Consider the following 57,671-nt stretch of genomic DNA (forward strand, 5'->3'; position numbering starts at 1 on the left):
GTTTATATTGTTAAAGAGCTTGCTTGGATGCTTATCTAAAAGCATTCAAAGCGGACGAACATTCTAGCGATATAACCTTAAGTGTCAAACACTTTATCGATTATTTCTTTTAAACAAGTGTCCATCTGTTATCAGCAGAAGTAACTAGCACTGCCCTGACAACGAGGCGCATTATAGGTAGTTTAGAGAAGGACACAAGTCTTAAAATGAAACTTTCTCATAAAAACGAACCGACAGCTCACAAAAGAACCAATGAGAGTAATTTTCAAACAAAAAGGGCCATTTCTGGCCCTTTTGAATGTAAATGTTTAGTCTTGATGAGCAATAATTTGGTCATTGCTAACAACTAGCTTAACTTTTTTATCCGGTAGGATTCTTCCTGCCAAGATTTCTTTCGCTAATGGATTTTCAACGCTTTGTTGAATCGCGCGTTTCAATGGTCTTGCTCCGTAAACAGGATCAAACCCAACTTGAGAAATCAGCTCTAACGCTTTTTCAGATACCTCAAGCTGATAACCTTTCTCTTCCATTCGTTTACCAAGACGGGCTAATTGAATAGAAGCGATCGATTTAATTTGTTCTTGCGCCAACGGATGGAATACTACACTTTCATCCACTCGGTTTAAGAACTCTGGTCTAAAATGTTTACCTACAATCTCCATTACCTCTTTTTTAATGCCTTCATAATCCAAGCTTGCGAATTTTTCTTGAATTTGTGAAGACCCTAAGTTTGAGGTCATAATTACCACTGTATTACGAAAATCAACTGTGCGTCCTTGTCCATCAGTTAAGCGCCCATCATCTAATACCTGTAGCAGGATATTAAAGACATCAGGGTGTGCTTTCTCAACTTCATCCAACAAGATAACCGAGTACGGTTTACGACGAATAGCCTCGGTCAAGTAGCCACCCTCTTCGTAGCCCACATAACCTGGAGGCGCGCCGACTAATCGTGCTACTGAGTGTTTTTCCATAAACTCAGACATGTCGATTCGCACCATGGCATCTTCACTATCAAACATAAAGTTTGCGAGTGTTTTACACAATTCAGTTTTACCCACACCAGTTGGCCCTAAGAATAAGAAGGAACCAATCGGTCTATTTGGATCAGATAACCCAGCTCGGCTACGGCGAATCGCATTTGATACCACTTCGACGGCTTCAACTTGTCCGATAACTCGTTGATGCAGCGCATCCTCCATTTGCAGCAGTTTTTCTTTCTCAGCTTCCAGCATTTTAGAAACTGGAATACCAGTTTGCTTTGAAAGCACTTCCGCAATTTCTACATCAGTTACTTTGTTGCGCAGTAAAGTCATCTCTTGCATTTCAGCTTGAGTTGCAAGGTCGAGCTGCTTTTCAAGTTCAGGAATTCGGCCATATTGAAGTTCTGACATACGGTTCAAGTCACCCGCTCTACGTGCGAAATCCATATCCATACGCGCTTGCTCTAATTCGGACTTAATATGCTGAGTACCCGAAAGAGCTGCTTTTTCCGCATTCCAAACTTCTTCCAGCTCGGCAAACTCGCGCTCTTTCACTTTTAACTCTTCGTTTAACACCTGTAAGCGTTTTTCACTCGCTTCATCGTGTTCATTCGTTAGCGCTTGTTGCTCAATTTTCAGCTGAATAATTTTGCGCTCAAGCTTATCTAAAGATTCTGGCTTTGAATCTATTTGCATTCGAATACTTGAAGCGGCTTCATCGATCAAGTCAATCGCTTTATCGGGCAACTGGCGATCAGAAATATAACGGTGCGATAAACTCGCAGCAGCAACAATAGCGGGATCGGTGATCTCCACATGGTGATGGAGCTCATAACGCTCTTTCAAACCACGCAAAATAGCTACTGTGTCTTCTACGCTAGGTTCATCAACCAGTACCTTTTGGAAACGTCGCTCAAGTGCCGGATCTTTCTCTATATATTGACGATACTCGTCTAAAGTGGTCGCACCGACGCAGTGTAGATCTCCTCGAGCCAGAGCGGGCTTAAGCATATTCCCCGCATCCATTGCGCCTTCGCCTCGACCTGCACCGACCATAGTGTGCAACTCATCAATAAAGAGGATGACATTACCCTCTTCTTTCGCTAGCTCGTTAAGCACCGATTTTAAGCGTTCTTCAAATTCACCACGATACTTAGCCCCTGCGACCAAAGACCCCATGTCTAATGACAATACTCGACGGCCACGTAGACCTTCTGGTACTTCATTATTAATAATGCGCTGCGCTAACCCTTCCACAATCGCCGTTTTACCTACACCGGGCTCACCAATAATCACGGGGTTGTTTTTGGTCCGGCGTTGCAATACTTGAATGGTGCGACGAATTTCATCATCACGCCCGATGACAGGATCAAGTTTGCCTTGTTCCGCTCGTTCAGTTAGATCTATTGTGAATTTCTCAAGCGCTTGTCTTAGCTCTTCTGCATTTGGATCATTCACTTTCTGACCTCCACGCACTTTTTCTATTGCTTCAGAAACTTTTTTCTCGGTAAGCCCTATTTCTTTGAGTAATTGACCAAGCGCGCCCTTATCTTCTAGTGCGGCTAGCAAAAATACTTCCGAAGAAATGTAGGAATCTTGCCGTTTTTGCGCGAGTTTATCGCACAAATTGAACATAGTACCCATTGCGCTAGAAAGCTGAACATCACCACCGATGCCGCTAACTTTTGGCAAACGGTCTAATATCTCACTGAGCTTCGAGCGCAACTGCATAACGTCCACACTTAACATAGTAAGAAGTGGACGAATTGGACTGCCATTTTGATCGAGCAATGCCACCATCAAATGAACAGGCTCGATATATTGATGATCACGGCCTAATGCCAATGATTGAGCATCAGAAATGGCAATTTGAAATTTGCTTGTAAATCGATCAAGACGCATACCAACTTTCCTCACCTTAATTGAGAAACTAATCTTACGTAGCTAAAGATGGCTACGTACTAGTGCTTTTTCAAGGGGCAAGTTAGGGAAGATTGATCTTGCGTAAGTTACTCTTCGATCCAAATAAATGAAGCTTGGCGACCTGTGATTCCGTCGCGTCGATAGGAATAAAACTGATGAGGATTATGGAAGGTACAAAGGCCGCTATCTGATATTTCTGAAACACCGCATTGATGCAACCTTAACGTGGCTAACTGTGCAATATTTGCTAGCCATTTTCCATTCTCTTGAAGATAAAATGCGGCCTTTGCCTTGGTATTTTGATCAACAAAGGCATGGTATACATCATCACCGACTTCAAATGCCGTAGGACCGATAGCAGGACCGAGCCAAGCTAGGATATCACTAGAAAATTTGGCGAGCGCATTTTCGAGTATCCCATTAGCTAAACCGCGCCAACCAGCATGAACTGCAGCCACTTCGCTGCCTTGGTGATTAGTGAGTAGAACAGGTAAGCAATCAGCGGTCATTACAGAACAAACCACATTATGCTGATGGGTAAAAACACCATCGGCACTCAGAATCTGCTGAGTAGGTTGAGTAACCTCTAGCACTTGTGTTGAATGCGTTTGTTCAAGCCAAATAGGTTCAGAGGGCATCGCCGCTTGCTGCGTTAGCCATTGGCGATTTTTTTCAACGGATAAAGGATCATCCCCAACATGCATGCCTAAATTCAGCCCTTGATAAGGAGCTAACGAAAAGCCACCGACTCTAGTCGAGGAGAAAGCTTTTACATGTTTAGGTGCATTCCAGTTAGGGATGATCTTCTGCATTAGAACTCGTCTTTTTTATTCAACTTAGTATCTACGCGTAAAGCTTCCGCCATAATGATCATATCGTCAGGTACTGGCGCATGAAATTCTAGCATTTCACCAGTCACAGGATGCTCAAGTCGAAGCATAACGGCATGCAAAGCCTGACGATCAAAACCACGGATCATATCGGTCAGCTCTTGCGTTGCCCCTTTCGGAATGCGAGCGCGGCCACCATAGGCGGTATCCCCAAGCAAAGGATGCTGTAAATATGACATATGCACACGAATTTGGTGAGTACGGCCCGTTTCTAAACGCAAACGAAGTCGCGTATGTTCACGAAAATGCTCGGCCACACGATAGTGAGTTACCGCTGGTTTACCCATCGGGCTTACCGCCATCAATGTACGTTTTGTTGAGTGGCGGCCAATCGGCTTATCGATCATCCCACCAGCAGTCATAGTACCGATCACAATCGCTTCATATTCACGCGTAATCTTACGCTTTTGCAACGCTCGAACTAAGTGTGTTTGTGCAGGAACCGTTTTAGCGACCACCATTAGACCAGTCGTATCTTTATCCAAACGATGCACAATCCCCGCACGAGGTACTTCTGCAATAGCTGGATAGTGGAACAACAGTGCATTTAAGACTGTGCCATCTGGAGTACCCGCGCCTGGATGAACGACAAAATCTCGTGGTTTGTTGATGACCATAATATCGTCATCTTCATACACGATATCTAAAGGTATATCTTGCGCTTCCCAACGCTCTTCATCTTCAAGCTCGGCTTGGACCGTAATGATTTCTCCCCCCATGACTTTCGTTCTTGGTTTAGTGATCACCTCACCATTGACCTGAACTTTGCCTTCTAAAAGCCACTCTTTTAGACGTGAACGAGAGAAATCTGCGAATAATTCAGCGACAGCTTGGTCTAAACGTTGACCTAACTGGCTATCTTTTACTGTATTTGTTAATTCAATCTGCTGAGCCATATCGAACTTTTTTAAAAACCGTGAGACTAATAGCGTCTAGTATGGATAAAATATGGCGTCATTGTATCTGTTACTGCTAAGAAAGTAACGAAACGATTTGTAAAGCGATTACGCACTCAATTAAGAAGCATTAATTCAAGGAAACGACTCCTGTCATGAAACACCACACTTTATCAGGCTTACTCGCATTATCACTGTTATTTGGCTGTTCAAGCAGCGAAGAGATTGTCCCTGATGTGCCGCCTTCTGAATTATACTCAGAAGCGCAAACCTCACTGCAAAGTGGTAACTGGTTAACGGCCATTCAAAAACTTGAGGCGTTAGATTCACGTTATCCCTTCGGCGCGTATTCAGAACAAGTTCAACTTGACCTTATTTACGCTTACTACAAAAACGATGATCTTGCGTTAGGTTTAGCGACCATTGAACGCTTTACCCGTTTGAATCCAACCCATGAAAAAATGGATTGGGTACTCTACATGCGTGGTTTGACGCATATGGCGCAAGATCGCAACTTCATGCATGACCTATTTAATGTCGATCGCGCGGATCGTGATCCAGAACCGGTAAAAGCTGCGTTTGCTGATTTTAAGAAACTGCTGCAACGCTACCCAACAAGCCCTTATGCAGAAGATGCTCATAAACGCTTATTCGCGTTAAAAAATAGGCTGGCTGAATATGACCTTGCCACAGCTGATTTTTACTTACGCCGTGAATCTTGGATTGCGGCCATCAACCGTGCTCAGGAGCTACAAAAAACGTATCCAGACACTGAAGCGGCTCGCAAATCATTACACATTCAGTTGGAAGCGTATAAACAGCTCAAACTGAACGATGCCATTGCCAGAACTCAAAAGTTAATTGCACTCAATCCACAATAGTTTGCAATAAGCTTAGGTACGCCATGAAAACCACTCACGCTTTGAGTGGTTTTTTTATTTGGAGTCGATGGGAATAATAACACGCCAGCAAAAGACGGCTGGAAAATGAGTGGTGCAGGGAAAACTGAAATAAAAAGGGAGGTGTTCAAAACATCGTTAGAATAAAGATCACAAAAAACACTTGAATAAGAAATGAGCAGCGCTCTTTTTAGGCCGCAAAAACACCCTAAAAATGGGAAATTCTTAGCTTGATCTTTTAACCAATCTATCCAGATTGATAGGAATCACAAGCTTTTTCTTTACTCTTTGTCAGCACTCTTTGCGTGAGATCACGTTTAAACTCGCCCTTTGAAATCACATTCAATAAAGTGATCTATATCACATTACTTTAGTGTTAAATCAGTAATCTGAAGTTAACCCATGAGGGATGCAACAGAGGAAAACATCTATGAAAGTAACTATCACTGGTAAAAATATCGACATCACCTCTGCAATCCGCACTCACATTGAGAGCAAATTTAAAAAACTAGAAAAATGGCAAGTGGATATCATAGGATGCCAAGCTAGCTTTAGTGAAGAGCCCAATAAACAAAAAAGATTCGAAGCTATTATCACGGTACCCAAAGGACAATTAGTCGCTTCTGCAACCCACGAAGATCTTTACGCAGCTATCAATGAGGTAGAACAAAAATTAGAACGCCAACTCAACAAACTGCGCCATAAACCGGAAGCTCGTCGTACCGACAAACCGGAAGTAGAAGAAGAAGTTGAATAAAGTTTAATATGATGAAAAATAGCGCTTTCAAGCGCTATTTTTTTGCTTGACGCTCTACGGTTGCTTGCTTATTGTGTCTTTACATTCAAAGAGAAATCACCTTCTTATGCACTTAACCTCACTGTTCTTTTTTGACTTCTTTTTTCTCCAATAACCTTGGAGGCATGGTCGTTGACAGAAGATAAGTCAAAAACGAACAGGAAGCCTCCCACTGGGAGGCTTTTTTACAAGGACATTTTTATGACTGAAAAGCACTATTCACTTGAAGAGATCCGCTTGCGACTGAACGAGCTTGATGATCAACTGCTGAACCTACTGGCAGAGCGTCGAAAGTTCAGCATTGAAGTCGCTAAAAGCAAAGTGGAAACCGCAAAACCAGTGAGAGATGCAATACGTGAACAGCAACTTTTAGTCAAATTGATTAATACTGGTAAAGAAAAATACAATTTAGATGCTCAGTACATTACTAAACTATTTCATACCATCATTGAAGACTCCGTCTTGCTACAGCAAGCATACTTGCAGAATCTAGCCAATCCGCAACTAAGCCGTAAACCGCTCGCAAGGGTTGCTTTTTTAGGTGCTAAAGGTTCTTACTCCCATCTTGCAACTCGTGAGTACTTCAGTCGTAAAAATACAGAGTTGATCGAACTCAATTGCGATCAGTTTAAAGAAGTCACTAAAACAGTTGAATCAGGTCATGCTGACTATGGGGTATTGCCGATTGAAAATACCAGTTCAGGTTCAATTAACGAAGTGTATGATTTGCTGCAACATACTACCTTGTACATTGTCGGTGAGCTCACTTTACCGATTGAGCACTGCTTGGTCGCCACCTCTGAATTACGTTTGGAAGAGCTTAAAATCCTTTATTCACACCCACAGCCCCACCAGCAGTGCAGCGAATTTTTAAGCCGCCTAAAAGGCGTTACACTTGAAACCTGTGCGAGCACCGCTGATGCGATGCAAAAAGTACAGCAGCTTAATCGCAACGATGTTGCCGCAATTGGCAATGCTTCTAGCGGTAAACTGTATGGCTTACAATCGATCAAATCTAATATCGCCAATCAAACAGAAAACCAGACTCGCTTTATTGTTGTTGCGCGAAAACCCGTGGAAGTCTCTACTCAAATTCCAGCGAAGACGACATTAATCATGTCGACATCACAACAAGCTGGTTCACTTGTTGAAAGCTTGTTAGTGCTGCAACGCTACGGCATCAATATGACCAAATTGGAATCGAGACCTATTATGGGTAATCCTTGGGAAGAAATGTTCTATGTTGATCTTGAATCACATCTTGATTCCATTGAAATGCAGCAAGCATTGAATGAGCTAACAAAAATCACTAAGCATTTAAAAGTATTAGGTTGCTACCCAAGCGAAAATGTTAAACCGACCCAAGTAAAACTTCAATAATCACATTTAAGTCAAATATTTGACAGAAGTCAGCTGACAGCAATCAACATAGTTCATATAATGCCCAATCATTTCACACATAATTAATCACTATGTTTTGGGCTGTCAGCCTACTTTGAATTCACGGAATATATTCCGCACGTCATAAGATATCTGTGACACTTTCATTGTGAACGATGCCCTTTTCCAATAAATAAGGTTCATCTACTTATATCATGATGAAAATCCATCCTTTGGCTTTAATGCTATTTCTGCTAGGCATTTCAGCGCACATTCGAAGCTCAGAGCTCAATATTTATTTGTGGGAAGACACTATGTCACCGCAAATCGTTGATCAATGGCGGCAAAGTAGCGGCATCGATATTAATCTATATCATTTTGATAATGACGATGAACGCAGTCTATTGATGGTCAAAAGTGTCCAGCTACCTTTTGATATTGTAGTGTTAGATAACGTATCAGCTCTTATCTACTCTCGGCTCAACACCTTTGAAGATCTGAGTGCTCTACCGAATAGAAAGCATAATGATACGAAATGGAATCAAGCGTGCGGTAGCCACGCCATTCCCTACTTTTGGGGAACCGTAGGCATCGTCTACAAAAAAAGTAAATTTCCAGCCAAACCCAAAAACTGGGCTGATCTCATCGACATGCCACCAGCACTCCAAGGCCATGTGGGGATGCTTCACGATACAGTTGAAACCCTGTTGCCAGCATTGTATGCCCAACAACAATCGCCAATTACAAATAACGATAATGCACTGAAACAGGCTTATCAAAAGATGCTATCCGTGAATCGCAATATCTTAACCTATGAATATATATTGAGTTACGTCCGAAGCCATCCTGACAGTGATGGCTTAGATATGGCACTCGCATACAGCGGTGACCAATTTTCATTGAATAAGTATTTTGGCAGCAATGATTGGGATTTTGTCACCCCGCAAGGCCGACCCTATATTTGGGTTGATTGTTTAGCCATCAACAGCAATTCAAAAAATAAAGAACATGCAAAAGAGTTTATAAACCACTTATTGAGCCCAGAAGTTGCCGCAATAAATGCAAAAGATATTAAAGCTGCGACACCAAACTTAAGTGCCCTAAATTTAATGCCAGATAGTTACCGAAATGATGCATCATTATTTCCAAACCCAGCTTTGTTAGAGCAAGGCATTATTGATAGCGAATTGCTCCCTGCCGATATTAGTTTGAGAGCAAAAATCATTAACAGTATTTTGGAACAACATGAAGCTCAACAATAGAATTCTGTTGCTGATAACACCGGTTATTCTTCTCAGTGCAGTGGCATCTAGTTACATTATCTACTCCAATCAGAAAGATGCTTTGCTGAAAAGAGAAGAAAGCTATCTTCAACTGAGTATGGAAAAACTCGCGGGTCACTTTCGTCAAACCCAATACCTGGTGAATAGCTACGCTTACACCCTCACGAAAAGCGATATCATTCGTCACTACGTTGCACATGAGCGCAACCCTTATCGAGAGTTAGAACTGGTTGATAACTTTCAGCAAACATTGGACATTCTCCAATCACAAGAGAATAATTTCATTGCGTTATCGATTTTGGATGGCAGCAAAAATGTTCTTTATTATGCCGAAAATAGTGGTGACCCCTTCGCTAAAATCGATACAAAAATTCTCAACCACATACAAGACACTTTCGATAGCACACAGAAAACCTCTTATGTTGACTATACGACAAATTCCAGCGGTGAAGGTATTCTAGTTCGGTATGATGTTTTAGATACTCAAACACTTACGACACCGCTTAGCTATAACCGCGATAAAATTTTCTTTGTTGTTGTTTTCGTCGTACTAGAACCCTTTAATCGACTGATGAAGAAAATAGAATTTGATAACCGAAGTACCATTTTCTTCACTGACGTAGCGGATATTAAAAAGGTAGGATTAACGCAAACTGTTGAATTAAAATCAGATCTTTATGCCACGCTTGATCCTGCACAGTATCTAATTAACGACAAACTTTATGCCATTAAAAAACGGTTAGCGTTGTCGTTTGGAATATCGACTCTAGTGACTGTGTTGCTGCTTTTGTATTTATTATACCGGCATGTAATCAAGCCCATATCCCAATTAGATCAACAATTGAAAGAAGTAGAGAATAAGCAGCGTGACAATATCGAAACTCTCAAGAGTAACGATGAAATTGGCCGGCTATCCTCTCGTTTTTACGATATGTATCAGGAGCTTGATACCACATATAAGAAAACAAAAGCACTTGCCGAGTACGACCACTTAACAAAACTTGCCAATCGCCACCACTTTCAACAATCGGTAGAAAGAGTGCTAGCAAAAGCAAGACACACAGATAACATCTGGGTTTTGTATATTGATTTAGATAATTTCAAATACGTCAATGATAAATATGGACATCAGATTGGTGATGTATTGTTAGTCAATTTTGCACAACATATCGGCTCATTGCGCAACTTTTCCTTTGAAAAGTATCAAGTTAAAAGTTTAGCTGCTCGACTCTCTGGGGATGAGTTCTCAATTTTTATCTCTGCCCCTAGTACTTTTAAACAAGCCGCAAGCGAATTTGCAAGCCAGTTACTGGCTCCACTACAAAATCAGCACAATTCACCACTCGGGAACTTCCCAATCACAGCAAGTATCGGCATAGCCACCTACCCAACCGATGGCTATACCTTAGAAAAATTATTATCTAATGCTGATACGGCCATGTATCAAGCAAAAAATGCCGGGAAGAACCAAATAGCTTACTACTCGCCAGAGCTCAATAAGGGTGTTCAGCGCAGAGCCAACATTGAGCAAGCATTACGCCGAGGGGATTTTGATCAGGAATTTAGCTTGGTCTATCAACCTTATTTAAATCGTGCTGGCAATACAGTCTCAGGATTTGAAGTTTTACTTCGTTGGGAATCCAACCTGCTCGGTACGATTTCACCAAAAGAATTTATTCCGATAGCCGAACAAACCGGGTTATTTGGCAACATTGATCGCTGGGTCGTCCGTTCAGCTTTCGAGGAGTTCCATGCACTGCAAGCGATGTTTGAACACCCTGTTCAGTTATCGATTAACCTTTCATCAGCAGAATTAAACTCTTTACAGTTAGCTCATTACATTCATAAACATGCGCAGGAGAATGCAGTTCCTCCCCATTTGATTGATTTTGAAATTACAGAAACTTTTTCTGCCAATTCAAAAGGTTTTCCACTGCTTCACGAACTATCGCATTTAGGCTACGGATTGGCGATTGATGATTTCGGTTCTGGTTACACCTCCATTACTCAATTGGTGCAATATCCAGTACAAAAAATTAAGTTCGATCGGCTTTTTTTAGATACACTCATCACCACTGACAATCACAAGATCATTAAGCCTTTGATCGAACTTTGCCACTCTCAATCAATGCAAGTCACAGCTGAAGGGATTGAAAGTAAAGAGATGCATAATTGGCTTGCTGATTACCAATGTGATTTCATGCAAGGCTATTATTTTGCCAAACCAATGCCATTAAATGCGTTGGTTTCATGGTATCAACAACAAAAAGAGTTAAACGCTGTTTATGAAAAATGTGATCATTGCCTCTCTTAACCCGGCCAAAATCAATGCAGTCAAAAGTGCATTTGAAAGTACCTTTCCGCAGGATACTTTCTCATTTAAAGGGGTGAGTGTGCCCAGTGGTGTCGCGGATCAACCGATGACAGATGAAGAAACCCATCAAGGCGCACTTAACCGAGTACGAAATGCGAAAGAGCAAGATCCCACGGCAGATTATTACGTCGGGTTAGAAGCGGGCATTGAGAATACAGTGACTTTTGCGTGGATGGTGATTGAATCCGCCACTCATCGAGGAGAATCGCGTTCAGCCAGCTTAATGCTACCACCTCAAGTATTGAAGCTGTTAAGCCATGAAAATGAGCTAGGCGATGTGATGGATAAACTGTTTGACTGCCAAAATATCAAACAGAAAGGTGGGGCGATCAGCCTGCTCACTCATAACCAACTCACTCGCAGCTCGGTCTACCATCAAGCATTGATCCTCGCGTTAATCCCTTTTATCAACCCAGAGCATTTCCCTGCTAATTTATAAAAGGTTGGCAAACTCAAGGAACCCTTAAGACACCTTGAGTAGCAGAGCGGCTAATTGCGACTTTTCTTGTTCTGATTTACTTTTGAGCTCATTTGAGCCACGCGTAATGGTCGCAATTCCTACTCCGAGCAATTGGCTAATCTGCCGCTGTGATAACTCCCCTTTAAGTAGCTCACATAAGATGTTCGCACGCGCCACGAGCGCATCTCGCTCATCTGGGGTCATCATCATGGTGAGTAGCATTGCGTGCTGCTCTTGCTCTGTGGCTGATTTAACCAATTCCATTAGCTGCTGCCAATCAGTGTACTCAGGTTGGTGTGGCATGAATGTACTCGCAAAGTGATACGTTCCGCTATTGTAGAACTTTCACTTCGTATTGGAATTAATATTTTGTATTGAGCTCATCTTGGTTGAGAAATTCACCTTCAATCCCCATCAAATCTCGATAGTAAGTCTCAAACATCAAAATATTTTGCACATACCCGCGGGTTTCCCGAAAAGGGATCGCTTCAATAAAAGCGTAAGCATCTAACTTGCCTTGTGTTTTCTCTCGCCATTGATTGACGCGATTTGGCCCAGCGTTATAGGCAGCAAATGCAAAAATTCGATTGTCGCCGTATTGCTCTAATAATCCATTTAAATAATGGCTGCCTATTTCGATATTTTTGCCCACCTCATATAACTCTTGCTCATCGTTATAGGTCAGCTGATATTTTTTAGCCGTATACTTAGCCGTGCTCGGCATAATCTGCATGATACCGCGAGCGCCAACGGGCGATTGAGCCTCAACATCCATTCCACTTTCTTGACGAGCAAGTGACATCAGCATAATTGGGTCAATGTCGTGTTTTTGGCCATAGAAGTTAAACCACCATTGATGGGCTAATGGAAAACGCAATTGCATGTTGTCCCACATCCGCGCCGAAATAGAGGCTGTCACAGTTAAACTATACCAACGTTGGGAGTCGGCGTAGGCTGCTAGCATCTCTTTTTCTTTTGTATCTGCACGATCGAGTAACCATTTCCATTCACTTTTTGCAGCCGCGATTTTATCTCGTTCAATCAACTCTTGGATCCGTACTAAGGCTTTTTTATACGGCGTCAATAAATTGGGATTAAGCTTAATCGATGTACTGGGATAATTTACTGACTGTTTCACCATATTAGCGGCCGCGACACTGTAGAAATTACGTTGCCCAATCATCGCATTTAAACGTTGTAATCCTTTGGCTTCATCACCCAACGCAATATCAGCGCGCCCAAGCCAATATTGCCAACGTAAGCTGGCTTTTTCATCAGCGGGGAGCTGCTCTGTCCAGAATTTCACTTCATCCCAACGACCAACGGTCAGTGCCTTGCGGATCCTCTGCTCGAGCAAAAGACTGTTTGAGCTTTGCGCTATCACACTATCTCGCCAGTTTGCGAGTGCTTGCTCCTCGGTATCAAGCAATATTCTGGCTATATATTCTGCAATAGGACGCTGATAAGCATCCGACAGTATTTTCTGATCGAGAAGAGTTTGGTACACACTTTGCGCAAGCTTTGCATCTTGGCGTGCTAGCTTTTCTAACGCAAATTGAATCGACTGCTGATTAAACGTGCCATCGGTGTATTGTTTAGCAAAAGTCAACACATTTTCTGGCGAGCGGTAGAGATCGATCATCGCTTGCGCTGTCGCCTGTGATTTTGGCTTAACTAATTTTTTCTGTAAGTATTTCATTAGCGTTAAATTACGCCCATCAAACGCCAATAACATTCGTTTAAGCAACCAGTCATCGGTTAACCCGCCTTGCTCACTCCATGCGGTGAAGAGTGGATCACAGGCGTCAGAAATGCTACTGCCACTGAGCCATAATTTTTGTGCGCCTTTGAACGCAATATCTCGCTGGCCTGTTTGGTAATGCGCATTGTAGTAATGACAGCGATAAGGCTCATCATTCGGCTCCGCTTTTTGAAAATCAAGCAAGGTGGCCCATTTTCCTTTCGCCGCCAACGCATCTAAATACGGTGCTCGAATGCGGTTTGAAAACGGGAAATCTTGATGTGTATCGATAAAAACCTGAACCGCTAATGGCGGTTTATTACCAATATCGACCAGCAGAGATCGATAATCCAGATAAGGCGTCAATGGATAGTTTTTGATCTTATTTCTAATTTTTTTAGCTTCATCAACTTTATCTTCATCAAGCCACCTCTGAGCTTGATCATACAGCTCTCGTTGACTATCCAAGTCCTCTATTGCGCCTGAAAACGCGGTGCCGCACACCAAGGAGCTCAACGCTAATATTGATGATAACAATCGCTGCGGTCTTATAAAATGCATGAGCGCCATGTGCTCTCGTCCTATCCAAAGCAAGGGAATTTCCGTTTCATTACGCTGATTCTAGATAAAAAAGTAAAGGCCATAGATGTAAATAATATTAAATTCATAAAAGTGCGACATATGAACTTAGTAACTTAATGTTTCGTTACTTTTTTATCGATGAAAAACACCATCTAAGCTCTAAAAATTAGGTACCTAGTAACAAATGCGATCGCTTTGGTATAAAATGACCACTTTCTTCTGTTACTAAGATTAGGAACAATCGGCAATGGCTGAATACGTATATACCATGTCGCGGGTGAGTAAAATTGTCCCGCCTAAGCGTCAAATTCTCAAAGACATCTCTCTGAGCTTTTTCCCTGGAGCTAAAATCGGTGTTTTAGGTCTCAATGGTTCAGGTAAATCCACCCTGTTACGTATCATGGCTGGCATCGATACTGATATTGATGGGGAAGCACGCCCGCAAGCAGGATTGAAAGTCGGCTACTTGCCTCAAGAACCAGTACTGGATGAATCAAAAACCGTGCGTGAAGTGGTGGAAGAGGCCGTTTCTGATGTGGCTGGCGCACTAACTCGCCTCGATGCTGTTTATGCGGCATATGCAGAACCCGACGCCGATTTTGATGCGTTAGCCAAAGAGCAAGGTGAGCTCGAGGCTCTGATTCAGGCCAAAGATGGCCATAATTTAGAGAACGCTTTAGAACGTGCGGCCAATGCACTTCGTCTACCAGAATGGGATGCTAAAATTGCCGTTTTGTCTGGTGGTGAGCGCCGCCGTGTGGCGATCTGCCGTTTGCTACTTGAAAAGCCAGACATGCTGCTGCTTGACGAACCAACCAACCACTTAGATGCGGAATCTGTTGCTTGGCTAGAGCACTTCCTTGTCGACTATTCAGGCACAGTCGTCGCCATCACCCACGACCGTTACTTCCTTGATAATGCTGCTGGTTGGATTTTAGAACTTGACCGCGGCGAAGGCATTCCTTGGCAAGGTAACTACACCTCGTGGCTCGAACAGAAAGATGAACGCTTAAAGCAAGAATCATCTCAAGAGAGTGCTCGTCAAAAAACGATTGAAAAAGAGCTGGAATGGGTTCGTAAAAACCCGAAAGGCCGCCAAGCAAAATCCAAAGCACGTATGGCACGCTTTGAAGAACTTAATAATACTGAACATCAAAAACGTAATGAAACCAACGAACTCTTCATTCCGCCGGGCGAACGTTTAGGTGATAAAGTATTGGAAGTTCGTAACTTAACCAAATCGTTTGGTGATCGCGTACTGATTGATAATTTGTCATTTAGCATGCCGAAAGGAGCGATTGTCGGCATCATCGGTGCTAACGGTGCGGGTAAATCAACGCTGTTTAAAATGCTAAGTGGCGTAGAGCAACCAGATTCTGGTGAAATTGAATTGGGTGCAACCGTGAAATTAGCCTCGGTTGATCAGTTCCGTGACAGCATGAACGACAAAAATACCGTCTTCCAAGAGATCTCTGAAGGGGCGGATATTATCAAGATCAACAATTTTGAAATTCCTGCGCGTGCTTACTGCTCTCGCTTTAACTTCAAAGGCGTCGATCAACAAAAAGTGCTCGGTCAGCTATCGGGTGGTGAGCGCAACCGTGTTCACTTAGCCAAATTGCTTAAAGCTGGCGGCAACGTCCTATTACTCGACGAACCAACCAACGATCTGGATGTTGAAACGCTACGCGCATTGGAAGAAGCGCTGCTGGAATTCCCAGGTTGCGCCATGGTTATCTCGCACGACCGTTGGTTCCTAGACCGTATTGCGACCCACATTCTGGACTACCGTGATGAAGGTGAAGTGAAATTCTATGAAGGCAACTACAGCGAATACACTGAGTGGTTAAAACAGACGTTGGGCGCTCAAGCGGCTGAACCACACCGCATTAAATACAAGCGTATGACCAAATAACTCTGTATTTGAAGTCTTTGGCCGCAATCTATTGCGGCCTTTTTGTTACTTGTACATCACGCATCACACAACAAGATGCAGGATTCGCGACACTGCCTTCAATTAGGTCTAAACTTAATGGGTATAATTTTTCAATGATCGATACAGAGCCGAAGCTGGCACAGGTCAACGCTCAACAAGAGAGAGTACCATGATTGAAAGACGTCGCTTTTCACGCATCATCTATCAGATGCCTGCCACCTTATTGCAAGGTAAATATACCATCACCACAACGATTCAAGATTTGTCGCTGCATGGGCTATTGCTCTCATGCCCTGACGCGGACAAATTAGTGCTCAATGAAATGGCACAAGTCCATTTCACACTACCAGACAGCGATGTCACTATTAATCTAGTCGCCAAGTTGATCCACATTCAAAACAACATTATTCGTGTCAGCATCAATCACATTGATATTGAAAGTATTGGCCATTTGAAACGTTTAGTTGAATTAAACATGGGTGATGAAAGTTTGCTCCATCGCGAACTGGAATACTTGTCTGATTTAGGGGATGAACCGGAAGAATGAGCGGCGGCCGTATTCACAACAACCGCACTCGCCGTTCAGACAGCCTTAAACACGATGAATGGCATCGTTCGCTTGTTTTAACAGGTTTTGACTTTCAAGCATAAATTGTTGTGAATAACTGCCAAACCAATCACTCACTTTGCTAAAGTTTTCCACAAAAGCTTGCTTCTCACGCCCGTCAAGTAAGGTTAACGCCTCACCAAAACAAGCATGAAAACGTTTTATCATCTCAACGTTCTCTTCCGATGAGAAAATGATATCGCCATACAAGTGAGGGTCTTGACCAAAAAGCCGTCCAACCATCGCCAGCTCTAAACGATAAATCGGTGAACTCAGCTGCAGTAATTTTTGGATATTCGGATTTTCTTTAGAAAGATGTAAACCGTATACAAACGAAGTGAAGTGACGCAGTGCTTGGATCAAGGTCATGCCGTGATCGTGTTCTGCGGCATCAATCTGGCACAAACTCGCTCCCCATATCGAAAACTGTTTTAGCAACCACTGATAACTCTCTTCTCCTCGCCCATCGCAATAGACGATCACTTGCTTGGCCATACTAGGGACATCTGGACCAAACATTGGGTGTAATCCAACCACTGGGCCAGAGTGTGTTTTAAGCATCGCCTGTAGCGGCTTAGACTTAATCGATGTGAGGTCGCACAAAATACAATCGGCAGGCAAATGAGCAAGTTTTTCAATCACACCGACGGTTAAGTGAATAGGAACCGTCACTACAACCAAACCGGCATCATGCAGTATCTCATCGGCTTGATGCCAATCTTTACTGCCTAATACTTTCACCTGATAGCCCGACAGTTTGAACATACGGCCAAATAAACCACCAAGTTGACCATGACCGCCAATAATCACCACAGAGCGCAGCTCTGGGTTTAAGCACTTAAAGCCAGAATCCTTTTCACTGGCATAAGATTCACGCATAGTACGGCGCAAAATATCTTCAATCAGTTGTGGCGGGACGCCTTTTCTTTCCGCTTCAGCGCGGCGAGAAGCCAGCATCGCCGCTTCTCGATCGGGAGCATAAATCGGTAGACCATGTCGGCTCTTGACTTCCCCCACCTTTTCAACCAAAGCTAATCGGCGTGCAAGCAGCTCGACCATTTGTTTATCGACAGCATCAATTTGATCACGTAATTCGTTAAGTTCAACAGCCATGGCACTTCCCTTTATTCACCTTTTTTTAGGCGATTTTCTAAGAACGGAACGAGCTCTTGATGAGCATGTCGTAATAGTGCCTCAGTTGATGGCCAATTAATACAGGCATCCGTAATCGATACACCGTATTCCATTTCGTTGCGAGGAAGGTCAGAAGATTGATTACCTTCATTGAGGTGGCTTTCAATCATCAAGCCAATAATAGACTGATTTCCTTCACGAATTTGATGAATCACATCTTCAGCGACTAACGGCTGACGACGGTAATCTTTACGTGAATTAGCATGGCTGCAATCCACCATTAACGAGGCATCCAATTTATGTTTTGCCATCTCTTGCTCACACTCGGTGACCGACACTGAATCGTAGTTGGTTTGCTTACCGCCACGTAAAATGACATGCCCATTTGGGTTGCCTTGAGTGGTAAGTAAGGCCACTTGCCCTTCACTATTAATGCCCATAAAGCGGTGGCTGGATGATGCCGCTTGCATCGCATTGATTGCCGTTGCTAAATTGCCATCGGTGCCGTTTTTAAACCCAATCGGCATCGACAAACCACTGGCCATTTCTCGGTGTGTTTGGGATTCCGTAGTGCGTGCACCAATCGCAGCCCAACTGAATGTATCGGCTAAATATTGAGGGCTGATCGGATCAAGCGCTTCGGTCGCCAGAGGGATCTCCATCTCCGCTAGCTCAACTAACAATTGACGACCAACGTGTAAACCATGTTCGATATCAAAACTGCCATCAAGATGAGGATCGTTAATCAGCCCTTTCCAGCCAACCGTTGTACGCGGCTTTTCAAAGTAAACACGCATGACAATGTACAGTTGATCACTCAACTGCTCTGAGAGTGATTTCAAGTGCTTTGCGTACTCTTTTGCCGCATCAATATCATGAATAGAGCAAGGACCGCACACCACCAGTAAACGGTGATCTTTTTTATGGATAATATTGGCAATTGTCTGACGAGAGTGTTGAATGAACTGGCGAGCTTGATGACTGAGCGGCAGCTTAGCTTTTAATTGTTCCGGAGTGATCAGCACTTGCTCATCACTGATGTTAATATTACTTAGTTCACTTTTTTGCATCTCATCACCTGTAATTATTTGTTTACAAAAAATCTTATTGCATACCTAAACACCAATGAAGGACAAATTAACAGGCTTTAAAAACATTTCAAGTGTAAATTTAAAAAAACATTATGTGTAAAAATAAAATTACATACGTATTTATCTTCTATTAAAGCAAAAAATATAAGCTGACGCGTATTTTATTCTCTCTATCTCACCTAAAATAGTGAGGATGAATCGTAAATCATACCCAAAGAGATTGGTGTTACAGTCTGGCCATCCGTACATAAATCCTAATGTATATAGAAAACTCTACGCTTAGGAAAATGAACAAAGCCAATACCACTGTAGCTTCAAGTGAAAAGGGGATCACCAAACCAACGGGTTTTTGACATGGATTTAATTCTTTCCTTACTGCAACAGATGTGTGTTTACCTCGTTCTCGCTTATATGTTGAGCAAAACACCCATTTTCTTGCCGCTGCTTAACATTTCCAGTCGAATTAGCCACAAAATCAGTACCTATGTTTTGTTTTCCCTCTTTTGCATCATGGGCACCTATTTTGGTTTGCAGATCAACGATGCGATTGCCAATACGAGGGCGATAGGTGCCGTTATGGGTGGGTTATTTGGTGGCCCCATTGTGGGGTTTGCGGTTGGATTTACTGGCGGTATGCATCGCTACACTTTAGGCGGTTTTACCGATGTGGCATGCGCTATTTCAACCACTGCAGAAGGGTTGATTGGTGGATTGCTGCACACCTATTTACTGAGAAAGGGCAAAGGGCGACTCCTGTTTAGCCCCAGCATTGTCTTTGCCGTAACACTGTTTGCTGAGATAGTGCAAATGTTGGTAATTTTGTTAGTCGCTAAACCGTTTGTTGATGCATACGCCTTAGTCTCGACCATCGCCGCGCCCATGATCATCGCTAACTCAGTCGGCGCGGCGCTATTCATGAGCATTTTACAAGACAGAAAAACCATTTTTGAAGAGTATTCCGCCACCTTTTCTCGTCGCGCACTGAATATTGCTGAGCGTTCAGTTGGCATTTTGGCCAACGGTTTTAATCCACACAATGCAGGTAAAGTCGCTCGAATTGTTTACGAAATGACCAATGTTGGCGCGGTATCCATCACCGATAGAGAAAAAATACTCGCGTTTATCGGTATCGGTGATGACCACCACAAACCCAATACGCCTATCTCTTCACAAAGTACACTGGATGCGATCACCAAAAACCGCATTATTTACCTCGACGGAAAAGATTCCCCTTATCAATGCTCACTCTCTAAAAACTGCAAACTCGGTTCAGCGTTAATCATTCCACTTCGAGCAGGTGATCGCGTAATTGGAACCATAAAGCTGTACGAGCCGAAGCGTAAACTTTTTTCAACCATTAACATGTCAATGGCGGAAGGGATTGCACAATTACTGTCGAGCCAAATTCTGTACGGCGAATACCAACAAAAGCAGATGCTGCTTTCTCGCGCCGAGATCAAACTGCTGCATGCTCAAGTCAACCCCCACTTTCTGTTTAATGCGCTCAATACCATTAGTGCCATCACCCGCCGTGATCCCGACAAAGCGCGAGAACTTATCCAGCATCTTTCGCACTTCTTTCGTAGTAACCTCAAACAAAATATTGAGACAGTGACTCTTAAAGAAGAATTAGCACATGTCAAAGCCTACTTAACCATAGAACAAGCGCGTTTTGCCGATCGCCTTGAAGTGGATATTGCCATCGATGATGCATTACTGCTTGAGCGCAATGTACCCAGTTTTACTCTACAGCCACTGGTAGAAAATGCGATAAAGCACGGCACCTCTAACTTGTTAGAAGGCGGACGGGTACGAATCTACAGCCAAGCGCAAACGGAAGGATACAAAATTGTAGTGGAAGATAATGCGGGCAGTTACCAAGCTCCGAATGAAGATTACGATGGTTTAGGCATGCAAATTGTCAATAAACGCTTAACTAATAAATTTGGCGAACAAGCCGCACTAAAAACGGAAGTATTGGCTAATCAATACACACGAATGAGCTTTCTCATTCCTCATCAAGGATTTAACTAAGGGAATAACATGCTATCGGCACTGGTTATTGATGACGAACTGCTCGCTCGGGAAGAACTGACTGAGCTACTAGAAGAGACGGGCGATGTTGATGTGATTGGTCACGCCAGTAATGCGATCGAAGGGTTAAAAAAAATCAATCAGCTAAAGCCAGACGTGGTGTTTCTCGACATCCAAATGCCACAAGTTACTGGCATTGAGCTGCTAGGGATGCTTGACCCAGATACGATGCCCAATGTGGTGTTTGTCACCGCTTATGATCAGTATGCGCTGCAAGCGTTTGAGGAAAATGCGTTTGATTATCTACTCAAGCCAGTTGACCCTGAGCGCTTAAAGAAAACGCTGCAACGTTTAGTTCGCCAAGGGCACAAAAAGCAGGATTTTTCGATTTTATCACCAGCAGGGTTAGATCAAGTTCCCTGCATTGGATTAAATAGAATTGTGATCATTGCCACCAAAGATGTCGAGTTTGCTTTGAGCGACATCAGTGGTGTTCATGTGCAAACCCATTTACAACGAGCCACCAGCCAATTAACGCTCAAAATTTTGGAAGAAAGAACGCAACTGGTTCGTTGTCACCGCCAGTATTTAATCAATACTAGGGCCATTAAAGAGATCAAATTATTGGACAATGGGCTGGCGGAAATCATCACCCTTAGTGATCACAAAGTGCCCGTCAGCCGACGTTATCTAAAAAATTTAAAAGAAGTTCTGGGTTTTCACTAACCGCAACGAATAGAAAATAACGGCGCTGAAGCTTTCACGCACAGCGCCATTTTTTTACTCACCAAGCAGTCGTTTCATCGCTTCTGAAGCTTGCTTCCACTGTTCAGTACTTTGCAGTTGAGGAAGATTAAAAGCACGACGTTTGAGTAGAGACTCAGCCGCTGGCACATCCAAAATCGGCAAATTATCCAATACTTCAATTTGAGCTGCGCGTTGATTGCACACTAAAATCATGTCACATCCAGCGGCTAGCGATTGATGCGAGCGCTCGGCTGGCCCGCCCATGACAGATGCCCCTTCCATTGTTAAATCATCAGAAAAGACTAATCCTTTGAACCCTAACTGCTGGCGAAGTACTTGCTTCAACCAAAACGCAGAGCCGCTGGCAGGTTGATCATCATAGTGAGGATAAATCACATGTGCAGGCATCATGGCATCGAGCACTCCGGCTTCAATCTGCGCTTTGAATATTGCCATGTCCTCTTCCATCACCGTGCTGCGCTCATCATAGGGCGTCTCAAGATGCGAGTCAGCGATTACCCCGCCGTGACCGGGAAAGTGTTTACCTGTTGTTGCCATGCCAGCCTCTTTCATACCTTGCATATAGGCTGAACTGTGGCGAATGATGCTCTGTACATCATCACCAAAAGCACGATTACCAATCGCTTTACACGCATGATCTTTATCCAATACAGGAGCAAAGCTGAGATCAATATCATGAGCAATCAACTCCGCCGCCATCAGCCAGCCACCTTGGCGAGCTAATGCTTCACCATTATTCTGCTTGGCATACTGCTGCGCGGCAGGGATCAGCGAAAACCCATCACGAAAACGCTGTACTCGCCCACCTTCTTGATCGACACCAATTAAAATCGGACGTTTTGCTGCATGGCGAATCGCTTTATTAAGCGCAAGCAACTGCGCGTTATCGTGATAATTACGCGCAAAAAGAATGACCCCGCCGACAGTGGGATGCTCAAGAATCTCTTTGTCTTCAGCGCTCAATTCACAGCCTGCCACATCTAGCCACAACGGTCCCATGCTCACTCCAAAAATTTACTTAAACAGTTAATTTAACGAGGTTATTCGCTTTGAATTTCTATTACAATGATTTTGTTTTCGAGTTGAAGGAGAAGCGAATGAAGAGCATTGAACGCTACATTGGTGTGATGTCTGGCACAAGCATGGATGGTGTCGATACAGCGCTGGTCGAAATGGATGGCAACCAAATTCGTTTATTGGCTCACGCTGATTTCCCAATGCCAGAAGATCTCAAACAGCGTTTGCTGAATGTCTGTATTGGGCAATCAACCAATGTGCAAGAGATTGGCGAGTTAGACCACTTGCTCGGTCATCTGTTTGCTGATGCAGTCATCGCTTTACTGGCTCAATCAGGCTATCAAGCGTGCGATATTCGCGCGATTGGCTGCCATGGCCAAACGGTTTTTCATCAACCCAACGGTAATACGCCTTTTACGATGCAACTCGGTGATGCCAATATCATCAGCAGCAAAACTGGCATCGACACAGTGGCTGATTTTCGTCGCAAAGATATGGCGCTCGGCGGCCAAGGAGCTCCATTAGTCCCTGCATTTCACGACACCATTTTCAAATCAACCGATTCGAGCGTTGTAGTACTCAATATTGGCGGCATCGCTAATATTTCGGTACTGCGGCCGCAGCAAAAAGTATTAGGCTACGATACGGGCCCGGGCAATATGTTGATGGATGCGTGGTGCTTTGAACAGACAGGCCATAAGTTTGATGATAATGGCATGTGGGCGAGATCGGGAAAGGTACACCAACCACTACTCGAACGTCTCAATCAAGAGCCGTACCTTGCGTTGAATGCACCGAAAAGTACAGGTCGCGAGCTGTTTAATCTCCCTTGGCTTCAGCAGATATTGGCTGAGTTTTCGTTAGCAGCAGAAGATGTGCAACGTACACTCTGTGAATACACAGCACTCACCATCGCCACGCAAGTCGCACACTACCAATGTGGGCCAGCGCCGGAATTGCTGCTGTGTGGGGGCGGTGCCCGTAACCCGCTATTGGTTGAACGTTTGCAGGCCCATTTAGCACACTGGCGCATCATGCCCACCAGCGATAAAGGGGTGGATAGTGACTACATGGAAGCGATGGCTTTTGCTTGGCTTGCTCAACGTCGTCTGCATAATTTACCCAGCAATCTACCAGAAGTAACCGGAGCAAGCGCTCTCGCTTCGTTGGGTGTGGTCTATTTTACTCATTAATAAGTAAGGAATGGTATGACTAATGACGCGCTGCTCTCTGCGCTTTCTCACCTTATTTCCGAAGGTCGCAACCCTGACACAATGGATATTGACCTACTATCAGCACAAGAAATTGTAGAACGGCTCAATCAACAAGATAAACACGTTCCGCTGGCCGTCGAAAAAGTCCTTCCGGAGATCGCCTTAGCCGTGGATCGAATTACCTATGCATTCAAACATGGTGGTCGATTAATCTACATTGGCGCAGGAACCAGTGGTCGATTAGGCGTTCTTGATGCATCAGAGTGCCCTCCAACATTTGGGGTTAGCGATCAGATGGTGATTGGTTTGATTGCCGGTGGGAAAGAGGCCATGTTCAGTGCTAAAGAAGGGGCGGAAGATTGCGCAGAACTCGGCATTCAAGATCTCAAAAGTATTCATTTTACGGATCAAGATGTGGTTGTTGGCATTGCCGCTAGTGGGCGAACACCTTATGTCATCGGTGCCTTGGAGTATGCTAATGATTTGGGCGCGACAACCATTGCCCTATCATGTAACCCGGATTCCCCGATTGCAGAATTGGCGCAAATAGCCATTAGCCCTGTCGTTGGGCCAGAAGCTCTGACCGGTTCAACGCGCTTAAAATCCGGTACAGCGCAGAAGCTGGTACTCAACATGCTCACCACCGCTAGCATGATCCGTCTTGGTAAGAGTTACCAAAATTTAATGGTCGATGTTAAGGCCACTAACCGAAAACTCATCGCCAGAGCGGTGCGAATTGTGATGCAAGCAACCGACTGTGAACGCGCTGAGGCTGAATACTTATTAGCCCAAAGCAACAACAATGTAAAAGTAGCGATATTGATGCACTTGACGGGGTTAAGTTATGCAGAAGCTATGGATAAATTGACTGAGTCTGATGGTTTTCTTCGCCGGGCAATGGAAAGTGAACACGAGAGCCACTAGTGGCTCTGGCTCTGTTTGATCAACGAGACGACTATTTCACCTTCCGTAGGTAAAAACTCCTGAATAGAATGGTGCATCTGGATACGGCCTTTGACGTTCACCATAAACAGTGGCAAAACAAAATGTTCTTTGTTCTGCTGGAGATAATCTTGGTAGGTGAAACTTTCGCTCAGTTTTGTGTGCTTAATTTCTGCACCTTGGTTGATCAAACTGGCTAATTTTTTATAACTCACTTCACCATTAAAAAGTGATAAACCGTGATATTCCTGAGCCACTTTGTGTTTATCGCTACTATTGTCATTGGCATGATCGTTCAAACAAAATACGCGTTTTTCACCGAAATCACTGAGAAAATGCATGCAAGCCATAATATTGAAATGCTTATCAGGGCTAAGTGCAACCACATGACCAATACCAATCAAATCTAAATATTCATCGGCGTGGCTTGATATCGGATTACCATAATAATTGGCTAGCCCCGCCATTCGCGCCTGACTAATGTAGTCCCAGTTAGAATCGGTGAGCACAACGCGACAATCATATTTCGCAAACGCCTTTCCAAGCGCTCGAGCGACGTCATTCGCACCAATAATCAAAAAACCACGCGGAGCAGGTTCTGCCACCTTCAATGCCATTGCAATAGGACGCGCCGTCGCACTTTGTAAAATCACCGTTCCAATAATGACCATAAACGTTAAAGGCACTAATAGTGTCGCTCCCTCTACACCTGCCGCTGTCAGTTTGATAGCAAATAGAGAAGAAATAGAAGCAGCCACAATACCGCGAGGCGCCACCCAAGCCAAAAAAGTTTTCTCTTTGAAAGATAATGAGCTGCGCACGGTTGCAATAAAAATGGACATCGGACGGGAAACTAACTGCATTACCACCAACAACAGCAATGCACTCCACCCTAATGCTTGGAAATCAGCCAGCTCGATGCGTGCAGCCAAAAGGATAAAGAGGCCAGTGATTAGCAAAATAGTCAGGTTTTCTTTGAAATGAAGAATATGCTGAATATTGACGTTTTTAGCATTTGCCAGCCACATCCCCATCACCGTCACCGTCAGTAAGCCAGACTCTGACTCGATGGCGTTAGAAGCGGAAAAGACGCCAAGTACCACAGCCAATACAGCAAAAGGCTGTAAATATTCAGGCAACATGCCTCGCCTCAATATGACAGCGACGGCTTGGCCAGCGGCCGCTCCTATACTTAAACCAACACCAATAATTAAAGAGAAAACGTATAAGCTATGCGCTTCACTGCTAGAGATAATAAACTCATACACCATCACCACAAACAGTGCACCCAACGGGTCGATGAGTATTCCTTCCCAGCGCAATATATTGGAAAGTCGAGCATTTGGCCGCACGGTACGTAGCAGCGGTACTATGACGGTCGGCCCGGTAACTACGGTCAAACTGCCAAACAGCAGCGCAAGTGACCAATCAAAGTCCAATAAATAATACGACGCAACGCTGGTTATTCCCCATGAAACTAGGGCTCCAAGCGACACAATGCTCCACACAGTGTGGTTGACGCCGCGAATATCTTTGAAGTTGAGTGTGAGGCTACCCTCAAACAAAATCACCGCAACCGCAAGAGAAATCAAAGGGAATAATAATTCTCCCAATAGCTGCTGAGGTTCTAACCACCCAGTCAACGGACCAACGACAATGCCCGCAATTAATAAAAATAAAATAGCAGGAAGACGCAACTTCCATGCTAACCACTGGCACGTCAAACCAAGAACGCCAATGGCTGCAATAGCTAAAGCAATAAACTCTTCATGCATATATTTTCTCTAATAGCGATATCTTAAATGGATAACCCATCAATAGGTGGGTTAATTAGTGAACTCATTCCAACCCCGTTGCCATTCCATGCGAAAGCGCTGTGCTTGCTCGGTTCCTTCGCACGCACCTTCATAATATAGTCCTGACAATCCAATTTGATAGGCGAAATTGGGGTTACAATACTCGCTTAGCCCTTTAACGTATCCCGCTTCGTAATCGGCTTGTTGCACCGAACCGAGCTCAGAAAGCTTTTTATAGCTGCGCTGAGTATGACCAGTGACTCCATCTTGATAACCAATTTGTTGCCAATCTCTGTTTTGTGCTAATTCAGCATCAGAGGCCGCACACCCAACCATCAACACAGCAGCGCACAATACACTTAATTTTTTCATTGTTGTCCTTAAGTTCTTATTTTCATTCAATTAGCCTAGCAGATTGCTTGTAAGATGCCACTCATTGCCTCCCAGCAGCAAAGCATTATTGATCCAGATGATGAGACGAGCCCTAAACCACTTATTGTGTGAAATAGCCACTTAACTGGCTATAGTGCCGCTCACTGGAAAAGCAGATGTTTCTCGTCACAGAGCCCTTTATTATCCACAGTGAGCTTAATTCATTCATAAAGGACAATTGCTATGATGTGGTTTCTTACCTGTGTCGCAGCCCTACTGGCCGGATACTTTATCTACGGCGCTTTTGTAGAAAAAGTATTTGGTATTGACGAGAACCGTAAAACACCGGCCCACACCATGAGTGATGGCGTGGACTATGTTCCTATGTCGACCAAAAAAGTCTACTTGGTACAATTGCTTAATATTGCTGGCGTAGGCCCAATTTTCGGCCCAATCATGGGCGCACTCTATGGTCCTGCAGCAATGTTGTGGATTGTCGTCGGCTGTATTTTTGCAGGTGCGGTGCATGACTACTTTTCAGGCATGTTGTCGGTACGCAATGGCGGCGCTTCAGTGCCCACCATTACTGGCCGTTACCTAGGCAATGGCGCCAAACATTTTATGAACATTTTTGCCATTGTACTGCTACTGCTTGTGGGGGTTGTTTTCGTTTCTGCGCCTGCGGGGATGATCACCAATCTGATTAACGAGCAAACGAGTCTAACGGTGAGCATGACCTCAATGGTGGTGATCATTTTCGCTTACTACATTCTCGCCACCATCGTTCCTGTCGATAAAATCATCGGCCGTTTCTACCCACTGTTCGGCGCATTGTTGATCTTTATGTCGGTTGGCTTAATGACCGCGATTGCACTTTCCAGTGAACACACTGTGATGGGCGGTTTTGAAATGAGCGACATGTTCAGCAACATGAACCCGAACGACCTACCACTTTGGCCAGCGCTCTTTATCACGATTGCTTGCGGTGCTATCTCTGGTTTCCATGCAACTCAGTCGCCATTGATGGCTCGCTGTATGGAAAACGAAAAAAATGGCCGCTTCGTGTTTTACGGTGCCATGATTGGTGAAGGCATTATCGCACTTATCTGGTGTGCGATTGCACTCTCTTTCTTTGGCTCATTGGAAGGATTATCAGAAGCGGTGAAAAACGGCGGCCCGGGTAACGTTGTGTACAGCGCATCCTTTGGCTTATTAGGTGTGTTTGGCGGCATCATCGCCTTCTTGGGTGTGGTTATCCTACCGATCACCTCAGGCGACACTGCATTTCGCTCTAGTCGTTTGATCTTAGCTGAATATTTCAATATGGAACAAAAAACGCTGCGTAATCGCTTGTTCATGGCACTGCCGCTGTTTGTTTTGGGTGCCATTCTCACTCAAGTGGATTTCGGTATTATTTGGCGCTACTTCGGTTTTGCCAACCAAACCACAGCAGTAATGATGCTTTGGACCGCTTCCGCCTATTTACTACGCCACAACAAACTGCATTGGATTGCGACTATCCCCGCGATGTTTATGACCACAGTTTGTGCCACCTTCATTCTTAATAACAGTGCATTAGGCTTTGGCTTACCGATGCAAGCATCAACCATTGCCGGTATTTTGTTCTCACTGTCCGTAACCATATATGTAATTAGAATCTCCAAAGGTAAAGGCGACATCGAACTTACCGATGAAGAAAAACCGAAAGCAGTCACAGAAACTGCATAGTGTGAATGACGCTTCGCTTGCGTTATAGAAAAGGGCTTCCATTTGGAAGCCCTTCTTCTTTTATTGGTACGTCTAATTCAAATGCTTTTTATTGACTAGTCGATTTGCTTGATTTGCAGCTCTTTGGGCACTTCAAAAAACATGTTCTCTTCTCGTCCAAGCACTTCTTCAACCGATTGAGCACCAAGCTCTTTAATTCGATCTAGGATCTGATTCACTAATGCTTCGGGTGCCGATGCGCCGGCCGTGACGCCAACGGTTTTCTTACCATCGAACCACGTTGGATCAATATCTTCAGGGCAATCAATCAAGTAACCCGGCGTTCCGAGCTTTTCCGCCAATTCTTTTAAACGCGTAGAGTTGGATGAGTTTTTCGAGCCCACCACCACCACCAAATCAACATCCAATGCAAGTTGACGCACTGCATCTTGGCGGTTTTGTGTCGCGTAACAGATATCATCTTTACGTGGCCCCTGAATATCCGGAAACACTTCACGCAATTTATCAATCACATCGGCTGTTTCATCCACCGACAAGGTGGTTTGGCTAACATAATGTAAATTAGTCGGATCTTTAACGATAGCTTTTAGTGATTCAACATCTTCCGGTTTTTCAACCAAGTACATGCCGCCTTTTTTACTGGCGTATTGGCCCATGGTTCCTTCCACTTCAGGATGACCTGCATGGCCAATCAGCACTACTTCCATACTGCGGCGACTGGCTCGAGCCACTTCCATATGCACTTTAGTCACCAAGGGGCAAGTGGCATCAAACACGGTTAATGCACGCGCTTTCGCTTCAAGTCTCACTGCTTGCGAAACGCCATGAGCAGAAAAGATCACAATATTGTCATCAGGTACTTCGTGTAAGTCCTCAACAAAAATGGCCCCGCGCTGCTTCAGCCCTTCCACCACAAAGCGGTTATGCACCACTTCATGTCGTACATAAATCGGAGGCTGATACAGCTCAAGTGCGCGTTCAACAATGCTGATCGCACGATCAACACCGGCGCAAAAACCACGAGGGTTGGCTAACAATATTTTCATTTCATTGCTCATTGAATAGGGTTATCGCAAGTTGCCAATTATTCTACAGACAAAATTTCAACATCAAAAATGACATCTTGTCCTGCAAGTGGGTGGTTAAAATCAACCGTTACCGAATCGCCCGCAATAGCGGTGATAATACCAGGAATTTCTAAGCCATCGCGGCCACTAAACGCCATAATCGTGCCAACTTCCACCTCAGTATTACCGGCAAATTTGGCGCGATCCATATGGTGGATGTTATCGGGGTTAGACAAACCAAACGCGTCTTCGGCTTTTAACTCAATGGTTTTGGATTCTCCGGCACTCAGACCGATTAAGCACAACTCAAAATTGTCGCTTAGACTGCCATCACCAATAACCAATTTCGCTGGTTTGCCCATATTATGAGTGCTATCCGCAATAGAGCCATCTTTTAATTTAATGGTGAAGTGTAGGGTTACCGCACTATTTGCTTTTATCGTCGTCACGTGATTTCTCTTTATTTATTTTTAGTGTGGAGACAAGGCATCCATAACGACATAAAAATGCCCGTTTTTAGTACGCCTATCGCCACCATATTTTTAGAGATGAAGAGTAAACAAAAAGCGCCACCTGAATCAACAGACAGCGCTTAGGGTTATTCAACTATTTTAGCCATTATGAGTGCGCATCGTCTTTTTTACGAAAGCCATCAAGGATAATCATTGCTGCACCAAGGCAAATGGCACTGTCAGCCAAGTTAAATGCTGGCCAGTGATAATTACCCCAGTAGAAATCAAGATAATCAACCACAAAACCGTGTACGATACGATCAAACACGTTGCCGATTGCGCCACCAATAATCATGGCATAAGCGATATTATGCCACTTCTCTTGCGCAGGCAGCTTACTCATCCAGTAAGTGAGGAGCCCCGTCACCGCAAAGGCAATAGCGGTAAACAACCAACGTTGCCAACCCGCTTGATCGCCTAAAAAGCTAAATGCCGCACCATAGTTATGTACATAAAGTAGGTTAAAAAAAGGCATTACTTCGATGCGATTTGCCCAACCATACCCCATGTTATCCATGACCATCAGCTTTATGCCGACATCAAAGGTAAAGACCAGAAGCGCTAGCCATAGCCAGCGAACTCCTGATTGTTTCCAAGTAAGCGTCTGCTCTGCCATATTGAATCCCAATATTATTAAGCGAACTTACGAACTTCGCCTTCACCATCCACGTTCGACACACAACGGCCACAAATAGTTTCATGACCAGTGATAGTGCCTACGTCAGGAGTATGATGCCAACAACGATCGCACTTCTCTGCTTCGGTTGCGCTCACCAACACAAACAAACCTGCAGTTTCCGTTGCTTGTGCCGCATCGTTTTTCTCAGCCAGAGGCTTCACTATCGCTTTTGATGTCAGCAGTACAAAACGCAGTTCATCTTCAAGCTTGTTTAACTGAGCCACTAAAGCATCATCAGCAAACAGCACCACTTCAGCTTGTAATGAGCCACCAATGATTTTTTCACTACGAGCAGTTTCAAGCAACTTGTTCACCGAGCTACGAACTTTTTGCATCTCTGCCCAAAATTCATTGTTCAACTCTTCGCCTTCAGTTAACCCAAACAGACCTTCAAACCACTCACCCGTGAAGACAAATTTTTCACGCGGCTCGCCATTAGCTTGCATCGCTGGCATTTCGTTCCAAATTTCATCAGCCGTAAATGACATGATCGGTGCCATCCAACGAACCAAAGCCTCAACGATGTAATACAGCGCCGTTTGACAGCTACGCTGTGCATGTGCACCTTGTTTAGCGGTGTATTGGCGATCTTTAATCACATCAAGGTAGAACGAACCCATTTCAATTGAGCAGAAGTGCATCAAACGTTGGATCACGCCATGCGTATTATACTCTTCATATGCTTTGACAATTTCTTGTTGCGCCGCAAAGGCACGGCCTACGGCCCAGCGATCCAGCGACACCATCTCATCAGCTGCAACCATATCCGTTGCTGGGTTAAACCCATTGAGGTTGGCTAAGAAGAAACGTGCTGTATTACGGATACGGCGATAAGCATCCGCCGAACGTTTTAGAATTTCGTCAGAAACCGCCACTTCACCAGTGTAATCAGTCGATGCAACCCATAGACGCAGGATGTCTGCACCCAGTTTATTGGTGACATCTTTTGGCGCAACCACGTTGCCGATTGATTTTGACATCTTGCGGCCATGACCATCGACCACAAAGCCATGCGTCAATACTTGTTTGTAAGGCGCAGCACCTTTCATTGCTACCGATGAAATCAATGAAGATTGGAACCAACCACGATGCTGATCTGAACCTTCAAGGTACAGATCTGCACCGTGGCCATTGAACTCTTCACGCTTATCAACAACGGCGTAGTGAGTTACACCAGAGTCGAACCACACATCCAGTGTATCGAGTACTTTTTCGTAATGCTTGGCATCTTCCTCGCCCAAGATCTCAGCAGTGTCGACATCCCACCACGCTTGAATCCCTTTTTGTTCTACCAATTGCGCCACTGTTTCAATCAGCGCAGGGCTATTAGGATGAAGTTCTGCCGTCTCTTTATGCACAAATAGCGCAATCGGTACACCCCAAGTACGCTGACGAGAAATACACCATTCAGGACGACCTTCAATCATTGCTTCGATGCGGCTTTGACCCCATTCCGGCATCCATTGTACGCCTTTGATCGATTCTAGAGCTTGGGCGCGCAGACCGGCTTGTTCCATAGAGACAAACCATTGTGGTGTTGCACGGAAAATGATTGGGGTTTTATGACGCCAGCAATGAGGATAACTATGCTCGTAGGCATGGTGGTGCAACAAAGCACCTTTTTCTTTCAGTACTTCAAGTACAGAGTCATTCGCTTTAAACACATGTTGACCAGCAAATAGCTCGGTGTCTGCTAGATATACGCCGTTTGAACCGACAGGGTTGGCTACTTCAAGGCCGTATTGCTGACCGACCACGAAGTCTTCTTGACCATGACCAGGTGCAGTATGAACGACACCAGTACCCGATTCAGTAGTTACGTGCTCACCCAAAATCGCAGGCACAGTAAATGCGTAAAATGGATGATTAAAAGGCATTAGTTCAAGGTCTGCACCTTGGCAAAAACCAAGGTTGTGGTAATGACTGATACCAGCACGATCCATGACACTTTTTGCAAGTTCTGACGCAACGATAATGCGTTCAGCAGGGCGTTCACCGTCTGCTTCAATTTGCAGCAAAACATATTCAAGATCATCACGTAAGCAGACTGCGCGGTTAGCTGGCAAGGTCCAAGGTGTGGTTGTCCAAATTACAATCGACACTTGACCGTGGCCGGCGTGATCAGCCGCGAGCGTGAACTTTTCAAGCAGCGCCGCTTCATCGGCTGCTTTGAATCGTACGTCAATCGAAGGTGACACTTTATCTTTGTATTCAACTTCCGCTTCAGCCAGTGCTGAACCACAATCAGTACACCAGTGAACGGGTTTGAAACCTTTCAGCAGGTGGCCTTTATCGGCAATTTTACCCAATGCGCGAATAATGTTCGCTTCGGTGGCGAAATCCATGGTGCGATAAGGTTTATCCCACTCACCCATGATGCCCAAACGCTTAAAGCTCTCTTTCTGGCCTTCCACTTGACCTGCTGCATATTCACGGCATTTTTCACGAAACTCAGCCGCGGTCACTTTCTGGCCCGGTTTGCCGACTTTTTTCTCTACCATCAATTCGATAGGTAGGCCGTGACAGTCCCAACCTGGGATGTAAGGCGCGTCAAAACCAGATAAGGTTTTCGATTTGATAATAATGTCTTTAAGAATCTTATTCAGTGCGTGACCAATATGAATATCACCGTTGGCATAAGGAGGGCCATCGTGCAATACGAAAGATTTTTTGCCTTTTTTGGCTTTACGGATTTCGCCGTAAAGATCTTCTTGATACCAACGCTTTAACATTTCTGGCTCACGTTTAGCCAGATCGCCACGCATTGGAAACCCTGTTTCAGGTAGGTTCAGGGTATCTTTATAATCACTCATCGATTCTTAATTCCGTTATATTGGGCGACGTTAGACATGATATTAATCGGTGGAATAATCCGACTAATTCTTTAGCTGATGCAACCACACCCTTGCCGCATCAGCATCCAATTCAATTTGTTGCTTTAACGCTCCAAAAGATTCAAATTTCTTTTCATCTCGAAGCTTATGTAAAAGTGCCACTTCTAGCTGTTTGCCATATAAATTGGCATGAAAGTCAAACAAGTGTACTTCAAGTTGTTGGCGAACCCCGTTGACTGTTGGCCTATTACCAATATTGGCAATTCCTCCGATAGGCGAGTTATCAAGGCCATAGACATTGACGACGTAAACACCAGAGACCGGTGAAACACAGCGCTTAAGCGGAATGTTCGCTGTAGGAAAACCAATGGTTCGCCCTAACTTTTGACCATGCGACACTCGACCACTGATACCGTAATCACGACCGAGCATCTGCTTAGCTAACACTAAGTCATCGCTTGCTAAAGCGTTACGAATAGCAGTACTACTCACTCTTTGTTGTTGCAAGCAAAAACTGTGGGTACTTACCACCTCAAAACCAAACTGTTGTCCAGCTTGCTGCAGCATACTGAAATTACCTTGGCGATTTTTACCAAAACAAAAATCATCACCAATCACCAGAAACTTAACACCCAACTGAGCGACCAACAAGTCACGAATAAAAGCTTCTGCCGTTAAATTAGCAAAGTGCTGGTTAAAATTCACACATAACAATCTGTCAACCGACTGCTTGTTCAATTGCACAAATTTATCACGTAATCGAGTTAATCGAGCTGGTGCATTGTGCTTGGCAAATAATTCTAATGGCTGCGGTTCAAACGTCATAACCACCGAAGGTAAACCCAATAATTGCGCTTTCTTGGATACTTGCTTCAAAACTTGCTGATGCCCTAAATGAACACCATCAAAGTTTCCGATGGTTAATACACAGCCATGATGCTGTGGCTTGATATTGTGAATGCCGCGAATCAATTCCATTAGAAAATGCTTAAAACCTATAGTTCTCAATTAGCAAGGTGCGAAACCGACGGATTATATACTAATCACCATTAATCTGTCGCCGCTTTTAAGTCTTTTAAACGCACGCCAAGCACGGCTAGGCAAAGCAAATAACTGACCGCACCGATACTGATCAGCATCACCAATGATGTAGCCCTCTGTGTCAGACTCCACTCTAGCCACGTTGACATTTCTTCCAATTGCCAAACAATGACCACAACCATCGCACTGCTGGCCACCATTAAGCGAATAATAAAACCAATAGTTTTACGGGTGATCTGATACACCCCTTGCACATGTAACCCTCGGTAAAGCAGTGCCATGTTGATAAAAGCAGATAATGACGTAGCTAACGCCAAACCAACATAACTTAAATGCCACGCTAAAAGTGCATTGAAGACCATATTAGAGATCATGGCGATAATGCCATAACGAACTGGCGTTTTGGTGTCTTGCCGAGAGTAGTACCCTGGTGCGAGCACTTTGATCAGCATAAAACTGATCAAGCCCAAACCAAATGCATAGAGTGACAACGCCGTTTGATTGACATCATTCGGGGTAAACTCACCTCGCATAAATAGCACCATAAGCATCGGTTTTGCCAACACAATCAGGCCTAACATCGCAGGAAAACCGAGCAGACAAACCATACGAATACCCCAATCCATGGTTTGCGAAAATCCTTCGCTGTGGGCATCGACATGTTTACGGGATAATGCGGGCAAAATAACGGTAGCAATCGCAATACCAAATAAGCCTAACGGAAATTCTAGCAAACGGTCTGAATAGTAAAGCCAGCTAATGGAGCCCGTTTGTAAGAAGCTGGCGATGAAGGTGTCCAGCAATAAGTTAATTTGACTGACCGATACCCCAAAAAGAGCGGGCAACATCAAGGTGCGAATTTTCACAACCCCCGGTTCATTCCAACCCCATTGAGGCCAAACCAATAAACCTGCTTTGAGCAAAAATGGAATTTGAAATAGAAACTGGACCAATCCCCCAAGAAGGACGCCAATCGCCAAGCCAATTTCCGGTTGCTGTAAGTGCGGCGACAAAAACCAAGCGCAACCGATGATCATCACATTCAAAAATACAGGGGTAAAAGAAGAGACGGCAAACTTGCCCAGGGTATTGAGAATCGCTCCTGATAAAGCAACAAAAGTGATGAACCATAAGTAAGGAAAAGTGATTTTTAATAATAAACTCGCAAGCTCAAACTTATGCGCATCAGGACCATCATTAAGCCAATCTAAAAACCAACCAGCCCCAAACAGTGCCGTGACCGCACCAGAGCATAAGATCCCCACAACAGTCACCAAAGTGACAATAACCCCCAATGTGCCAGATGCTTTAGCGATCAGCTCGCGTGTTTTATTGATATCTCCGGATGAATGGTATTCGGTCAGTACTGGAACAAACGCTTGAGAAAAAGCCCCTTCGGCAAATAGCCGACGTAAAAAGTTAGGAATTTTATTAGCAAAGAAAAAAACATCGGCACTCGCACCTGCCCCCATCAAATTCGCAACAACTACGTCACGAACTAGGCCCAACACACGAGAAATCAACGTCATAGCACTGACAATCAAGCCAGATTTGAGTAGGCGTTTGCTCACTATTACCTCGAAAAACAAGCCAAAACGTCATTATCCACAGCAACACATAAGGAATGTCAGTGCGAGATCAGATAAGTATTAGCATTGGAAAAAAAATACTGTTAGAATCCCCGCATCTTAACCGCGATGACCTTCCTATACCAAAATTTGTTTGGCCTAGAACGGTTTTTGCACAAATCATTTGACAATTGAGAGCAAATAAGGGATATTCCCCGCCCTTAAATTGTCACCGAACTAAGTTTTTGGGAGTTAGACCCTTGGCAAATAGTAAATCTGCTAAGAAGCGCGCTATCCAAGCTGAGAAACGTCGTCAGCATAATGCTAGCCGTCGTTCTATGATGCGCACTTACATGAAGAAAACCATCGCAGCTATCGCAGCTGGCGATAAAGAAGCTGCAACTGCTGCATTTGCTGCAGTTACACCAATCCTTGACCGTATGTCGACTAAAGGTCTTGTTCACAAGAACAAAGCTGCTCGCCATAAGTCTCGTTTCGCTGCAGCAATCAAAGCTCTATAATTTAGACTTGGTTCCACGCGAAAATAAAAACCGGCTAAGGCCGGTTTTTTTATATCTGCAATGTCAAGTAAAGTATTTACTCTAATTTTAATATAAAAAAATCCGAACTATGTTACTGAAACATAATTTCGGATTGTGTATTTTTCAAAACACTAGCGGCAGTATAAACCGTGTAACAACTCAATCATCGCCTTGATCTCATGGCTGCTGAGTGTGTAGTAAACCGTCTGAGCTTCTTTTCTTGTATCCACTAACCCATCTCTTCTTAACCAAGCAAGATGCTGCGAAAGTGCCGATTGACTCAATTCTAATTTCCCACATAGCTCACCAACCGACAGTTCTTGATTGTGTAATAAACACAATATTTGTAGGCGTCTTTCGTTAGCCATAGCCTTTAACAACACCACTGCTTTAGCGGAATTTTTTTCCATTTCTTGTAGGTTCATGAATAAGCTCCCTTGGAACAACTTCTTACATCAAACGCATCACAAGTTTGCATCTTCCTTAACCCAACAGGTTATGAGTTTATAAGTAAGGTTAGTACCTTTTTCTACGTAGTTTAATTGTTATACCGTTTATGACGGCAACCATTCAATAGAGCGTCAATAACGGCATCAGAAGGCGTATAACCAGTTTAGATTAGTATTACTTGGCAAGCGATAATTAATAATATTGCTAGATAATGAGATAGTAATCTATTTATCGTTAGTAGTGAAAGCATCATACAAACAAATTATTAAAATCTGCATCGCAAACATTTTTCACTGCTGGGTGTTGGATCATCCTCTCAGCAAAAATGACGTAGTACTCTTCTTTTAAATCATCAATCTGACCGATGAGTTGCAAAGGAAGATCATCACCAACTTCAGTCACATAGATTGAGGGCGCTAAAAAAATTGCATCATGATGATAACGCGCAAAAGCTTTCATCAATGCCGCATCATCAAACTCCCCCAGAATATTCGGCTTCAGGCCTTGACGGTCAAACCATTGCAATAGATTACGCCCCATCGCGGTTCGGCTTCCCGGTATCAACAACTTTCTCTGCTCTAAAATGGCAGGAAAAGAGACATTTTCAACCTTGCCTGAACAAAAAAAACTCATGTGACTCTCACCCAGTTTTTTGCTGAACAGGCCCGGGCTTTGGCTGGAATCGACGGGATAATCAGAGAGAATCATATCCAATTTGTGTTGTGAAAGTTGCTCTAACAACATTTCATGGGTCGATTCAAAACAACGCAAGTGGATACTGCTATCGGCCGGGACCGTCGTCATCAGTATTTTACTGACAAGCCGTTTAGAGAGGGCATCCGCCACTCCTACATCAAACAGCAGATTAGAGCGCTGACTATAATTGACAATATCGAGCATCTCATAACTTAAGCCGAACATCCGGTCAGCATATTTAAAAACCAGTTGCCCAAGTTCTGTCGGTTCAATGCTACGACCATTACGCTTAGTAAGCTTACCATCCATGCGCTCTTCAAAAGCCTTAATTTGCCCAGTGACGGTTTGCGGAGTCAAGAAGAGTGCTTCTGCAGCTTTAGTGACCGATCCCTGCTTGCATACCATCCAGAAGTAGTAAAGATGATTGTAGTTGAGGTGAAACATGATAAGGACACTCAATTTTATCTGGTCGTTGTTTATAACAAACCCAAGCCAAATGAGCAATTAACTCGGAAAAACCGAACTTAAGAACGTTAGCTAATCTTAATACCGAGCAGTTAGAGTTCAAAAATGACAACTTCGTCATAAAATATCTAAAACTAGCGTCCTTCGCTCTCCTCCTCCACGTTGTTAACGTCGCATAACATCATGAAAATTCAATAAATAAAGAATTAAAAGTCACCGTGAAACTTGTTTTTATCAGAGTTATCAATGAGAAACCCACTGTCATATAAATGAAATAATTATTCTCTACTATCTCGCTCAGATTCAACAACAGACCGAACAACACTCAAAAGGTCAATGGAGAAAAGAAAATGAACCAAGCGACAACTACTGCTGCACCCATTGCGAGTACCACTCGCTGGCTGCGTTGGGCGAACTTGGCATTCATGCTCTACCTACTGCTACTTGCAGTGGCGATGGTAGGTAGTGGATTTAAATGGGCGACAGGTGATCAAGCTAAGGTACTGTTTGAGTTTGCCTCACACCCAATAGCGGGGTTGATGATAGGGTTAGTCGCCACAGCATTGATTCAATCTTCAAGCACCGTAACCTCTATCATTGTCGGTCTTGTGGCTGGCGGATTACCTGTTGAAATGGCGATCCCAATGGTTATGGGTGCCAATATTGGCACCACAGTAACCAACACGCTTGTTAGCCTTGGACACGTTCGTTGCCAAGTCGAATTTAAACGCGCTTTTGCAAGTGCAACAATTCACGACTTCTTTAATCTTTTGGCGGTACTGATTTTCCTACCGTTAGAGATGATGTTTGGTATTTTAGAGAAAATTTCTCATTGGCTTGTGTCACCTTTGCTCTCTACTGGTGATATGAGCATGAAAGGACTCGATTTTATCAAACCTATCACGAGCCCAATTATCACGGCACTAAAAGGCCAGCTGATCACTTTTGGTGAAGTTGTAGGTGGCGTGATGTTGATTGTACTTGGTATTGCGACCATTTTTGTGGCTATCACTGTCATGGGTAAGCTCATGAAGAGTTTGATGGTGGGCCGTGCGAAAGAGATACTCAAAGATGCCATTGGGCGCGGACCGCTGCACGGTATCCTTTCAGGTTCAATCGTCACTGTATTGGTTCAATCTTCTTCAACTACCACCAGTTTAATGGTTCCGCTGGTCGGCACTGGTGTATTGAAAGTACGCGATGTTTACCCATTCACTTTAGGGGCTAATATTGGCACTTGCATTACCGCCCTACTCGCGGCAACGGCCGTTTCTGGTGAGTTTGCGGTATTTGCCTTGCAAATTGCTTTAGTCCACTTAACCTTTAATGTATTAGCCACTGTGTTGATCTATGGGGTTCCATTTTTACGTGAACTGCCAATTAAAGGCGCAGAAATGATTGCTGAGATGGCAACAAAGAATAAAGCGGTCGTTGCGGGTTATTTACTATCGGTCTTTATCATTATGCCTGGCGGTATACTGGCACTAACGGCTTAAGTAACGAACAAACCACACGACAGATCAAAAAAATCCCCGAGCAACGCTTCGGGGATTTTTTACAACTAGAAAACAGTACTTTTTAATAATGCGAGAGAGCAACTAAACCGAAAACGGGTACTGGATGGCATCATGGCATTGGTAGCCTTCAATCCAGAAATCATCCAAGGTAACCCAAGTTTCAAGATCTTCTAGCGTTTTAATTTTCGGGTTAATATGAAACTTCGCCATAGGGAGCGGTTCACGCTTAAGTTGTACATCTTTCATCAACGCCAGTTGGTCTTCATAGATATGCGCATTGACGATCTTATGGTAGGCCACGCCCGCTTTTTTGCCGGTAATTTGCGCCATAATTGCGAGGAACACGTAGACCTGAACCATATTAAAATTCAAGCCAAGCGGGACATCACACGAGCGTTGCGTACTATTGAGATACAAAGTATCGCCCAACAACGAAAAGTGATGACTGTACATGCAGGGGCGCAAGCAGCCCATATGAAACTCACCTGGGTTGTAAAAGTTTAGGATTTCGCCTCTATCATCAACGCCACGTGAAAGATCATCAACAATCTTACGCAGTTGATCAATCTGCCCACCATCCGCCTTGGCCCACGCACGTCCTTGAACTCCATACACGCGGCCCATATCATCTTCACCTTTGCGGTATGGATTGTTAAGCCAAGCTGCATTTAAATTCGCATTCGCATCCCACGTTTTGGTTCCTAAAGCGCGAAAATCGGCTGCATTATCGTAGCCACGAATATAACCAAGTAGCTCAGCAACTGCGGCTTTCCAGAAGCTTTTACGCGTTGTCACTAACGGGAATTGATTCTGACCTACATCATAGGTGAGATCAGCGTTAACCACCGTTAGGCAGCGTTTGGCGGTACGTTCATTTTCGATCCAAACGCCCTCATCAACAATTCGCTGACAAAGTTCAAGATACTGTTTCACAAACTATCCTTAACACTATTGAGTCACTTTATGGTTAACCTTGTACGCCCATACCATCATCAGTGCACCGACAATGATCATCGGTAGCGACAGGATTTGCCCCATGGAGATAAATCCAGCGAACAATCCTAATTGTGCATCAGGTTCACGAACATATTCGACAAGGAAACGGAATGTTCCGTAGCCTATCAAAAATAGCCCTGAGACTGAACCAATTGGCCGATTTTTGCGGATAAACAGGTTCAATATAATAAACAGCACAATCCCTTCGAAGAAAAACTCATAAAGCTGTGATGGATGGCGAGGCAAAGGCCCGCCGTTTGGAAAAATGATCGCCCATGGAACATCGGTTACTCGCCCCCACAATTCACTGTTCATGAAGTTGCCTAGTCGTCCCATGCCTAAACCAAATGGAACCAAAGGAGCCACAAAATCGGCGACACCAAAAAACGTCCGGTTATTTTTCCGTGCATACCAAAACATTGCGCTGATCACGCCAAGTAGACCACCATGGAAAGACATCCCGCCTGTCCACACTTTAAAGAGATAGAGCGGGTCTTGGAGAAACAGATCAAAATTGTAAAACAACACATAACCGACACGACCACCAATGACCACCCCTAAAAATCCAGCAAACAGCAAATCCGAGACTTGTTCACGAGTCCAGCCACTATTTGGTTTGTCCGCTCTGCGATTGGCAAGCCACATCGCAAAAACAAAACCAACTAAATACATTAAGCCGTACCAGCGAATGGATATAGGGCCAATCGCAATCAGCACGGGATCAATATTTGGGAACTGTATAAAACCCTGAGACATAAACGTGTTCTCTTACTAAAAATGAGGTGAAGATAATAAGTGATTAAAACAGCATAGTTGCCGCTATAACCATCAGAAAAACGGAGAATATTTTTTTCAATACCGCCGTCGGTAACTGAGTCGCGTAACGCGCTCCTAATCGAGTAGTGAGAATTGAGGTCGAAGCAATGGCGACTAACGCAGGTAAATAGACATAGCCAATGCTGTAAGGTGGTAAATTCTCCACTTGATAACCGTGCAAAATAAAACCAATCATGCCAGAGATTGCGATCACACACCCACAGACAGAAGAAGAACCGACGGCTTTACGCATTTCAACGCCATGACGATTCAAAAAAGGAACTGAGAGCGAACCGCCACCAATTCCCGCTAAACTAGAGACAATACCAATACCACTGCCACATAGCATGGTCACCCACGCACCGGGCATCGATCTTTGTATTTGCGCTTTTATCGATAAAAACATTTGAATCGCCAAGCAAAAAACAATCACGCCAAATACTTTCGGTAGATATTGAGTCGGGATCACGTCTGCGATCATTGAGCCAACAAACCCACCGACGATAACGCCGGGCATGAGCCACTTGACGACAAACATATCCACATTACCCAATTTAAGGTGATTTAATGCCGAAGAAGCCGAAGTAACAATGATGGTCGCTAGCGATGTCGCTAACGCTAAATGCATACTAAGTTCGGGGGAAATACCTGCCTTGGGAAGCAAAAGAAGCAACGCCGGAACCACAATTAAACCACCACCAATGCCCAGCAAACCAGCCATAAAACCAACGACTGAGCCCAATAACACCAGCAACACCATCAACTCAAAATTCACATTGGTTCCTATTTTTTGCCTGCGCGGATAAAGCCAGCAAAGCCTTTATCTTCAAAGTATGAGTGCATCATATTATAAATGTCGTTGCCGTAAGGTTGCATCAACGCTTTGTCAGCAAGTTGCCGTAACTGTCCTAATTGAGAGTGCCTCACTAAATATTTGACCTTGGCTACGTTGGAGGTATTCATACTTAGCATGCGATAACCCAAACCAATTAATAACAGTGAACCGATAGGGTCTCCGGCCAACTCACCACACACACAAACAGGTATACGATGAGACTGGCAAGTCTCTAAAATCTGTTTAAGCGCCATTACCACCGCTGGATGCATGGAGTCATAGACATCAGCAACATGTGCATTGTTCCGATCAACGGCCAACAAATATTGGGTTAAATCGTTGGTTCCAACCGAAACAAAGTCCACTTTGCTCGCAATCAATGGTAGAAGATAAATCATCGATGGTACTTCAATCATAATGCCAATCTTGGGCATTATGATCCGATCATCAACGCTAGAAACTTCTCGATACGCTTGCTCAATCAACCGCATTGCGTCGTCCAACTCTTTCGTTCCTGAAATCATGGGCAATAAAATGCTGAGATTTTGGTTATCGCCGCTGGCACGCATCATCGCCCGCAGTTGAATCAAAAAAATATCGGGATGATCGAGCGTAAAACGAATGCCTCGCCAACCAAGAAAAGGATTGTCTTCTTCAATGGGTAGATAAGGCAGTGCTTTATCGCCACCAATGTCTAACGTTCTCATCACCACCCGTTTATCAGGATAAGCGTTCAAAACGCTGCGATACTGCTGCACTTGTTCTTCTTCTGATGGAAAGCGATGTTGCAGCAAAAAGGAAATTTCGGTTCGATACAGCCCGACACCATCAACCCCTTGGTTAATTGCGATGTTGGTATCCGCACTTAATCCAGCATTGAGCATCACTTCAATACGTGTGCCATCTTGCGTAAAAGGAGCTTCTGCAATGGTTTCATTAACCATTTGAGAAAGTTCGCTTTCTTCATAAGCTAAAGCGCGATATTCCGCCAGAATTTGTCTATTTGGTGAGATAAAAACCTTGCCGCTATAACCATCGACAATGCCCTTTTTACCGTTGATCTCCTTGAGATTAAGTGAAATTCCCATCACTGCGGGAATGCCCAAGGCCCGTGACAATATTGCTGCGTGGGAATTGGCAGCCCCTTCTAAAGAGACCACCGCCAGTAATTTATCTTTAGGAATAGCGGCGAGAATTGAAGCAGTAAGTTCGCGTACCACCAAAATAATCGGTTTATCAAGTTGCTGCTGATCATGCTCAGTGTTGTGCAAAAAAAATAGCAGTCGCTGACCTAGCTCACGAATATCCTGTGCACGCTCACGTAAGTAAACATCTGACATCTTCGCAAAACGGTTGGAATAACTCTCCACAACCTGCCGTAATGCCCAATCTGCACGATCGCCTTTTTGGATTTGGCTTTTCAGATCGTTGCGTAGCATCGGATCATTGAGTAGATGAGTAAAGAGATCGAAGATGGCTAACGCATCTTTATTAATATCACTATCGAGTTTTTTTCTTAAACGACGAAAATCGTTCAAGGCGCTTTCTACCGCCAGCACTAGCCACTCTTGTTCTCGTTCAATATCGAGCGTTGAGGCGGGGTAAACATCAGACAGTTGAGGCTGGGTGTCATCCCACCAAAACTCACCAATCGCGATGCCAGATGACGCAGCAATGCCACTGGTGGATAACTGCTTTTTCGAAAGCAGCCACTGCCCTTGTGTTTGAGCATGAGCAATAATCACGGCCACTTGCGCCGCCAGAGTGACAATAAAAGACTCTTCCATCTCACTAAATAAGCGAGGTGTTTTTTGCTGCACGACCAAGACACCCAATACTCGCTTGCGATGAATAATCGGCGTACCAAGAAAGCTTTGATACACCTCTTCGCCAAGCTGTTTGAAGTATTTAAAATTAGGATGTTTCGACGCTTCAGCAATGTTGATTGGCTCAGCTGAACGTTTCACTAAGCCCACTAAACCTTCGTCAAAACCGATGTGGATTTTGTCGCCTTTGAACTTTAAGCCTTGCGTTGCCATCAGTTCTAGACGATGTTTTTCTTCGTTAGCAAGATAGACAGTGCAACACTCGGTACTCATCGCATTGCACGTTTGCTTAACCAAAATATCCAAGGCTTGGTGTACATCTTCTACCTTGGATACTTGTTCAACTATTTCCCTTAGCTGAGAGAGCATGTCTATCCTCTTTTATTTTTGCGCTTACCTTTGTTATTACGTTCTTTAAATGGCATCGCGAATGATGCAAACTCTTTCATCGCGCGACGGTAAACATCTCGCTTGAAAGAGACTACTTGTCTCACTGGATACCAATAACTGACCCAACGCCAACCATCAAATTCAGGGGTACTGCCGCGCTGCATGTTGATTCTTGATTCATCACACTCTAAGCGCAGAAGAAACCATTTCTGTTTTTGCCCAATACAGACAGGTTGAGAATCCCAACGAACGAGCCGTTTTGGTAATTTATATCTTAACCAATGACGGCTTGTTGCTATGATTTTCACATCTTTCTTTGTAAGCCCAACCTCTTCGTAAAGCTCTCTAAACATCGCTTGTTCAGGAGTTTCATCGTCGTCAATTCCACCTTGTGGAAACTGCCAAGAGTGTTGTCCGTATCGTTTCGCCCAGAATACCTGACCATGGTTGTTACAAATCACAATACCAACATTGAGTCGGTAACCATCGCCATCGATCACTGGCCAACCTCTAGTAAAATCTTAATTGCTTTGATTTTTCCACATATCCCCAATAGGAGCAAACTTACTAGTGTGATTAACACGAGATTTATGTGTTCCTAATCATTAATTGGATAACTTTTCATCAAATTTAAAGTTATCAACAAAATAATGCGACACCAGCCACATTTATTCACCTTTTCTGTGAGTAACTATGTGAAGAATCTCTAGATAGCGACTTACTTCCCCAAAAAGCAAAAGAATACGGACCAATAAAAAAAAGATAATAATAAATTAAATACATAAAAAACAATTAATTAATTGGATTTTCCATTATTAAAATTACGTTGCGATTAACAAAAAATTGATCCTTTCACAACATGCTCAAAGATCCACCAATTAGCTCGTTATCCACACCCCCACTCTAGTAGAAATAAGATTTACTGATTAAGAGGCCCACTCTCTCAAGCAAAACCCTGTAAATGCATACAGATAAACAAAAAATGGAATATTTTTCCGATCAACCTGTGGATAACTTGGATTGCGATGATCTTTTAAGCAAAAGAAACGACAGCACATTGTGTATAAGAATTTGCTACAATCGCGTTTTTATCATTCAAAGTATCATGAAACCTGCACCTAAAACTGAACATGAATTAATGCTTAGAGCTCAAGACATTGCAGGCTTAAGCTTTAGTCAACTCGCCGAAGAAGCCAAGATGACCGTGCCCCCTGACTTAAAAAAAGATAAAGGATGGGTCGGTCAGTTATTAGAGTGGCATTTGGGTGCAACAGCAGGCAGCAAACCTCAGCAAGATTTCGAGCAATTAGGTATCGAGCTCAAAAGTATTCCAATCAGTTACACTGGAAAACCACTCGAAACAACGTTTGTGTGTGTGGCCCCACTCACTGGTGTTCATGGTTTAACATGGGAGCAAAGCCACGTGCGAAATAAACTCTCTCGAGTACTGTGGATCCCAATAGAGGGTGAGCGAGAGATCCCCCTAGCCCAGCGCCATGTCGGCTCGCCATTGCTATGGAGCCCTTCTCCTGCACAAGAACAGCAGCTAAAAAATGATTGGGAAGAACTGATGGAGTTCATCGTTCTTGGCAAAGTTGAGCAGATCACCGCTAAGCACGGTGAAGTATTACAGCTCAGGCCAAAAGCGGCAAACGGGCGAGCATTAACCGAAGCCTACGGTGCTAATGGCAAACCTATCAAAACCCTGCCACGAGGCTTTTATCTTCGAACTCAATTTACCGCGAGCATTCTTGAGCAACACTTTATTTAAAAGTGCTCGTTATTGCTCATGAAAAAACGTAACCGTTTGATCTTTCACTGCACAATTCGTTTCCGTTTCACTGCCATCTTCGCTTATAGTAAAAACGTCACACACTCCACCAGCGAGAGCATCAAGGAAGGAATATGCAATACACCAAACTGCCTCATTCCACACTGGAAGTGAGCAAGATCTGCTTAGGTACCATGACTTTTGGTGAACAAAATAGCCAACAACAAGCCTTTGAGCAGCTCGATTACGCCTTAGACCAAGGTGTGAATTTCATCGATACTGCGGAAATGTACCCAGTTCCCCCCAACGGTAAAACCCAAGGTCTGACCGAAAGCTATATTGGCAACTGGTTAGAAAAATCAGGTAAACGTGAAAAAGTGGTGTTAGCGACTAAAGTGGCAGGCCCGCGTAACGTGCCTCACATCCGCGAAAAGATGTCACTCGATAGACGCAACATTCATTTAGCGATTGATGATAGTTTAAGACGCTTAAAAACAGACTATGTCGATTTGTATCAATTACATTGGCCTCAACGCCAAACGAACATGTTCGGCCAACTTAACTACCCTTATCCTGATCAGCAAGAAGAAGTCACTTTAATCGAAACGCTCGAAGCGCTTAATGATCTCGTCAAGGCTGGAAAAGTGCGTTACATCGGTGTGTCAAATGATACCCCGTGGGGCGTAATGACGTTGCTAAAATTGGCAGAAAAACACGATCTAGCAAGAATTGTCTCTATCCAAAACCCTTATAATTTACTGAATCGCAGCTTTGAAATTGGCTTATCTGAGATTAGCCACTTCGAAGGTGTCCAACTGCTGGCTTACTCGCCACTGGCGTTTGGTTGCCTGAGTGGTAAATATTTAAATGGCGCAAGACCTGACGGTGCTCGGTGCAGCCTATTTGAACGCTTTTCTCGCTATTTTACGGCGCAAGGTGTACAAGCCACTCACGCTTATGTTGAGCTTGCTAACCAGTATGGCCTTGATCCAGCACAGATGGCGTTGGCGTTTGTCAATCAACGTCCGTTTGTCGCATCCAATATCATTGGCGCGACAAACCTAGAGCAGTTGAAAACAAATATCGATAGTTTAGATGTCGTACTCAGTAATGAATTGCTTCTTAAAATTCAAGAAATTGGGACGACTTACTCCAACCCTTGCCCGTAGATATCTTCGGGGCTAGCGAAGCCACTAGCCCCTCGCTTTACGTTGTTATTCGCATACTTAACACACGGCGAAGATGACGAATATGACGTTCAGCTTTAGTTGAGTCAGGGACTGAAACGCCAATAGCGCGTCCATCACTTTCTAAGCCAATATCTTTAAGCAAGTGTTGGCTATTAAAAGGCAGCTCAAAAGCATGACGGCGAACATTTCGTTGCCATTGACGCTCTTCACGGCGTAAATCGGCACGGACCAGTAAAGTAGCAAGTTGTAAATAAATTGAATGACGCATGAATATTCTCCAGTAGTAAACTAAACGTTGACGGCTGGAAAAATGGGGGCGAGCAAGGTGGATCAACACTTTGATAAGCTGCCATTTTTCCGCAGCCTATCTCAAGGTTACGGATTAACTAAAAATCGGTGCCTTTTTTATCATCAAACATACGACAGGCGTCTGTAGTAAGAGACGATTTAGGCGCAGTAAGATCGATAGAAACGCGAACAGTATGAACAAAAACGAAATGATTCATGTTGCGCCTCCAAGCAAATAGTTAATCCAAAGTGAAATGAGTGTGTGAGCACGGCTCACGGTTAAATTCTATGCAACTGAGGTGATTATTCAACTCTTAATTTTCAAACAATTAAAAAACAATGCATTAACCTAAAATGAAAGCCGATGACAGCAAATAAGTGACATATTCAGCTAGAGAATAACTTATTCGCAAAAGATATGATTATAAAAAATGGCCACATGGATTAAATGTGGCCATTTTTACTTGAAGAATCATCAAGTTAATAGGTATTTTCAGTGATTAAGTTATGTTTATTAAGCAAGCGATACATAGTAGCTCTAGATACACCTAGCTCTTTGGCGGCCATTGATACTTGCCCTGAGTTGGATTCTAAAACCAGTAATAGCGCATCTCGCTCTGAACGCTCACGAATGCTTTTTAGGCTGCGCTTACCATCACTGCGTTTTGGTAAGTCGAGTTGCAATTCATCCAACATGACTGAATCGGACATCAGCACCACACGTTTGATCTGATTCATCAGCTCACGAACGTTACCCGGCCAGTGATAACGAGCCAATGAGCGCGCCGCTTCTTCAGTAAAACTGCGCGCCTGCGCGTTAAACTCTTTTGAATACTCCTGCAAGAAGTGTCGTGCCAGTAAAGCGATATCACCCGCCCGCTCTTTTAAGCTCGGGACATTAATACGCAATACGTTGATATAGTGGTACAGCTCTTCGTTAAAATTGCCATCAATCAGCGCTTTTTCAATATCGGAAGAGTTGGCGGCCAAAATACGCACATCCACCTCTTTGACACCCATTGAAGTTTCTATCGTTCCTTCTTGCAGGAAGCGCAAGAGGTTAGCTTGTTGGCTTTTAGGTAGCGTGAGAATATCTTTGAGTAGGATCGTCCCACCATCTGCCCGCTCCAATAATGAAGTTTGAGATGAGTCTTCACAACCAATACCGAACAGCTCACATTCAAAGCGGCTCTCCGATAAAGCTCGGCAATTCACTGAAATAAAAGGTTTTTGTGCGCGAGACGAGGTTTTGTGTACCGCTCTCGCGACCGTCTCTTTGCCCGTTCCATTTTCCCCATAAATGAGGATACTGACATCTGTAGGGCCGATGCGTTTGATCTGATCACGCAAGCGCTTCATGGGAGTGGACTCACCAATTAAACCAATATCCCCTGTTGCTCCATAATGTGGCCATACTTTTTTCTCTAACTTAAGCATTCCAAGTTGGTGTCCAATGGTGCTCAGTAGCTGCGCATCGGGAATCGGCGCCGTAAAAAAGTCGATACAAAAGTTAACAATGAATTGGCAAATCGTATCCGAGCTCAACTGTGATTCGCGAATGAACGCCAACCAACGTACTTGTTTATGGTTGCTGACCAAATTTGCAATGCCATTGAGGCTGAATTCATCATGGCTCAAATCAACAATACCAATGCATGGGCCTGTTTCTGCAAACAAGGCATCCGCTTTACGTAAATCTGCGCATTGTGTACAACGCCAACCAACCTGTTCAAGTACAGATAACCAAGGCTCGTATGTCCCACCAACGACGACAAGCGAACCAGGGACAGAATCCATTCGGAATTGAGTGCCCATCTATTATTCCTTATCTTTAAATTTATATGCAGTGCTACTTCTGGCACATTAGACGGCTGTTACATTAACGAGACTTGGCGCTGTAGTCTGTCTCGATAATAAGACTAGACAACAAATAAGCGCTTTGCCATTTAATATAAGGAACTATTTCATAATCTTTTCGAAATTGTTGTCTGTTAGTCCACGCTAGTGAACAAAATTTTTCAAACTAATGCAAAAAAAAACCGCCTATTTAGGCGGTTTATCGGAACGAAAGTAGCAATTACTGCTGTGGGCGCATCGCAGGGAATAGGATAACGTCACGAATCGTATGGGTGTTGGTGAGTAACATCACCAAACGGTCAATACCAATGCCTTGACCCGCCGTTGGTGGGAGACCGTGCTCTAACGCAACAACATAATCAGCATCGTAGAACATGGCTTCATCGTCGCCAGCATCTTTGGCATTCACTTGCGCTAAGAAGCGCTCGTCTTGATCTTGAGCATCATTAAGCTCAGAGAAGCCATTGGCGACTTCACGACCACCAATGAAGAACTCAAAACGGTCGGTGAAGAATGGGTTGTTATCGCTACGACGCGCCAATGGTGAAATATCCGCAGGGTATCCAGTGATGAAGGTCGGTTGCATCAACTTAGGTTCGGCCGTTTCACCGAAGATCTCTTCAAGCAGTTGGCCGCAAGTCCAGAAAGGTTCAACGTCTACATGAACCGATTTCGCGATAGATACCATCAGCTCACGGTTTTGCAGATCCTGTTCAGTTAACGCTTGGATTTGAGCGTGCTCTGGATTGTAGTGTTTGATGGCTTCAAACATACTCATGCGAGCATATTGACCACCAAATTCTACCGTTTCATCACCATAAGGCATTGACGTTGAACCCAAAACTTCAAGTGCAACTGAACTCAATAACTCCTCAGTAAAGTCCATCAGATCATTGTAATCTGCGTACGCCATATAGAATTCCATCATAGTAAATTCAGGGTTATGGCGAGGAGAAAGACCTTCGTTACGGAAGTTACGGTTGATTTCAAACACGCGATCAAAGCCACCCACAACTAAACGCTTAAGGTAAAGCTCAGGTGCGATACGCAAGTACATTGGCATGTCGAGCGCATTGTGATGAGTGATGAATGGACGCGCACTAGCACCGCCAGGGATCACATGCATCATTGGCGTTTCTACTTCCATGAACTGTTTTGAGATCATGAAGTTACGAATTGCAGTCATTACTTTAGAGCGAACAATGAACGCATTACGTGAACTTTCATTAACAATCAAATCCACATAACGTTGGCGGTAGCGCATCTCTTGGTCAGTCAAACCATGGAACTTCTCTGGTAACGGACGAAGTGCCTTTGTCAGCAATTCGTACTCTTCCATATTAACGTAGAGATCGCCTTTGCCAGATTTGTGCAACGCACCTTTCACGCCGATGATGTCACCAATGTCTAGACCTTGGTATTTTTCCTTCAGCTCAGTTTGAACCTCTTTTGAAGCATAAGCTTGAATACGACCAGAGGTTTCTTGAATAACAAGGAAAGGGCCACGTTTCGCCATGATACGACCTGCAATCGCCACAACATGGTTTAAGGCTTCTAACTCTTCTTTGCTCTTTTCACCGAATTGCTGTTGAAGATCGCCCGCAAGGCTGTCACGACGAAAGTCATTTGGGTGGCCATTCGCTTTACAGCTCTTACGGATGTGATCCAGCTTGCTGCGACGCTCTGCGATGAGTTTGTTCTCTTCTTGCGCAATTTGCTCTTGATTCATTTCGTTTTGAACAGCATCAGTCATTTTACATGTACCTTATATGTCGGTAAAAAAGCATTAAAGGCCTGATTTCAGGCTTGCTTCAATAAATTTGTCTAAATCACCATCTAATACCGCTTGGGTATTACGGTTTTCAACGCCAGTGCGTAAGTCTTTGATTCGGGAGTCATCCAATACATAAGATCGGATTTGGCTTCCCCAGCCAATGTCAGATTTCGCATCTTCATTGGCTTGCTTTTCTGCGTTCTGCTTTTGTAACTCAAGTTCAAACAGTTTTGCACGCAATTGTTTCATCGCTTGGTCTTTGTTTTTATGCTGCGAACGATCGTTTTGGCATTGAACAACGGTATTGGTTGGAATGTGCGTAATACGCACCGCCGATTCGGTGGTGTTAACGTGCTGACCACCCGCTCCCGAAGCGCGATAAACATCGATACGAAGATCGGCTGGGTTGATGTCGATAGCAATATTTTCATCAATCTCAGGATAGATAAACGCAGAGGCAAAAGAGGTATGGCGGCGGCCACTCGAATCAAATGGGGATTTACGAACCAAGCGGTGTACGCCAGTTTCGGTGCGTAACCAGCCATAAGCGTAATCACCGATAATTCGCACGGTTGCGCCTTTTAGGCCAGCAACATCACCTTCAGACACTTCAATCACTTCAGTCTTAAAGCCTTTCGCTTCTGCCCAACGTAAATACATGCGTAGCAGGATTGATGTCCAGTCTTGAGCCTCGGTGCCGCCCGAACCAGACTGCAGATCAATATAGCAATCTGAAGAATCGTGATCGCCAGAGAACATACGGCGAAACTCAAGCTGTTCAAGCTTAGTTTCCAGCTCATCCAGTTCAGGGCCAATTTCATCGAAGGTTTCTTGGTCTTCTGCTTCAATAGCCAGTTCCAGTAGCCCTTCCACATCATCCACACCTTGATCTAACTGATCAATGGTATCGACAATGGCTTCGAGCGAAGCGCGTTCTTTACCTAGCGCTTGTGCACGCTCAGGTTCGTTCCAGACGTTGGGTTGCTCGAGTTCTGCATTCACTTCTTCTAAACGCTCTTTCTTAGCGTCGTAGTCAAAGATACCCCCTCAGGATATTTGTGCGCTCTGACACATCCTGAAGACGGTTTTTAATAGGATTGATTTCAAACATGTTTGCTCAACATTTATGAGTAGAATTTAACCGAAGAATTCTACTTAAAAATGTGACGAAGATACAGGAAAAATTCGTTTGATCTCTTGGAATAAAAGCTGGCGCACGCCTAAAAAAAGAGGCTGAACAATCGTGTTCAGCCTCTTTAATGCTTACGAGTAAAAACGCGATTATGCCGCTTCTTTAACCACACTTTGTTGAACGGTAGTTGCAATAAAGAACATGCAAATCATCGCAGCAAGTGTCGGAAGCAACCACCCCATGCCGACCTCAAACAGTGGCAGCATATTGAACGCAGACACATCAACGCCAGCGACTTTTGCCGCGTCGATCAACGCAAAAAGAAAAGAGACAAGTAGCACAACACGGTATGCCACTGCTGGGTTTGGTAGTTTCCCTCTCAAGAAGGTCAACATAATCAAGGCAATCGCAACTGGATAAAGCGCATACAGTGCGGGGATAGAAAGCGTGATCAATTGTGATAAACCAACGTTTGCCACGATAGCGCAAGCAACACCAATAATGATCACCCAAGATTTATACGCAATTGGAGTCAATGTACAAAAGTAATCTGAGCATGCTGAAATCAAACCAATTGCCGTGGTTAGGCAGGCTAGTAGCACGATGACAGAAAGCACGATCTGCCCATAAGGGCCAAACAGCGCTTGCACATATTGGCTAAGCACCGCGCCGCCATTTTCTGCACCAAAAGCGACCACAGAGCTTGTCGCGCCAAGATAAAACAGTGAAATATAGACAAAAGCTAAACCAACCGCCGCAATGCACGCCGCGCTGATTAAATACTTTGTGGTTGCCGCACGCTCAGTAATGCCTTTGCTACGCAGTGCATCGACAATTAACATCCCAAACATCAGTGCGCCAAACGTATCCATGGTGTTGTAGCCTTCAAGGAAACCTTTCGTCAACGGCTGAGTCAGGTATTCGCCTTGTGCAGTCACCATCTCACCTTGCGGGTCAACAAAAACCGCAACGGCTAAAATAATTAATCCAACAAATAGAGCAGGAGTTAGCACTTTACCAATGATGTCAATGAGCCGACCTTGAGACCAGGCAAAAAACATCGCAATCACAAAAAAGAGAATCGAAAATAGTGTCAAATGCGATTGTTGCGCATCAATGAAAAATGGTTTCACTGCCATTTCATACGCCACAAGGCCGGTACGCGGTGCTGCAAAGGCAGGACCAATGATGATAAAGATCATCACTGCCATGATAGTTGCAGCTTGTTTAGGCAGATCTTTGGTTAAATGCTCCCAAGAACCACCCGCGACAGCAATCGCAATAATCGTCATCAATGGTAAACCGACAGCGGTAATAAGGAAGCCAGTCATGGCTGGCAGTAAATGCTCTCCAGCAAGTTGGCCAGCGATTGGCGGAAAGATGATGTTACCAGCACCCAAGAAAAACGCGAAAAGCATAAAGCCGACCGCGATAATATCTGTTAGTTTTAACGTCTGCTTCACAGATAACCCTTAATTATTATTTGATAAATGTTGTGTATGCATTGTTGATGAGGTTGAAACCGCATCTAAATCTAAAAATTAAGGGCGAATAATGACGAAACACTCAAGACTTCGCAAGGGCAAAGCAAAAAACGCTACATTAATTTATAATATCGGTGAAAAACCAGTTTAAAACTCTAAATGTTAAAAAATAGAAAGAATGATGTGTTGATCATTTTCTCATACACTCTCATAACAGATAGAAGAATAATCCGAACAAATAGATAACAATAGTGGTTATCACTTAATTAGAGCTATATTTTGAAATAATGATGAAAAGTCACACGCCCAAAAATAAGCGTTTCAAATTTAAACAATTTTCCATTGACGGTGGACAAGCGGGAATGCCTGTCAGTACCGATGGGGTTCTATTAGGCGCGTGGGCTTTCACGCACCATCCCAAAACCATTCTCGATATTGGCACTGGTACCGGGTTATTAGCATTAATGTGCGCGCAACGTTTTAGCGATGCACAAATTACGGCCGTCGATATCGATGCCTTTGCCTTTGAAGCGGCCCAATACAACAGTAATGCTTCTTCATGGGGGCAACGCATACAGGTTTTACAAGGTGATATTTTAGACACCTCTTTTGCACCGTCCTTTGATGCAATTATTTGTAACCCACCCTATTTCAACAGTGGTGAACTGTCTCATGATCCCCAGCGAGCTACTGCTAGGCACACCAATCAACTTGCTCATCACGCTTTATTAGTCAGAGCAAAAAGCCTTCTCAACGATGAGGGGCAAGCTTGTTTTATTTTGCCCGTGTATGAAGGGGAACAATTTATCGAGCAAGCACTCACGCTCGGCTGGCAGCTTAAGCGGCGCTGCACTGTACAACCCGTAGCACACAAACCCGCTCATCGGCTATTGATTGAACTAAGTTTAGCCTCGGCTTCTGTGATTGATTCATCGTTGGTCATTCACTCATCAAGTGGTTATAGCGAAGCCTTTATTGCCCTAACTCAAGATTTTTATCTCAAGATGTAGAAATAACATGTGATCCTAATCACCAATCCCCCTATAATGTTCGACCTTAATTTTATAGCCAAATAAGCCTAACGGCTTGTGGAGTACTCACTGTGATCAAAACCTTTGCTGACCTCGATCTTGACCCTTGCATCATTGCGGCCATTGAAGATATGGGCTTTGAACGTCCCACCCAAGTTCAAGCTGAAGCGATCCCACAAGCCCTAGATGGTCGAGATATTCTTGCCTCTGCGCCAACGGGAACCGGTAAAACCGCTGCATTTGTTTTACCCGCGCTACAATATCTTTTAGATTTTCCGCGCAAGCGAGCCGGCCCTGCACGCGTCTTGATTCTGACCCCAACTCGTGAACTGGCGATGCAAGTGGCGGATCAAGCTCGTGAACTGGCGAAGAATACTCGCCTCAATATCGTCACCATCACCGGCGGCGTACAATATCAAGAGCACGCCGACATCTTAGCCAAAACGCAAGATATTGTGGTGGCAACACCTGGTCGCTTGATGGAATACATTGAAGGTGAGCGTTTTGATTGTCGTGCGATTGAATGGCTTATTTTGGATGAAGCTGACCGCATGCTGGACATGGGCTTTGGCCCAATCGTCGATCGTCTCGCTGCGGAATGTCGCTGGCGTAAACAGACCTTGCTCTTCTCTGCAACACTGGAAGGTCATGGTGTGGAAGGTTTTACTGCCGATCTCTTAAAAGAACCAGCAACAATCAATGCCGATCCTTCTCGTCGTGAACGCAAAAAAATCACTCAATGGTATCACCGCGCCGATACCATGGTGCACAAAGTTGAGCTATTGAAGAAAATCCTCACCGAGCAAGCCGAACGTTCTATCGTGTTTATCAAAACTCGTGAGCGCTTAGCTGATTTGCGTACAGAGCTAGAAAAAGCGCAAATTCCTTGTGCTTGGATTCAAGGCGAAATGCCACAAGATCGTCGCAATAACGCCATTACGCGATTCCGTGAAGGCGCAGTCAACGTACTACTGGCAACCGACGTGGCCGCTCGCGGTATTGACTTACCTGACGTAAGTCACGTGATCAACTTTGATATGCCACGCTCAGCGGATGTGTACTTACACCGCATAGGTCGTACGGCTCGTGCTGGAAAAAAAGGCAATGCGATCTCTTTGGTTGAAGCCCATGATCAAGTGATGATGGACCGCGTCGCGCGTTATGTCGACGAGGAGATCAAAGAGCGCTTCATTAAAGATATGCGCCCGCAGCACAAAAAGCCGGTATTCAAAAAGAAAAAGAAAACCGATGACAAAAAAGTCAAAGTGGTTTCGAAGAAGAAGAAAGCGAACAAAAAGAAAAAATAGTGTTCCAATACCACCTATAAAAAAATGCCGATACTGAAATATCGGCATTTTTTATCTTTAACGTTTGAAGAGAGTATCACTCTCTTCAAACTCACCAAGGTTTAATGTTCGCGTGTGGCACGGAACTCCACTTCAGGAAAACGCTCTTTGGCCAGATTCAAATTGACCATAGTCGGCGCGATGTAAGTCAGGTTATCCCCACCATCCAGTGCGATGTTACTTTGGTTTTTGCGCTTAAACTCTTCGAATTTTTTATCATCTGCGCACTCAATCCAACGTGCTGTTGCAACGTTAACACCTTCGTAAATTGCCTCGACGTTGTATTCAGATTTTAAACGAGACACCACCACATCAAACTGCAGCACACCCACTGCACCCACAATCAAATCGTTATTTTGTAGTGGGCGGAAGACTTGAACCGCTCCCTCTTCCGACAACTGCACTAAACCTTTAAGCAGTTGCTTCTGCTTCAGTGGATCGCGCAAGCGAATACGACGGAACAGCTCAGGAGCAAAGTTAGGAATACCTGAGAATTTCAACGATTCACCTTGAGTAAAGGTATCACCAATCTGAATTGTTCCATGGTTATGCAAACCGATAATATCGCCAGCATAAGCATTTTCAGCACGAGAGCGATCGCCCGCCATAAAGGTAACCGCATCAGAAATACTCACTTGCTTACCAATACGCACGTGGTTCATTTTCATGCCTTGGGTATAAGTACCCGACACAATACGCATAAACGCAATACGATCGC

Annotated in this window: 48 protein-coding genes and 1 other annotated feature (1 of these 49 only partly in view); of the genes, 19 read left to right on the top strand and 29 right to left on the bottom strand. The window is 44.1% G+C overall.

Features of this window, described 5'->3' with window-relative positions; translation table 11 throughout:
• Positions 1 to 308 precede the first annotated feature (308 nt).
• The 3 genes from clpB to rluD all read right to left on the bottom strand — a co-directional run bounded on the left by clpB (position 309) and on the right by rluD (position 4,692).
• Positions 309 to 2,885 (bottom strand): ATP-dependent chaperone ClpB, encoded by a 2,577-nt coding sequence (gene clpB / locus DD616_RS14600; protein WP_026027339.1) that lies wholly within the window; start codon positions 2,883 to 2,885, stop codon positions 309 to 311.
• A 107-nt stretch (positions 2,886 to 2,992) separates the two neighbouring features.
• Positions 2,993 to 3,718, bottom strand: coding sequence for a peptidoglycan editing factor PgeF (gene pgeF, locus DD616_RS14605; protein ID WP_208871850.1), 726 nt, complete (start codon positions 3,716 to 3,718; stop codon positions 2,993 to 2,995).
• Positions 3,718 to 4,692: a 23S rRNA pseudouridine(1911/1915/1917) synthase RluD gene (gene rluD / locus DD616_RS14610; protein ID WP_208871851.1), complete on the bottom strand. Its 975-nt coding sequence runs from the start codon at positions 4,690 to 4,692 to the stop codon at positions 3,718 to 3,720. The genes pgeF and rluD overlap by 1 nt, the downstream gene beginning before the upstream one ends.
• 155 nt (positions 4,693 to 4,847) lie before the next feature.
• Between rluD and bamD the strand changes: the two genes are divergently transcribed.
• The 6 genes from bamD to yjjX all read left to right on the top strand — a co-directional run bounded on the left by bamD (position 4,848) and on the right by yjjX (position 11,863).
• Positions 4,848 to 5,573: an outer membrane protein assembly factor BamD gene (gene bamD, locus DD616_RS14615; protein WP_013857531.1), complete on the top strand. Its 726-nt coding sequence runs from the start codon at positions 4,848 to 4,850 to the stop codon at positions 5,571 to 5,573.
• Between the two features lie 448 nt (positions 5,574 to 6,021).
• Complete coding sequence (gene hpf / locus DD616_RS14620) at positions 6,022 to 6,348, top strand: ribosome hibernation-promoting factor, HPF/YfiA family (protein ID WP_026027341.1); 327 nt, start codon at positions 6,022 to 6,024, stop codon at positions 6,346 to 6,348.
• Positions 6,349 to 6,457: 109 nt separating this feature from the next.
• Positions 6,458 to 6,576: a sequence feature (Phe leader region), on the top strand.
• A 12-nt stretch (positions 6,577 to 6,588) separates the two neighbouring features.
• Positions 6,589 to 7,767 carry a prephenate dehydratase gene (gene pheA, locus DD616_RS14625; RefSeq protein WP_026028348.1) on the top strand — a complete coding sequence of 393 codons (1,179 nt, stop codon included), beginning with the start codon at positions 6,589 to 6,591 and terminating at the stop codon, positions 7,765 to 7,767.
• A gap of 215 nt (positions 7,768 to 7,982) precedes the next feature.
• A complete protein-coding gene (locus DD616_RS14630; protein WP_017042910.1) occupies positions 7,983 to 9,029 on the top strand; it encodes a polyamine ABC transporter substrate-binding protein in 1,047 nt (348 codons plus the stop codon).
• Positions 9,013 to 11,364: a putative bifunctional diguanylate cyclase/phosphodiesterase gene (locus DD616_RS14635; RefSeq protein WP_094128678.1), complete on the top strand. Its 2,352-nt coding sequence runs from the start codon at positions 9,013 to 9,015 to the stop codon at positions 11,362 to 11,364. The genes DD616_RS14630 and DD616_RS14635 overlap by 17 nt, the downstream gene beginning before the upstream one ends.
• On the top strand, positions 11,336 to 11,863 hold the full coding sequence (yjjX, locus tag DD616_RS14640; RefSeq protein WP_208871852.1) for an inosine/xanthosine triphosphatase: 528 nt from the start codon (positions 11,336 to 11,338) through the stop codon (positions 11,861 to 11,863). The genes DD616_RS14635 and yjjX overlap by 29 nt, the downstream gene beginning before the upstream one ends.
• Positions 11,864 to 11,887: 24 nt before the next feature.
• On the opposite strand, the gene trpR is transcribed toward yjjX, so the two are convergent.
• Together trpR and DD616_RS14650 are read right to left on the bottom strand one after the other, a co-directional pair.
• Entirely contained in the window at positions 11,888 to 12,187 is a 300-nt protein-coding gene (trpR, locus tag DD616_RS14645; protein ID WP_013857539.1) for a trp operon repressor, read from the bottom strand.
• Positions 12,188 to 12,245: 58 nt separating this feature from the next.
• The gene (locus DD616_RS14650) at positions 12,246 to 14,195 is read right to left on the bottom strand and encodes a transglycosylase SLT domain-containing protein (RefSeq protein ID WP_208871853.1); all 1,950 of its coding nucleotides are present in this window, start codon (positions 14,193 to 14,195) and stop codon (positions 12,246 to 12,248) included.
• A 259-nt stretch (positions 14,196 to 14,454) separates the two neighbouring features.
• Between DD616_RS14650 and ettA the strand changes: the two genes are divergently transcribed.
• Positions 14,455 to 16,122, top strand: a complete 1,668-nt coding sequence (gene ettA / locus DD616_RS14655) for an energy-dependent translational throttle protein EttA (protein WP_010319161.1) — start codon at positions 14,455 to 14,457, stop codon at positions 16,120 to 16,122.
• A 190-nt stretch (positions 16,123 to 16,312) separates the two neighbouring features.
• Entirely contained in the window at positions 16,313 to 16,690 is a 378-nt protein-coding gene (locus DD616_RS14660) for a PilZ domain-containing protein (protein ID WP_208871854.1), read from the top strand.
• A gap of 45 nt (positions 16,691 to 16,735) precedes the next feature.
• Here DD616_RS14660 and tyrA read toward each other — a convergent pair whose 3' ends face one another.
• Together tyrA and DD616_RS14670 are read right to left on the bottom strand one after the other, a co-directional pair.
• Positions 16,736 to 17,863, bottom strand: coding sequence for a bifunctional chorismate mutase/prephenate dehydrogenase (gene tyrA / locus DD616_RS14665; RefSeq protein ID WP_017043283.1), 1,128 nt, complete (start codon positions 17,861 to 17,863; stop codon positions 16,736 to 16,738).
• 11 nt (positions 17,864 to 17,874) lie between these two features.
• Entirely contained in the window at positions 17,875 to 18,954 is a 1,080-nt protein-coding gene (locus DD616_RS14670) for a 3-deoxy-7-phosphoheptulonate synthase (protein WP_208871855.1), read from the bottom strand.
• A 375-nt stretch (positions 18,955 to 19,329) separates the two neighbouring features.
• On the opposite strand from DD616_RS14670, the gene DD616_RS14675 reads away from it, so the two are divergent.
• Positions 19,330 to 21,009 carry a sensor histidine kinase gene (locus tag DD616_RS14675; protein WP_026027451.1) on the top strand — a complete coding sequence of 560 codons (1,680 nt, stop codon included), beginning with the start codon at positions 19,330 to 19,332 and terminating at the stop codon, positions 21,007 to 21,009.
• A gap of 9 nt (positions 21,010 to 21,018) precedes the next feature.
• On the top strand, positions 21,019 to 21,735 hold the full coding sequence (gene btsR / locus DD616_RS14680) for a two-component system response regulator BtsR (RefSeq protein ID WP_208871856.1): 717 nt from the start codon (positions 21,019 to 21,021) through the stop codon (positions 21,733 to 21,735).
• Positions 21,736 to 21,789: 54 nt separating this feature from the next.
• Here the strand turns inward: btsR and nagZ are convergent, their stop codons facing one another.
• On the bottom strand, positions 21,790 to 22,776 hold the full coding sequence (gene nagZ / locus DD616_RS14685) for a beta-N-acetylhexosaminidase (RefSeq protein ID WP_208871857.1): 987 nt from the start codon (positions 22,774 to 22,776) through the stop codon (positions 21,790 to 21,792).
• A gap of 98 nt (positions 22,777 to 22,874) precedes the next feature.
• On the opposite strand from nagZ, the gene DD616_RS14690 reads away from it, so the two are divergent.
• Positions 22,875 to 23,987 carry an anhydro-N-acetylmuramic acid kinase gene (locus DD616_RS14690; RefSeq protein ID WP_026028077.1) on the top strand — a complete coding sequence of 371 codons (1,113 nt, stop codon included), beginning with the start codon at positions 22,875 to 22,877 and terminating at the stop codon, positions 23,985 to 23,987.
• A gap of 15 nt (positions 23,988 to 24,002) precedes the next feature.
• Complete coding sequence (gene murQ / locus DD616_RS14695) at positions 24,003 to 24,932, top strand: N-acetylmuramic acid 6-phosphate etherase (RefSeq protein ID WP_017048824.1); 930 nt, start codon at positions 24,003 to 24,005, stop codon at positions 24,930 to 24,932.
• On the opposite strand, the gene DD616_RS14700 is transcribed toward murQ, so the two are convergent.
• Complete coding sequence (locus DD616_RS14700; RefSeq protein WP_208871858.1) at positions 24,929 to 26,725, bottom strand: cation:proton antiporter; 1,797 nt, start codon at positions 26,723 to 26,725, stop codon at positions 24,929 to 24,931. The two genes, murQ and DD616_RS14700, sit on opposite strands and share 4 nt — an antisense overlap.
• A gap of 51 nt (positions 26,726 to 26,776) precedes the next feature.
• Positions 26,777 to 27,118, bottom strand: coding sequence for a DUF2799 domain-containing protein (locus DD616_RS14705; protein WP_208871859.1), 342 nt, complete (start codon positions 27,116 to 27,118; stop codon positions 26,777 to 26,779).
• 243 nt (positions 27,119 to 27,361) lie between these two features.
• Between DD616_RS14705 and DD616_RS14710 the strand changes: the two genes are divergently transcribed.
• Entirely contained in the window at positions 27,362 to 28,846 is a 1,485-nt protein-coding gene (locus DD616_RS14710; protein WP_094149665.1) for a carbon starvation CstA family protein, read from the top strand.
• A 95-nt stretch (positions 28,847 to 28,941) separates the two neighbouring features.
• Here the strand turns inward: DD616_RS14710 and ispH are convergent, their stop codons facing one another.
• From ispH to murJ, 6 genes are all read right to left on the bottom strand, one after another.
• Positions 28,942 to 29,904 carry a 4-hydroxy-3-methylbut-2-enyl diphosphate reductase gene (ispH, locus tag DD616_RS14715; protein WP_013857553.1) on the bottom strand — a complete coding sequence of 321 codons (963 nt, stop codon included), beginning with the start codon at positions 29,902 to 29,904 and terminating at the stop codon, positions 28,942 to 28,944.
• Positions 29,905 to 29,930: 26 nt separating this feature from the next.
• On the bottom strand, positions 29,931 to 30,362 hold the full coding sequence (fkpB, locus tag DD616_RS14720) for an FKBP-type peptidyl-prolyl cis-trans isomerase (RefSeq protein WP_013857554.1): 432 nt from the start codon (positions 30,360 to 30,362) through the stop codon (positions 29,931 to 29,933).
• A gap of 169 nt (positions 30,363 to 30,531) precedes the next feature.
• On the bottom strand, positions 30,532 to 31,041 hold the full coding sequence (gene lspA / locus DD616_RS14725; protein WP_026029102.1) for a signal peptidase II: 510 nt from the start codon (positions 31,039 to 31,041) through the stop codon (positions 30,532 to 30,534).
• A gap of 17 nt (positions 31,042 to 31,058) precedes the next feature.
• Positions 31,059 to 33,917, bottom strand: a complete 2,859-nt coding sequence (gene ileS, locus DD616_RS14730; RefSeq protein ID WP_208871860.1) for an isoleucine--tRNA ligase — start codon at positions 33,915 to 33,917, stop codon at positions 31,059 to 31,061.
• A 63-nt stretch (positions 33,918 to 33,980) separates the two neighbouring features.
• Positions 33,981 to 34,916, bottom strand: a complete 936-nt coding sequence (ribF, locus tag DD616_RS14735) for a bifunctional riboflavin kinase/FAD synthetase (protein WP_026028079.1) — start codon at positions 34,914 to 34,916, stop codon at positions 33,981 to 33,983.
• A gap of 71 nt (positions 34,917 to 34,987) precedes the next feature.
• Positions 34,988 to 36,550, bottom strand: coding sequence for a murein biosynthesis integral membrane protein MurJ (gene murJ / locus DD616_RS14740; RefSeq protein ID WP_026028080.1), 1,563 nt, complete (start codon positions 36,548 to 36,550; stop codon positions 34,988 to 34,990).
• Positions 36,551 to 36,807: 257 nt separating this feature from the next.
• Between murJ and rpsT the strand changes: the two genes are divergently transcribed.
• Complete coding sequence (gene rpsT / locus DD616_RS14745) at positions 36,808 to 37,068, top strand: 30S ribosomal protein S20 (RefSeq protein ID WP_026027444.1); 261 nt, start codon at positions 36,808 to 36,810, stop codon at positions 37,066 to 37,068.
• Positions 37,069 to 37,220: 152 nt separating this feature from the next.
• Here rpsT and DD616_RS14750 read toward each other — a convergent pair whose 3' ends face one another.
• Both DD616_RS14750 and nhaR read right to left on the bottom strand, forming a co-directional pair.
• A complete protein-coding gene (locus DD616_RS14750) occupies positions 37,221 to 37,514 on the bottom strand; it encodes an ArsR/SmtB family transcription factor (RefSeq protein ID WP_026028082.1) in 294 nt (97 codons plus the stop codon).
• A 274-nt stretch (positions 37,515 to 37,788) separates the two neighbouring features.
• Complete coding sequence (nhaR, locus tag DD616_RS14755) at positions 37,789 to 38,679, bottom strand: transcriptional activator NhaR (RefSeq protein WP_026027442.1); 891 nt, start codon at positions 38,677 to 38,679, stop codon at positions 37,789 to 37,791.
• 371 nt (positions 38,680 to 39,050) lie between these two features.
• Between nhaR and DD616_RS14760 the strand changes: the two genes are divergently transcribed.
• Positions 39,051 to 40,196, top strand: coding sequence for a Na/Pi symporter (locus DD616_RS14760; RefSeq protein WP_017047902.1), 1,146 nt, complete (start codon positions 39,051 to 39,053; stop codon positions 40,194 to 40,196).
• Between the two features lie 102 nt (positions 40,197 to 40,298).
• Here the strand turns inward: DD616_RS14760 and DD616_RS14765 are convergent, their stop codons facing one another.
• Genes DD616_RS14765 through rppH form a run of 5 tightly spaced genes read right to left on the bottom strand, consistent with a single transcriptional unit; the run spans position 40,299 to position 45,580 of the window.
• Positions 40,299 to 41,150 (bottom strand): thymidylate synthase, encoded by an 852-nt coding sequence (locus DD616_RS14765; RefSeq protein ID WP_017043268.1) that lies wholly within the window; start codon positions 41,148 to 41,150, stop codon positions 40,299 to 40,301.
• 15 nt (positions 41,151 to 41,165) lie between these two features.
• Positions 41,166 to 41,969 carry a prolipoprotein diacylglyceryl transferase gene (gene lgt, locus DD616_RS14770; RefSeq protein WP_208871861.1) on the bottom strand — a complete coding sequence of 268 codons (804 nt, stop codon included), beginning with the start codon at positions 41,967 to 41,969 and terminating at the stop codon, positions 41,166 to 41,168.
• A 43-nt stretch (positions 41,970 to 42,012) separates the two neighbouring features.
• Positions 42,013 to 42,804: a sulfite exporter TauE/SafE family protein gene (locus DD616_RS14775; RefSeq protein ID WP_208871862.1), complete on the bottom strand. Its 792-nt coding sequence runs from the start codon at positions 42,802 to 42,804 to the stop codon at positions 42,013 to 42,015.
• An 8-nt stretch (positions 42,805 to 42,812) separates the two neighbouring features.
• Positions 42,813 to 45,059: a phosphoenolpyruvate--protein phosphotransferase gene (gene ptsP, locus DD616_RS14780; RefSeq protein ID WP_088720923.1), complete on the bottom strand. Its 2,247-nt coding sequence runs from the start codon at positions 45,057 to 45,059 to the stop codon at positions 42,813 to 42,815.
• Positions 45,060 to 45,061: 2 nt separating this feature from the next.
• Complete coding sequence (rppH, locus tag DD616_RS14785; protein ID WP_010319133.1) at positions 45,062 to 45,580, bottom strand: RNA pyrophosphohydrolase; 519 nt, start codon at positions 45,578 to 45,580, stop codon at positions 45,062 to 45,064.
• Between the two features lie 605 nt (positions 45,581 to 46,185).
• On the opposite strand from rppH, the gene mutH reads away from it, so the two are divergent.
• Both mutH and DD616_RS14795 read left to right on the top strand, forming a co-directional pair.
• The gene (gene mutH, locus DD616_RS14790) at positions 46,186 to 46,851 is read left to right on the top strand and encodes a DNA mismatch repair endonuclease MutH (protein ID WP_026028083.1); all 666 of its coding nucleotides are present in this window, start codon (positions 46,186 to 46,188) and stop codon (positions 46,849 to 46,851) included.
• A gap of 134 nt (positions 46,852 to 46,985) precedes the next feature.
• Entirely contained in the window at positions 46,986 to 48,020 is a 1,035-nt protein-coding gene (locus DD616_RS14795) for an NADP(H)-dependent aldo-keto reductase (protein WP_013857595.1), read from the top strand.
• Positions 48,021 to 48,057: 37 nt separating this feature from the next.
• Here DD616_RS14795 and DD616_RS14800 read toward each other — a convergent pair whose 3' ends face one another.
• The 5 genes from DD616_RS14800 to brnQ all read right to left on the bottom strand — a co-directional run bounded on the left by DD616_RS14800 (position 48,058) and on the right by brnQ (position 54,555).
• Complete coding sequence (locus DD616_RS14800) at positions 48,058 to 48,309, bottom strand: hypothetical protein (protein WP_170889157.1); 252 nt, start codon at positions 48,307 to 48,309, stop codon at positions 48,058 to 48,060.
• 500 nt (positions 48,310 to 48,809) lie between these two features.
• Positions 48,810 to 50,144, bottom strand: coding sequence for a cyclic-di-GMP-binding transcriptional regulator VpsR (vpsR, locus tag DD616_RS14805; RefSeq protein WP_017043264.1), 1,335 nt, complete (start codon positions 50,142 to 50,144; stop codon positions 48,810 to 48,812).
• A gap of 262 nt (positions 50,145 to 50,406) precedes the next feature.
• On the bottom strand, positions 50,407 to 51,939 hold the full coding sequence (gene lysS, locus DD616_RS14810; RefSeq protein ID WP_088731814.1) for a lysine--tRNA ligase: 1,533 nt from the start codon (positions 51,937 to 51,939) through the stop codon (positions 50,407 to 50,409).
• A 33-nt stretch (positions 51,940 to 51,972) separates the two neighbouring features.
• Positions 51,973 to 53,071 (bottom strand): peptide chain release factor 2 gene (gene prfB / locus DD616_RS14815; RefSeq protein ID WP_096000859.1). Its coding sequence is split into 2 segments (ribosomal slippage): positions 51,973 to 52,995 and positions 52,997 to 53,071, totalling 1,098 coding nucleotides; the frame shifts between segments, so codons are not numbered across the junction.
• A 170-nt stretch (positions 53,072 to 53,241) separates the two neighbouring features.
• Complete coding sequence (gene brnQ / locus DD616_RS14820) at positions 53,242 to 54,555, bottom strand: branched-chain amino acid transport system II carrier protein (RefSeq protein WP_013857601.1); 1,314 nt, start codon at positions 54,553 to 54,555, stop codon at positions 53,242 to 53,244.
• A gap of 308 nt (positions 54,556 to 54,863) precedes the next feature.
• Here brnQ and DD616_RS14825 point away from each other — a divergent pair, with 308 nt between their 5' ends.
• The gene (locus DD616_RS14825; protein WP_208871863.1) at positions 54,864 to 55,586 is read left to right on the top strand and encodes a tRNA1(Val) (adenine(37)-N6)-methyltransferase; all 723 of its coding nucleotides are present in this window, start codon (positions 54,864 to 54,866) and stop codon (positions 55,584 to 55,586) included.
• A 92-nt stretch (positions 55,587 to 55,678) separates the two neighbouring features.
• A complete protein-coding gene (gene srmB, locus DD616_RS14830) occupies positions 55,679 to 56,914 on the top strand; it encodes an ATP-dependent RNA helicase SrmB (RefSeq protein WP_013857603.1) in 1,236 nt (411 codons plus the stop codon).
• 101 nt (positions 56,915 to 57,015) lie between these two features.
• On the opposite strand, the gene prfC is transcribed toward srmB, so the two are convergent.
• Positions 57,016 to 57,671: the end of a peptide chain release factor 3 gene (gene prfC, locus DD616_RS14835; RefSeq protein WP_208871864.1), read on the bottom strand. The gene runs 934 nt beyond the window's last position; only the last 656 of its 1,590 coding nucleotides appear in the window; its start codon lies beyond the right edge, outside the window; it ends in the stop codon at positions 57,016 to 57,018.

The organism is Vibrio anguillarum, from assembly GCF_003390515.1.
Lineage (GTDB): Bacteria > Pseudomonadota > Gammaproteobacteria > Enterobacterales > Vibrionaceae > Vibrio > Vibrio anguillarum.

Excerpts from the sequence above, each read along its gene's own strand:
- btsR (WP_208871856.1), top strand. The coding sequence starts at position 21,019 with ATGCTATCGGCACTGGTTATTGATGACGAACTGCTCGCTCGGGAAGAA.
- DD616_RS14800 (WP_170889157.1), bottom strand. The coding sequence starts at position 48,309 with ATGCGTCATTCAATTTATTTACAACTTGCTACTTTACTGGTCCGTGCC.
- DD616_RS14675 (WP_026027451.1), top strand. The coding sequence starts at position 19,330 with ATGGATTTAATTCTTTCCTTACTGCAACAGATGTGTGTTTACCTCGTT.
- bamD (WP_013857531.1), top strand. The coding sequence starts at position 4,848 with ATGAAACACCACACTTTATCAGGCTTACTCGCATTATCACTGTTATTT.
- lysS (WP_088731814.1), bottom strand. The coding sequence starts at position 51,939 with ATGACTGATGCTGTTCAAAACGAAATGAATCAAGAGCAAATTGCGCAA.
- DD616_RS14700 (WP_208871858.1), bottom strand. The coding sequence starts at position 26,725 with ATGCATGAAGAGTTTATTGCTTTAGCTATTGCAGCCATTGGCGTTCTT.
- DD616_RS14660 (WP_208871854.1), top strand. The coding sequence starts at position 16,313 with ATGATTGAAAGACGTCGCTTTTCACGCATCATCTATCAGATGCCTGCC.
- ribF (WP_026028079.1), bottom strand. The coding sequence starts at position 34,916 with ATGGAATTGATTCGCGGCATTCACAATATCAAGCCACAGCATCATGGC.
- DD616_RS14635 (WP_094128678.1), top strand. The coding sequence starts at position 9,013 with ATGAAGCTCAACAATAGAATTCTGTTGCTGATAACACCGGTTATTCTT.
- DD616_RS14795 (WP_013857595.1), top strand. The coding sequence starts at position 46,986 with ATGCAATACACCAAACTGCCTCATTCCACACTGGAAGTGAGCAAGATC.
- ptsP (WP_088720923.1), bottom strand. The coding sequence starts at position 45,059 with ATGCTCTCTCAGCTAAGGGAAATAGTTGAACAAGTATCCAAGGTAGAA.
- lspA (WP_026029102.1), bottom strand. The coding sequence starts at position 31,041 with ATGGCAGAGCAGACGCTTACTTGGAAACAATCAGGAGTTCGCTGGCTA.
- ettA (WP_010319161.1), top strand. The coding sequence starts at position 14,455 with ATGGCTGAATACGTATATACCATGTCGCGGGTGAGTAAAATTGTCCCG.
- DD616_RS14760 (WP_017047902.1), top strand. The coding sequence starts at position 39,051 with ATGAACCAAGCGACAACTACTGCTGCACCCATTGCGAGTACCACTCGC.
- DD616_RS14670 (WP_208871855.1), bottom strand. The coding sequence starts at position 18,954 with ATGCAAAAAAGTGAACTAAGTAATATTAACATCAGTGATGAGCAAGTG.
- clpB (WP_026027339.1), bottom strand. The coding sequence starts at position 2,885 with ATGCGTCTTGATCGATTTACAAGCAAATTTCAAATTGCCATTTCTGAT.
- tyrA (WP_017043283.1), bottom strand. The coding sequence starts at position 17,863 with ATGGCTGTTGAACTTAACGAATTACGTGATCAAATTGATGCTGTCGAT.
- DD616_RS14630 (WP_017042910.1), top strand. The coding sequence starts at position 7,983 with ATGATGAAAATCCATCCTTTGGCTTTAATGCTATTTCTGCTAGGCATT.
- mutH (WP_026028083.1), top strand. The coding sequence starts at position 46,186 with ATGAAACCTGCACCTAAAACTGAACATGAATTAATGCTTAGAGCTCAA.
- DD616_RS14690 (WP_026028077.1), top strand. The coding sequence starts at position 22,875 with ATGAAGAGCATTGAACGCTACATTGGTGTGATGTCTGGCACAAGCATG.
- nhaR (WP_026027442.1), bottom strand. The coding sequence starts at position 38,679 with ATGTTTCACCTCAACTACAATCATCTTTACTACTTCTGGATGGTATGC.
- DD616_RS14650 (WP_208871853.1), bottom strand. The coding sequence starts at position 14,195 with ATGGCGCTCATGCATTTTATAAGACCGCAGCGATTGTTATCATCAATA.
- DD616_RS14705 (WP_208871859.1), bottom strand. The coding sequence starts at position 27,118 with ATGAAAAAATTAAGTGTATTGTGCGCTGCTGTGTTGATGGTTGGGTGT.
- lgt (WP_208871861.1), bottom strand. The coding sequence starts at position 41,969 with ATGTCTCAGGGTTTTATACAGTTCCCAAATATTGATCCCGTGCTGATT.
- pgeF (WP_208871850.1), bottom strand. The coding sequence starts at position 3,718 with ATGCAGAAGATCATCCCTAACTGGAATGCACCTAAACATGTAAAAGCT.
- vpsR (WP_017043264.1), bottom strand. The coding sequence starts at position 50,144 with ATGGGCACTCAATTCCGAATGGATTCTGTCCCTGGTTCGCTTGTCGTC.
- murQ (WP_017048824.1), top strand. The coding sequence starts at position 24,003 with ATGACTAATGACGCGCTGCTCTCTGCGCTTTCTCACCTTATTTCCGAA.
- pheA (WP_026028348.1), top strand. The coding sequence starts at position 6,589 with ATGACTGAAAAGCACTATTCACTTGAAGAGATCCGCTTGCGACTGAAC.
- DD616_RS14750 (WP_026028082.1), bottom strand. The coding sequence starts at position 37,514 with ATGAACCTACAAGAAATGGAAAAAAATTCCGCTAAAGCAGTGGTGTTG.
- trpR (WP_013857539.1), bottom strand. The coding sequence starts at position 12,187 with ATGCCACACCAACCTGAGTACACTGATTGGCAGCAGCTAATGGAATTG.
- hpf (WP_026027341.1), top strand. The coding sequence starts at position 6,022 with ATGAAAGTAACTATCACTGGTAAAAATATCGACATCACCTCTGCAATC.
- nagZ (WP_208871857.1), bottom strand. The coding sequence starts at position 22,776 with ATGGGACCGTTGTGGCTAGATGTGGCAGGCTGTGAATTGAGCGCTGAA.
- DD616_RS14825 (WP_208871863.1), top strand. The coding sequence starts at position 54,864 with ATGATGAAAAGTCACACGCCCAAAAATAAGCGTTTCAAATTTAAACAA.
- DD616_RS14710 (WP_094149665.1), top strand. The coding sequence starts at position 27,362 with ATGATGTGGTTTCTTACCTGTGTCGCAGCCCTACTGGCCGGATACTTT.
- ispH (WP_013857553.1), bottom strand. The coding sequence starts at position 29,904 with ATGAGCAATGAAATGAAAATATTGTTAGCCAACCCTCGTGGTTTTTGC.
- ileS (WP_208871860.1), bottom strand. The coding sequence starts at position 33,917 with ATGAGTGATTATAAAGATACCCTGAACCTACCTGAAACAGGGTTTCCA.
- rluD (WP_208871851.1), bottom strand. The coding sequence starts at position 4,692 with ATGGCTCAGCAGATTGAATTAACAAATACAGTAAAAGATAGCCAGTTA.
- yjjX (WP_208871852.1), top strand. The coding sequence starts at position 11,336 with ATGAAAAATGTGATCATTGCCTCTCTTAACCCGGCCAAAATCAATGCA.